The sequence below is a fragment of the Photorhabdus sp. RM323S genome, assembly GCF_042879375.1.
In the GTDB taxonomy this organism is placed as follows: domain Bacteria; phylum Pseudomonadota; class Gammaproteobacteria; order Enterobacterales; family Enterobacteriaceae; genus Photorhabdus; species Photorhabdus tasmaniensis.
This window is the reverse complement of sequence record NZ_JBHFKZ010000020.1, coordinates 1-57,671: the sequence shown is the minus strand read 5'-3', so window position 1 is coordinate 57,671 and position 57,671 is coordinate 1. Positions and strand designations below refer to the sequence as shown.

Sequence of the window (57,671 nt, the reverse complement as noted above, 5' to 3'; positions counted from 1 at the left end):
ACCGGGGAAATAAATCATAAACCCGTTCAATACGCTGCTGATACTGAGTTTTGTCAGCAAAAAAGCCACCCATTGCCAAATTTTCTTCCACTGTCATACGGGCAAAGACTCTGCGCCCTTCAGGAACAATCGCAATGGCCTCACGCATAATACGTGCAGTCGGCCATTGCGTGATATCTTTGCCGCGAAAAATAATAGCGCCCTCAGTCGCTCTGGGTTCACTACATAACGTATTGAGCAACGTCGTTTTTCCTGCGCCGTTCGCACCTATCAGAGTGACAATTTCTCCTTGTTGAATATTCAAACTCACCTGATGCAGCGCCTGAATTTCTCCATAGTGGGCAGATACTTGTTTGAATTCCAACATCATTAATACACCTCTCCCAAATATGCCCGAATAACGTCCGGGTTGTTACGAATCTCTTCCGGTCGACCTTGCGCCAAAGGTGTTCCCTGATTAACCACATAAATACGATCAGAAATCCCCATCACCAGTTTCATATCGTGCTCAATCAGCAACACAGAAACCTGATGATGTTTTCTCAGTTCAGCAATTAAGACATTAAGTTCTGCTGTCTCTTTCGGGTTCAGGCCCGCAGCAGGCTCATCCAGCATCAAAACTTCCGGGCGTGTCACCATACAACGGGCAATCTCCAGACGACGTTGTTGACCATAGGCCAAATTACCCGCAGGTCTGTTTGCCAGTGGTAATAAGCCAATTCGCTCCAGCCAAATGACAGCCCGATCTACAGCCTCAGATTCCGCACGTCGAAATGCCAGCATGTTGAAAAGCCCGGAAAAAAGACCGCTTTTCAGATGCTGATGCTGTGCCACTAATAGATTTTCAATCACAGTCATCTCACGGAACAATCGCACATGCTGAAATGTTCTGACAACGCCCATACGGGCAATAGCCTGCCCGGATAACCCTTCCAGATGTTTTTCCCGCAATGTTATTGTGCCGCTGGTCGGACGGTAAAATCCTGTCAGGCAATTAAAGATCGTGGTTTTCCCTGCGCCATTAGGCCCAATCAGAGAGACAATTTCGCTTTGATTTAATATCAGGGCAACATTGTTAACCGCCAGTAAACCACCGAAGAGCATGGTCAGATCGGAAACCTGCAATAATGGTATTGCACTCATGCCTGTTCTCCTCCCTGAGGTTGGCTTTCCTGCCGTTTAAATTTAACATTATGGCGTTTCATCGGTAGCAATCCTTGCGGACGCCAAACCATCATCAGCACCATCATTGCCCCCAGAAGTAACATGCTGTAGGCATTCAAATCACGCATCATCTCACGGGAAACCACCAGCAGAATGGCCGCGAGAATTACCGCAGTTTGCGAACCCATTCCACCCAGTACCACAATCGCCAGCACGAAAGCAGATTCAACAAAGGTGAAGGATTCTGGGCTGATGAAACCCTGCCGGGCAGCAAACAAGGTGCCGGCAAAACCGGCAAATGCAGCACTGATAGTAAATGCGGCCAGTTTAATACGGGTTGGACTCAGCCCAAGAGAACGACAGGCAATTTCATCTTCACGCAGTGCTTCCCACGCGCGACCTAATGGCATACGCAATAACCGATTGATAATAAATACGGTCAGTATCACCAATAACAATGTAACCAAATAGAGAAAAATAACCCGGTCACTTGGATCGTATTGCAGACCAAAGAAGTTATGGAAAGTATCCCACCCTCCCTCTTTCACGCTGCGGTTAAATTCCAGCCCGAAGAAAGTCGGTTTTGGGATCTGGCTGATACCATTCGGGCCACCCGTTATTTCAGTATTATTCAATAGCAGAATGCGAACAATCTCGCCAAAACCAAGTGTGACAATTGCCAGATAGTCACCTCTCAATCGCAATACCGGAAAACCTAACAGCAGCCCCGATAAAGCAGCCGTTAATCCCGCCAACGGCAAGCTCTGCCAAAATCCCAACCCGTAATAATGGCTTAGTAAGGCATAGGTATAAGCGCCAATAGCATAAAAACCTGCATATCCAAGCACCAGCAACCCTGATAAACCAACGACTACATTCAACCCCAGCCCCAACATGACATAAATTAATGTCAGCGTAGCGATATCAACGCTGCCACGGGAGACAATAAATGGCCAGACAATCGCGGCAACAATAATCAATGCTGCCAGTCGTTTTTGTCCTTTGGTTGAACCATCGAAATCCGGCAACGTCCAGCTTTTAACCGGCACTTTTTTCATCGTCTGCTGAACAACTGGACGCAATAGCTGGAATAGGAAAACAACCGTACAGCCGATGCCAATCCATAGCCATCGGACTTCATCGGCTCGGTAAACGACCAACTTCGTACCATCCAGTGACAACTGCATCCCCATCATAAAAACAGCCAGCACAAATAAAACGGCTGAGGCGATAATGGCATTAATCCAATTGGCATGTTTCATACTTTTTCTACCTCTGGGCGACCTAAAATCCCGGTAGGCATAAACAACAACACAACGATAAGCAGAGCAAAGGAAACAGCATCTTTATATTCTGTGCTCAAATAAGCAGATGTCAGGGCTTCAGAAATGCCCAGGATCAAACCGCCAATCATTGCCCCCGGAATGCTGCCAATGCCCCCCAATACGGCTGCGGTGAAAGCTTTCATTCCTGCCATAAAACCGATATACGGATTTATCACACCGTAAAACTGCCCCAGCAAAACACCGGCTACCGCTGCCATTGCCGCGCCGATAACAAAGGTCAAAGAAATAACTTTGTCGGTATTGATCCCCAGCAAACTGGTCATTTTCAGATCTTCCGCACAGGCACGGCAGGCACGTCCCATACGGGAATAGCGGATAAATATCGTCAGTACCAGCATGGCAAGAAATGTCACTATCCAGATAGTCAGCTGCATTGCAGTTATACTGGCAGAAAATCCATCACTTTCACCCAATAGCCACTGCCCGGAAATCAGATTTGGCAATGCCAGATCGCGGGAACCCTGTGACAAGCTGACATAATTTTGCAGGAAAATAGACATCCCAATTGCAGAAATCAGCGCAATCAGACGCTTGGAATGGCGAACGGGTTTGTAAGCCACCCGTTCAATACTCCAGCCATAAGCGCTGGCAATCACAATTGATGTTAAAAAAGCGGCAGTAATCAGCAACCAGCCCAGATCAATTCCCATCATCATCAGAGCAGCAATCACGATAAAGGAGACATAGCTGCCAATCATATAAACTTCACCATGAGCAAAGTTAATCATCCCGATAATGCCGTAAACCATCGTATAGCCAATGGCAATCAATGCATAAGTGCTACCCAGGGTAACTCCGTTTAACATCTGTTGTAAAAAATAGAGAAATTGCTCTGACATACCTTGTACCTCTGGAATAGCAGCCCCTGTCAAGCAGGGGCTGACGGCTATTCGGATGGCTTTACTTCACAGAAGTAGAAGAACCGTCTGCATGCCATTCAAAAATGCCGAACTCGAACCCTTTCAGGTCGCCAGCCTGATCCCAGCTCAGTGTTCCCATCACGGTATCGACAGGATTAGTTTTCAGGTCTTTCACCAAATCAGCAGGTTCCATGCTGCCGGTACGGTTCATTGCCGTTGCCAGAGATTGCAGGGCGGCATAAGTTGTCCAGACGAATGGGCCCGTTGGATCCTCTTTCTTAGTTTTGATTGCATCAACGATGGCTTTGTTTGCCGGAACTTGATCGTATCGTTTAGGCAGTGTTACGAACATTCCTTCAGAAGCAGCACCAGCAATATTAGACAACGAAGAGTTACCGACACCTTCCGGTCCCATAAAACGGATATTCAAACCCGCTTGTTTAGCCTGGCGCAGAATTTGTCCCATTTCAGGGTAGTAACCGCCGAAATAGACAAAATCTACATTTTCTTTTTTCAGGCGGGCAACCAGTGCTGAGAAGTCTTTATCACCGGCAGTAACACCTTCAAACAATACCGTATTGACTCCCATTTTTTTCAGTTTATCGAGAACGGAACGTGCCAACCCTTCCCCGTACTGCTGTTTATCATGAACAATTGCCAGCCGTTGAGGTTTGATCTTTTCAACAATATATTGCGCTGCCGTTGGACCTTGATCAGAATCCAGCCCAGTGGTACGCAGAATCATTTGGTAGCCACGCGTTGTCAGATCAGCATTAGTTGCTGCGGGCGTAATCATAATGACACCTTCATCTTCATAGATATCAGATGCTGGCTGAGTCGATGAAGAGCAAAGATGACCAATAACATAACGAATGTTGTCATTAATCACTTTGTTAGCAACGGCTACAGCCTGTTTTGGGTCACAAGCATCATCATATTCAACGCCCACCAGCTTATCGCCATTAATACCACCTTTGGCATTAATATCCGCAATCGCCTGACGTGCGCCAGTAAATTCCATATCACCATACTGAGCAACCGGGCCAGACATCGCCCCCACAATCGCGACTTTAATCTCTTTTGCCCACAGTGAATAACTCATCACCATGGCAATACAGCCGGTTAATAATGCTTTACCTGTTACGATTTTCATTTATTTATCCCCGTATTGTTATTGGTCTACTGATTGTATTTGCCTTTAAGATCTTCCATCATCCGGCTGGAAATCATGACCATTTGTGATTAATGATTAGATAAAGTAATTTTTATTAATAAGATTTTATTTTTCATGTTATTAAAATAGCATTTCATGCTTAAAATCAAATTGGCAAGGTAGCAAAAAGCATCAAATACAGAATAAAATACCGCCAAAGAGGGTTGTAATTTAGACTAATCATGGTGTGATATTCTGGTTAAATATTAGTAAAGCAATCTTTAACTCGAAAGATCGATCGTGTTAAAAACATTTTCTCCAGTAACGTATAAAAATAGTCACACAACATTCTGACTGTTTATTTATCTACAATGGATATGGAAAAACCATGAAGTTAACTATTGAACAACTGACTGTTTTATCAGCACAAGATATGATTGATTTGGGGAAAATCTGGCCTCAGCAAACGCCAGAACAATGGCAAATCCATCTAAAAAACGGCAATAAACTGTTCGCCGCCCGTTTCAATGACAGATTGTTGGCCGCAGTAAAAATCACTCTAAGTAATCAATCCGGCCTGCTTGAAGATTTATGTGTTCGTGAAATAACACGTCGTCGGGGAGTGGGTTTATATCTGGTAAATGAATTAAAGGCCCGGCATCCTGCTGTTAAACAGTGGAAGCTAAGTCTCGCGGGTTTCCCTGATGCCAACGAACCGGCGTTAAAAGGTTTTATGAACGCCTGTGGTTTTCGTTATGACACCACTTCAAACTATTACTTGGGCTGACTCATCTTCCAGACGGCAGCCACATTGCGGGCTGTCACCCGCAAATTCTGATGCCCGCAAGCAAGAGCATCAGAAAGAGAACAAACACCGGGCATAATTGAGAAAACGGCATCCAACCCATGCTCATGAACGACGTTATAGTCCTGGCTCATACCGCCGACCAATGCAACAGTTGGAATAGCATACTTTTTGGCGATACAGGCAACGCCGATGGGTGTTTTGCCGTAAACAGTCTGGCTATCTATCCGGCCTTCCCCAGTAATAACCAAATCAGCACCTTGTACCACTTTCTCCAGTTCCAACGTGGAGATAACAATATCAATTCCCGGTTGTAATTTAGCGTTCAACCAACCAAGTAAAGACGCCCCCATACCACCCGCGGCTCCCGTACCCGGTACATCCATGACCTTTGTTTTTGTCAAGAATTCAATTTTTTCACCGTAATGACGCAAAGCAGCATCCAATTCTTTCACCATCTCCGGTGTCGCCCCTTTCTGTGGCCCGAAAATAGCAGATGCACCAAACTCACCACATAACGGGTTAGTCACATCACAGGCGACGATAATTTCAGTCTGACTCAAACGAGGATCCAAACCAGAGAGATCGATTTCAGCAAGCTGACTTAATGCGGCCCCGCCTGCCCTCAGCTCTTCACCACAATCATCAAGCAAGCGAGCACCCAATGCCTGCATCATACCGGCACCACCATCATTAGTCGCACTACCACCGATACCGAGGATTATCTTACTGACACCTTTATTTAAAGCAGCCAATATCAGCTCTCCGGTACCATACGTCGTGGTTATCAGCGGATTACGCTTTTCCATCGAAACCAGATGTAAGCCAGAAGCCGCAGCCATTTCAATAACCGCAGTTTTTCCATCACCCAGTACCCCGAAAAAACTATCCACAGCCTGATTTAACGGGCCGGTAACAGACAAGTGGATAACTTGCCCATCGGTGGCGGCTACCATTGATTCAACCGTACCCTCACCACCATCCGCCATCGGTAGTTTAATGTATTCAGCTCGCGGATAGATTTCACGAAATCCCTGTTCTATCGCTTCAGCAACCTGCAAAGCGCTGAGACTTTCTTTAAATGAATCAGGTGCAATAACAATTTTCATCGGATTAGTTTGGTTGAAGACGCTGAAAGAAGGAACAAAAAGGGCGATAAATCATTATCGCCCTCTTAACTTATTCATTGTGAATGCGTTAACGCAAAATCACTTTATTTATGCTTCAATTGCTACACGCAATTTTTTCATGGCATTCTTTTCAAGCTGACGTACACGCTCCGCAGAAACACCATATTTATCAGCCAGCTCTTGCAGGGTAGATTTGTTATCATCATCCAACCAGCGGCAACGGATAATATCCTGACTGCGCTCATCTAAGCCTTCTATCGCTACCGACAATTTATCAGCGGCATGGTTTTCCCAGTTATCCTCTTCAATGCCATCTGCAAAATCAGACGCTTTATCCTGAAGATACAAAACTGGAGCAACCGGCAAGCCTTCCTGACTATCATCATCAGCAGACATATCAAACGCCATATCCTGTGCTGACATACGAGATTCCATCTCACGCACATCTTTACTGGTCACACCAAGTTCTTTGGCGACCATTTCCACTTCGTCCTGATTAAACCAACCTAAACGCTGTTTAGTTTTACGCAGATTGAAGAACAGCTTGCGCTGCGCTTTAGTGGTTGCAACTTTAACAATACGCCAATTACGCAGTACATATTCGTGGATTTCAGCTTTAATCCAGTGAACAGCAAAAGAAACCAGACGCACCCCCACTTCCGGGTTGAAACGACGTACGGCTTTCATCAAGCCAATGTTCCCTTCCTGAATTAAATCCGCCTGGGGCAGGCCATAACCGGCATAACTGCGAGCGACATGAACAACGAAGCGCAGATGAGACAGAATCAGCTTCTTAGCTGCATCCAGATCTCCCTGGTAATGCAGCCTTTCAGCCAGTTCCTTCTCTTCCTCTGCTGTCAACATCGGGTAGGTATTAGAGGCACGAATATAGCCCTCTAGACTTCCTTGAGGAACTAACACTAAGGTTTGCATTTCTTTGGCCATTCAAATCCTCTCAAATTAAGGCTCAAATCGTTAGTACAGATTACATCAGTGTTTATAAACCAATGCTCAACATAAGCGGTACAGTCTATCACCAGAATGTGCATATTCAAGTTACAGATGCGTGGAGTTGTAATAATTTCAGGACAGATAACATCCACCGTGGGATCACGGAACAAAAAATAACAGATTGTTTTATATCTATGCAAGTAACTTTATTTGTACCCGTCATAACAAACATTAATTCAATTATTCTGGCGTAAAGTGGCGCAAATGCTGGGTTGTCGCCAACCAAGCAGCGACCCAACCAATCATCGCGGAGATTAAAACTAACAACAGGGATTCATCCCATGAAAGCCCATGTAAATTAAACGTCGTACCAAACACACTGGCAACCTGTGTGACAACATCAGAGAGCTTCCATACCAACAGGGCAGAGAGTATCAATGATAACATCGCACCAAGCCCCCCTAACAAAGCGCCGCCATTGAGGAATGGACGCAAAATGAAACCATCAGTCGCACCAATCAGCTTCATCACGTTAATCGTATCACGATGGCTGAAAATACTGAGGCGCACGCTGTTACCGATGACTAAAAACAACGCCACGACCATCAGAATACCAATCACTGCCGCAATCTGACCGACAAGCCCCGTCAACGCCGCCAAACGGGCAAACCAGCTATCATCCATCCGAACTTCTTCAATACCCTTGACCTGAGAAACCCGGTCACGCAACGTAGTCAGCGTCTGTGAGCTCTGGAAATCGATTTTCGGTGTAATGATAGCGACTGCGGGTAGTGGATTCTCTTCCAGCATATCCAGCGCACCGCCAAAACCAGACCAGGTACGGAACTCCGTCATCGCTTCCTGACGTGAGAGATAATTAACATTATCCACACCATCAAGTGCTTTCAGTTCACTTATTAATTTCTGAGCACTGTTATCATCCAGTGATTTATCGAGATATACAGTCAATTGAGGGGTGGGATACCATTTTTCCGCAGCCTGGCTGACATTCTTCCAGATAATGTAACAAACGCTTGGTAATGTCAGAGATATCGCAATAACCATAATCGTCAACAAAGTTGCCAGTGGCTGACGCAACATATCTGTCAGCGCATTCATCCAGGCATGGCGCCACTGCTCACGCCATCCCCCTTGCAAAGCTTTACTTTTCGATCTTGTTACTTTCCCCGCGGCCTTACGCACATTTTTAACCATGATGTTCTCCCGCCATACGGCCCTGGCTCAGAGTCAAAATACGATATTTCCGTCGTTCAATCAGTGCCATATCATGGGTCGCCATCAGCACCGTCACCCCTACCCGGTTAAATTCTTCAAACAGCCGTAAAATACCCTCTGACAACTCACCATCAAGATTACCGGTCGGTTCATCCGCCAACAAAACAGTTGGCTTATTCACAACGGCGCGAGCAATGCCGACTCGTTGCTGTTCCCCGCCCGAAAGCTGAATCGGAAAATTTTTCGCTTTGTCCAGCAGACCCACTTTATCCAATGCCGCAGAAGTCCGGCGACGAATATCTTCCGTACTCGCACCTGAAATAATCAGTGGCATTGCCACGTTATCGTATACCGTCCTGTCCAACAACAGATGGTGATCCTGGAAAATCATACCAATCTGGCGACGCAGGAAAGGTACCTCACGACTCTTTAACCGGCTGATATCATGACCGGCAAACCAGATATGTCCGGCGCTAGGTCGTTCAATGCCACAGATGAGTTTCAGCAAGGTACTTTTACCTGCCCCTGAGTGACCAATTAGAAATGCCATTTCCGCAGGGCGCAAATGAAAGTTCACCCCTTGCAGGGCTTGCCGTCCCCCCAGATAAGCTTTACTGACCTGTTCAAAGCGAATCATGGTAATTAATCCTCTCGGGCAAAAAGTGCCTCTATAAAATCATCTGCCTTAAATGGCCGCAGATCTTCAATTCCTTCACCGACACCAATATAACGGATAGGAATTTCAAACTGATCAGCAATGGCGAAAATCACCCCACCTTTGGCAGTCCCATCCAGTTTTGTCAGTGAGATACCTGTCAGCCCTACAGCTTCATGGAACAGTTTAGCCTGACTTATCGCATTCTGGCCGGTGCTGGCATCTAATGTCAGCATAATTTCATGTGGCGCATCTTCGTCCAGTTTTTTCATCACCCGGACAATTTTCTTCAACTCTTCCATTAGGTGAGATTTATTTTGCAAACGACCTGCGGTATCTGCAATCAATACATCTACACCTTTAGCTTTAGCTGATTGAATCGCATCGAAAATCACGGAAGCGGGATCAGCACCAGTATGTTGCGCTACCACCGGGATACGGTTACGTTCCCCCCACACCTCTAACTGCTCAACGGCGGCGGCACGGAAAGTATCCCCTGCGGCCAACATGACCGATTTACCTTGCGCCTGGAACTGGCGTGCCAATTTACCAATTGTTGTTGTTTTACCAACACCATTAACACCAACCATTAGAATGACATACGGTGCTTTTCCTTCGATATCCAGCGGCTTATCAACTTTAGCCAGAATGCCAGACATCTCTTCTTTCAATTTGGCATACAATGCTTCCGCATCTTTCAGCTCTTTACGGCTGGCATGATCCGTCAGGCTGCCAATGATTTTGCGGGTAGTATCAACACCAACATCAGCAATCAATAACTGCTCTTCCAATTCATCAAACAGATCATCATCGATCTTTTTACCACTGAACAAACTGAGAAAGCCGGACCCCAAATTCTGACGGGTTTTAACCAGACTGCGTTTCAAGCGGGTGAAAAAGCCCTCTTTAGTGGGACGCTCTTGCTCTTTTGATATCGCTGGCTTTGACTGCTCTGCCGCTAATCTTGCAGCTTCTTCAACAAGATGCTGTTGTTCTGCCTGCTCTGCCGCTAATCTTACAGCCTCTTCAACAAGACGCTGTTGTTCTGCCTGCTCTGCCGCTAATCTTGCAGCTTCTTCAACAAAATGCTGTTGTTCTGCCTGTTCTGCCGCTAATCTTGCAGCCTCTTCAACAAGACGCTGTTGTTCTGCCTGCTCTGCCGCTAATCTTGCAGCCTCTTCAACAAGACGCTGTTGTTCTGCCTGCTCTGCCGCTAATCTTGCAGCTTCTTCAACAAAATGCTGTTGTTCCACCTGCTCTGCTGCCAATTGTTCTTCTTTTTGCTGTTCTTCCTGACGGCCACGCCCGAACCAGGAGAAAAAGCCTCTTTTTTTCTCTTTTGCCATCAGCCATTACACTCCTCAAGGTTAAATCATGGCGTTATAACAGTGAATAATAACGAAATTAGATGCAGTCTAACATTTTCGTAGTAGCGCAACACATATCAATGCATGTATTTCATGGTAAATTAATGTCCGCAAGATTTAACCCGTATTTCCTTAAACTGGCACTTTTAAAAATAGGTCATCAATTGTGCAGCACTATCTGATGACGAGTAATTAAGTTACGTAAATTATGGCAAAAAAACTACAACGACAATCTATGGGACAAATCCGCATTATTGGTGGAAAATGGCGAGGCCGGAAATTACCTGTACCGGACAGCCCTGGGTTACGTCCAACCACCGATCGCATCAGAGAGACCCTGTTTAACTGGCTGGCTCCGGTTATTCAGGAAGCGCGCTGTCTGGATTGCTATGCAGGAAGCGGAGCGCTTGGATTAGAGGCACTGTCCCGTTATGCAGGACAGGCGACACTTATCGAATATGAACGTGATGTAGCAAAACAACTTTCCGCTAATCTGGCTCTGCTCGGCGCTCAAAATGCCGAAGTTATTAACGACAGTGCGTTAAACTGTTTATCTCAACCGGGAACACCCTATAATGTCGTTTTCCTTGATCCACCTTTCCGTAAAGGAATGCTTGCTGAAACCATAAAATTGTTGGAAAAGCAGCATTGGCTGGCAGATAAAAGCTGGATTTATGTTGAGGCTGAATCTGAATCAGCGGCAGCTGATGTGCCCGTCAACTGGCAACTTCATCGCGAAAAAGTTGCTGGACAAGTCGCATACCGGCTTTATATCCGCTACTTACCCGCCTAATTACTATCTTGGAGCACACTCTGATGTTTATTCAACTGGGAAAGCTATTAATGGTCTGCGTTTGGGGATTTTTGATATTTAACCTAATCCATCCATTTCCAAAGCCATTAAAATATTTTATGGATATCGCCATGATTTTCATGGTAGTAATGCATGCATTGCAGATGCTACTGATGAAAACCAGCCAACCCAAAGACCAAAAACTTTCTGGCTTGATACAAACCAAAATTTTCTTTTTTGGTGTCTTTGAACTATTGGCAATGCAGAAAAAACAGTTAAAAAAATAAATCGTTAGCGGGAAATGCCTACTTATAGTAACAAGCAAACTGGCAAAAACGGATAAGCATAGATGCTAGCGTCCGTTCATAGCCGTCCGCTTATTTACTCTGCATTGGAAGAGATCTTTAATGTGTTTGCCTGAGCAACAATTTCAGGCTAAACACATAAAGAAAAATAACCATCAAAGATAAGATAATGAATGAATGAATGAATGAATGAATGAATGAATATGACATTATTCGCCATCCGAAAGTTTCGGTAAAATATGCAACTGCCGGAAAGAGTATCAAAACGATTAAACATGCAAATGTCGATAATAAAGAGTCAAATGTTGATCTCAAACTGGCATCAAAATAATCGTGATAAACAGCTCTCAATCCCATTGTTAGATATTGGTTACTACCAAACATAAAAATCAAAACTACAGGTATTAAGTATGGATAACTCTTCCTTCCTGGCAAGCATATTTCAGTGGAAACAAATATCAAAAGGAAGCCAAACCAAATCAATTTTTTGTTGTCACTAGATTGAGAAACAAGAATAAAAAAATAATATTTCATATGACAATAAAACTTTAACTACGACAAAAAATTCATGAAAAACATAGAGTTGAAATAATTAAATAATAATTTGGAAATACACTATATTTGTAACAACAGATAAAAATACAAATAAAAAATTTTTACTTCATTTAATTAAAAGAAAGTATATTTTCCTTATATAATTTATTAATTATGTTTTTTTATTTACTGGTTTAACCTTTGATTCAGGCAGAAAAAAAGAAAAAAAATCATTATAAAGTTACCGATTCTGGCAATGGACATATAATGATATTTACCGTTAATTTACAATATCCGATGAGTGTTTTTACCACCTTCTGATTTATATACATCAATCAAGTATGAATTATATGTTCCACCTATTATTGTCAAAGAGATCGCGTTAAAAAACTCAGCCAGATAAGAGGTTGCGATATCCAATATAAAAAAACGCTGGCCTGCATGGTTTTCATTAAACCAAGATCGACAAGAGATAGCCCTTTATTTAAAAGATAAATCGATGAAGTAGCAAGACTGTAATTTAACTTGGCTCGATTTATAGATTTTTTAACATTTTTATTAAATTTTTGTGCTTACACTATTAATGGAACGTAATGGGTATCACTTATTTTTTCTGTTTTCATACGATATAAGATAGTTAATGTATTAATTAGCCAATTGATTTTCATGAGATAAATAATTTATCCATATTATTTACTTGCCTATTTTCTCTATTTTTTGCTGAATTCATACTGGCGCAGAAAGTTTCTGGTCTAAACACTTCACCAAGGGGGCTTTTATAAATTATTTGTTTTGCGATATTGGTGTACAACAAGGTATATTGATGATTAGTTGTGAAATTTCCAACGATAAATGGGGAAAGACATGCGAATTAAAGTTTTGCTCAGTGCTTCGGCATTGTTACTGTTAGCAGGGTGTACAGCCACAAATCAATTAACTTCCGGCGGTTCACAGGTTCGTTTTGTTGATACTAAGCCAGGCAGTGAGTGCCAGCTATTAGGTGAAGTCGCAGGCACTCAAAGTAACTGGATGACTGGTGTAAGTAATGAGAGCAGCTCAATGCGTGGTGCAGCTAATGATTTACGCAATAAAGCCGCAGCTATGGGCGGAAATGTAATCTATGGTGTAACCAGCCCAAGTGAAAGCCTGTTATCGAGCTTTGTTCCACTGGACAGTAAAATGATTGGTCAAGTCTATAAATGTCAGTAATTGCATTCTTGATTTAAATGATATGCCCGGCTGAAAAGCATCCGGGCATGAATTTTCTGTTAATTTTGCCTTAGCCCCAAATCTAATGGCGTCTTACTTGGTTCTCCGCCGATCTCCCTTGCCAGACGTGGCACCAGGTAACCTGAAACTTTTGCCAGTAATTCCCGGATAAGCCCTTTGGCTTCCTCATCACTGACCATAAAGTGAGCGGCTCCTTGTACCTTATCCAGTACATGAATGTAATAGGGCAGAATACCCGCATCAAACAGTGCATTGCTCAGATCAGCCAAAATATCAGAGTGATTATTGACGCCGCGTAATAGCACACTTTGGTTTAGTAACGTGACGCCTGCTTGTTTTAGCATCATCATACTGTTCCGTAAGGGGGGGTCGATCTCATTAGCATGATTGATATGCGTCACCATGATCACTTGTAATCTCGATTGTGACAGCCGATCGCAAAGCGTTGTTGTGATCCGGGCAGGAATAACCACAGGCAAACGGGTGTGAATACGTAGTCGTTTGATATGGGAAATCTTTTCCAGGTTACTGATCAACCAGTCCAGTTCATGATCTTTTGCCATTAACGGATCGCCGCCAGAGAAGATAATTTCATCAAGTTCAGTATGCTGTTGAACATAATTTAACGCTTGTTGCCAGTTACGCTTATTACCTTTGTTATCCTCGTACGGGAAATGACGGCGGAAGCAGTAACGGCAGTTAACCGCGCATCCTCCTTTAACCAGCAGCAGTGCACGGTTACGGTATTTGTGCAATAAGCCGGGAACGGTACTGTGTTGTTCATCCAGAGGGTCGGTGGAAAAACCAGGAGTAAGCGTAAATTCTTCTGGTGTCGTTATGACCTGAAGTAGCAATGGATCATTAGGATCGTTTGCTTGCATTCGGGCAGCAAAGGCTCTGGGTACTCGCAGTGGAAACAGGCGACGAGCGCCACTCCCTTTGGTTAATCCCGGGTGTTCATGTAACGACAACAATTGTAATAGTTCGTCAGGATCGGTAATAACATCTGTAAGTTGTTTCAACCAGTCTTCTCTGATGAGGATCTTTGGGGTTATAATATGCGCCATTTTTTGGCTAAGCCATTTTGTTTAAATTAGAGGGTCTCCATGGCTACTTATAGTACCAACGAATTCCGTTCAGGTCTTAAAATCATGTTAGATGGCGAGCCATGCTCTGTTATTGAGAGTGAATTTGTTAAGCCGGGCAAAGGTCAGGCATTTGCCCGCACTCGTATTCGTAAGCTGATTTCCGGCAAACTATTGGAAAAAACGTTCAAGTCTACTGACTCTGTAGATTCCGCAGACGTAATGGATATGAACCTGACTTACCTGTATAACGATGGTGAGTTTTGGCACTTTATGAACAACGAAACCTTCGAGCAGTTAGCTGCTGATGAAAAAGCCGTTGGAGAGAATGCGAAATGGTTGGTTGAGCAGGCTGAGTGTATCCTGACCCTGTGGAATGGTCAGCCTATCTCGGTAACGCCGCCAAACTTTGTTGAACTGGAAATCATTGAGACTGATCCAGGTCTGAAAGGTGACACTGCGGGTACAGGTGGTAAACCAGCAACTCTGAGCACGGGTGCTGTGGTAAAAGTACCTCTGTTTGTACAAATCGGTGAAGTGATTAAAGTGGATACTCGTTCTGGCGAATATGTTTCCCGCGTAAAATAACCGCTGGTTGTATTCGGTAAAAACCGCGGTTCTGGCAACAGGCTGCGGTTTTTCTTTAATTGATGTGCAAAGCAATAAGCTATTTATGTCTTCAGATCGCCGTAATATTATTCTATTGATACCACCATTTTACACGATTATAATCTGCCTTCATTTCTAATAGTTATTCGGGACGACCTGGATATACTTCGGTTTTTCGGGGACGACCCCACAACTCTATGGGCGTTGATATGTCCTGGTTTATTCTTATTATCGCTGGTTTATTTGAAGTTATCTGGGCCGTTGGCCTGAAATACACTCATGGTTTTACCCGTCTGACACCCAGTCTGATTACTGCCAGTGCTATGGCTATCAGTGTAGGAATGCTCGCTTATGCAATGAAAGGCTTACCCGTAGGCACAGCCTATGCCGTGTGGACTGGAGTCGGTGCAGTAGGTACCGCTATTTTTGGCATTATGGTGTTGGGTGAGTCAGCAAGCCTTGCCAGAGTATTGAGCCTCGTTCTGATTGTTGCCGGTATTATTGGTCTGAAACTAGCTAGTTAATTTTAAACCGCACTCCAAAGGTTGAACATAGCGTCTTACACGTTGGCAGTGCGGTTTTTTTATGAAATTTTAAGCAGCGTCTGTTTCTCGCTTTCACTGCGCAATCCGTTGAAGATTTTCTTTAGATTGTCAGTAATGACCGTATTCATAAAACCAAAACGATATTAATCCCCCACTGACACTATTAAAACCTAACAACCTGAAATATCAAACCTAAAAACATCAGATATAACAATTCGCTAATAAATAACCTTCCTGAAATTCGTCATTATTTATTCAACGTCTTATAAAAAACGCAACAATATGATTGGAAACTATGTTCACATTAAAATAATTCAATTATTAATAATTGATATATAAATATATGTAATGTTGATTATAATCTGACGTTATCATTCATGTGTTCTGCAATATAAACGAAAAATAATGGAGATAATTATGATCACGACTACAGAGCAAATAAACGTTAACTATCCAATATTCACAAACCTAAAGAGCCATGACCTGCGACTATTACCCAAATAAAGGAACCTGTATCAACTTATTGAATATACCGGCCGTAAGATGGCTAACATTGACCAACAAAATAGCCGGTTTTCCCTTCCCCTAATGACAATACATATGTCAAGTACGTTCGTACCTACAGTTACGGTCTTTAGGTCGGGAAGGGTGTCAAATCCATATCGATAGACAGTCTTTCGCGTCGCGAAGGGCTTCGCTCAAAAACAGAAAAGGATCACTGTAATGGCTTCTATATCCAAAGACTTCACGCACCTGCTCAATACCCTGATCGATCGACAGATTAAGGCGGCGGGTCGTCAGACCGAATGGTTCAACATGAGCGCTGATGAGCGTGCCGACTACATCAGGCAGGTAGACGAGCGGCTACAGGAAATGCAGCAGAGCGCCCTGAGTGTGCTAGCTGCCCAGCATTTTCAGATGCAAGACAACCCCGTTTCTGTCAGCGACCAATTGCAGATACTACAGCAAAGACGGCAGCAGATGAACGATGTGCCCGGCACACCGGCGATCAACGCCTACAAGCAGCAACTGGACCGCGATATCCGGTTATACCGCCGCCAGCAGACAGCCATGACGCACTTTGACAGCACTTGGAGCAAGGTCTTAGCTATGCTCAGTCCCGGCGGCACCAAAACCCTGAATGCAACGACCCTGAGGGAAGACGCAGCGGGCAAGCAGGCCAAGCTGGATACCAAGATCAAGCATCTGGAACAGCAACTGACCACACAGGTGGCCGATTCCACGTTTAGTCAAGAATACGTGACGCTGTTTTCCGGGCTACAGGCCTACAAGGAGGTCAATGCCCGCTACAACGCCTTGCTCACGGCATCCTCTACGGAAGAGGCCGCAGCTCTCAGCGCGTTGATCAAAGTGCCGAGGGCCTCCGATGATTTGCCGGTAAATATTTCACTGCTGATGATGGAGGAGCGCCCCGGCTACATCCGCATGAACGTCGCGCTAGTCAATGCCAGCACTAATGGCCGCTTCAAGGACCTCTTCTTAGATAACGGCAGGCTGGTTGTACCGACGGACGGGATACTCAACTTCTCCTTCGGTACCGCAGCCCGCTCCCTAGCCTGGCAACAACAATACCGGCTTAAGAGTGAGCCTCCATCCTTTCGCTCGCCGACCTATACGCCAATTCGTTCGGTGCTGGTCAAAACCAAATTCGTCGAGAAGTACTTCGCCAACCACCTAGTTTCTGAAAGCACCTTGCGCGAAGGTTTCAAGGTGCAGTTGCTAGGTAACGGTCGCAAGATGCTATTGACCAACGTTGACCGCAAGGTGCCGAACCAGATCGGGATTCAGGTGTCCGGCCAAGCTCCGAATACCACCATCACCCGTGAGGTGCCATTGGCAAGTGCTTTGAGTGACCTGATCAACCAGAATGCTGATATCACCAGCTTCCAGACTATCGGCCTGGAGGGGTTTCGCCAGAGCAGTTACCACCTGGACCGTGACGGGCTTTTCGTCAATATCCATGAGCTGGAACGCTCAGTTGGTTTTGCCAGTCGGCAGTACCTGCTAGAAATGCCCCAGGGCAATGACTACCTGTCCGCAACACCCTTTGGGGTGATGAGCGTTGATGGCGATAAGGTCAGCAGCAGTCACTTGAGCAAGGTGCAGACTGACACACTGTATCAATACAACGCCGCATTCTTCGAGAAGTTGGATCAACTGCGTGACGGCGGTACGAAAGCCAGTCACCTATTCGAAGGCAGCAGCGAGCGCACGGTGTTTGAGCAGCAGCTGGTACGTTTGCTCGAACGTAACCATATCACCCCCGCAGGGGTATTGGTGCCGGAGTACACCCGTAATAGCATGCGCGATATCAAGGGCAATAACCTAAACAAGGTGCTATGGGAACAGGCGTTCGCTGCTTCGGTCTGGCGGAACATCGATAATGATCCGCTGCTGTTCGGGCTGGCGATGAAACTGGTGGAGAACCCGGCTGTGGCTAAGGTTCTGCAAAGTAGCTATGTACAAAATGACATCGCCCAGGCCAAGGAACTGCTGGCACCGCTGTACGAACAATGGCGCACTCGGGCCGTCGAAGAGGAAACCCAGCGGGTCGCCAGCGCTAATGCGGCACAGTATCCAAACAACCCGAAAGTACATATCTTCGATAAAGCCGCAGTTGAACGCTTGCTGGATGACAAGCTGTTCACCCTGCTGTTGACTGGCCCCCAGGGCCTTGAGAGCGCTGATGCGCAACTGCGTCCGGTGGTTAAGGGAGCATTGTTGAGCAATAAGGGCAGGAGCCTGCGCAAACAGCTCTTGTTTCATGCCTTGCGTCCGATAGCCGATAGCTTTTCCAAAGCCGCAGTCCCTCTCAACCCTCATGCAGCGCTAGGTGCCGGCAAGGTCATAATCAATAACCGGCTGAACCAGCCCGATCCGTATCTGATCCTTAATACCAGCCCTGAGGATCAGGCATATCACGATGGTTCATATCTGATCAAGGATGATAAATACCGCAGCTACAACCAGTTCCGTCCGGACCTCAAGAATGACGCCACTCGCTACATGAATGATCTGGACATACCGTTCGTGGGGGGGATTTCCGGGACCACCCAAACTGTCAGCAATACCTTGCCGGAATTGTTCGGTGGCGCATTGAGCATCAAGCAGTACTGGCAGTTCCAGATGACCAATGCGGCCTTCATGATCCGTAACGGCTATCATTCGTTCTTCGAAACCCTCTACGTCGCTGCACGTTACGAACCGAAAAGTACGAACAGTATCGGCAAGGACCTGTTGCAGATGTTCGACAAGTACCGTGTTGAAGGCAGCAAGAGGGCGTTGCAGGGTGAACTGTATGATGGCGTGATGGCGCGAGTCTTGCCGATCATCAATCAGGGATTGCCGGCGGTTGACGAGTTCCATCCACCGCGTTTTACCCGCATTGGTCCAAGGCCAGCGCTGCTGGGGCAGGCGGTCAAGGATCTCGAACTCAAGGCTGGGCTGGCGTCTGTAGGTGATGGACTTGAGTCCCGTCGAGGCAGTGCCGACATCCATCAGTTTGCCATCAATCCTGCACTGTTTGCCAAAACCCACACCATCAGTGCCGAGGTGCTGGTCAAGTCGGGCCGCCTACCTGCAAAGGGTAATGCCCAGTTGGTGAAGGTTGCGCCCAACCTGTATGAGATTGAATACACCGAGAAAAATGCCAATCATATATCTGCATCTGCAACAAGTGTGCCAGCGTATTTCCTCGGCTACAACGGTCCGAATCAGGCCAATTCGACACCCGCCTATGTGGACATACCTAAGAAAACAGCTCTGGGCAGTTTCCTCTTCACCGGTACGTTGTCGGGTGGCTCGTTGGTGGTGACCAATCTCGACGCCAATACCTACCGGGTTTATCTTGATGGCAGGATCAACAGCTCGCTGCTGTACGACAACGTGGTGATGGCGGTCGACTACAAGGATTATCAGGTATCTGGTGCCGCCGAGGGCCTTGCTGCGGCGTACATGCAGTTCGTCAATGACAAATGGCAACTGATGTTCCAGCGCCAGGAATATCAACGAGACGGACAGAGGATTTGGCTGAAACCACGCAATGGTGCGGAATCGCTCTCGATCCAGGACGCCGGCAGTCAGGTGGTGGAGCGCAACCAGGCCGAGTTCGCCACCTACCGTGAGCAGGTTCACCAACAGTTGAAGAAGGTAGCGACGCAGTTTGGGGTGTCGGTCGAAGGGGCTGCTGACAGTGTCTACACAGAGGGCGCGTTTTCTCCCGAGCATCCGGCAATTGCCGCATGGACCCGGTTGCGCGAAGCGGTTCAGGCCGAGGTCAAAGCTGACATCGACCAGGTGGCGGACAGGCGCTACCAGCTCCAAGAAGCACGATACACCTCAAGCGATACGGCCTTGATCGATCAGCAGATCAAGCAACTCAATTTTACACAGGACTACTACAGGGCGCAGTACGATCCGGTATTGCGTGAAGCTGGCTCTGTCGAAAATACCTGGCTCTGGCAGCAGATCAAGGCCAAAGGCGGCAGTGCTGCGGTGGTAAAAATTGACGATACGGCCATTCAGGGCGAGGAGCACACCAGCAGCGTGGGCGAACGTTATGCAACCTCCGAGGCTTATCAACGCGGGGCACAGAGCACCGGGTTCGACGATGGCTTGCGCAACTTCCGTGAGATCAAGATCCCCGATGTGGATGACAAAATGTCGGCTCTGGAGATGAAGCGCCTGTTTCTTGATGGAAAACTCACCCACGAGCAACGGGGAGCCTTGAGCGGTCGCATCACCGAAACCAGCCAGGCTGAGTACATCGACAAGGTACTGAGGCAGACCGCAGTGTTCAGCGAGAACTTCCATGACGCTGGCAGTGTCTTTGAGCGCCTGGTGCCACAGGACTTTTATCTGTCGCTGGTTGGTGACCGATCCGGTGGCCGTTGCTATCCCTTGGTCAGGGCTATGGCCGTGGCATTGGACAGTGGCGGGGAGGCCGGCATCAACAGCCTGGTGCAAAAGCTGTTCTTCGCCTCCGCCGACCCACAAACGGGCAGCTCCATGCTGCTCAAGAACAGCCTGATCAAACTGCACGCTAATGTCGAAGCCGTTCAAGCCTCCACGGAGCTGGGACAGTTCAATTTGTCCGAAGTGGTATCGCGACTGGCTGCAACGACCAGCACCTCGATGTTCGCGCTCAATACCCAGAATCACTCGATGATGGTAGGGAGCGCTGTCACAACCGAAGGCCGTCGTTACTATTTCTATGATCCGAACGTTGGGATCTTTGCCTTCGACAACACCAAGAGTCTGTCCAGAGCCATGGAGCAGCACTTAGTGGGGAGTAAGCTGGCCGAGCACTACGGCTTGTTCGGCAGCAACTCGGTGCCAACCTTCAACCTGGTTGAAATCAATGCCGGTAAGATGGCTGAGGTACCCGTGAGCAATGGCCTGAACGTGGCCGATCTGACCCGGTTTGAGGAACTGTCTAATGTCATTGGGCAACGGCGTCAAGTCGAGCAGGCAGTGAGTGCACAAGAGCGGATCAAAGAAAACTTACAACTGGGCACTGCGTTGAAGACCTTTGACGTCGAGCAATGGGGTGCACGGTTCGAAGCCGCCAGTACCCGGCTGGCACAAAAGCACCAACTGGACAACCGCTGGCTACCGATCATCGCCACAACCGAAGACCAGGGGGAAGGTCGCTACCGGGTCCAGTTCATCAACCGTGACCAACCCGAGCAGACCCGTTGGTTAGTCACCGGTGATAACACCTTTGTCGAATTCCGGCGCTTCGTCGATGAGCATATGAGTGTGCTGAACGAGCACTTTACCCTGGAGCACGGTCGGATGCGGCCTCGCGGCGGGGTTGGCGAGACCGCGCCAGTGGACGGGTTGAACGCCGGGTTTGCAGTCCAGACGCTGATCCAGTGGTTTTCTGACAAGAACCGTCATGATGCTGCAAACGGAGTGGCTTCGCCTGATCTAGCCACCGCGCTCAAGGTCCACAGCTACCTCAACTTTGTCCAGATGGCTCACGGTGGTATGCAGGATGTGGTCAAGATCACCGCACTGGTGCGTACGGCGCTACGCGGCGAAGTGGTGGCCGCCGAAACCTCACTCAAGGGTTTTGCCTTGAACCTGGGCCACACCGTCAACGAAGGCGCTGGCTTGCTGTTTGGCGGAGCCATGGTCGGTCTGGATGCCTATGAGCTGGCCCACGCTGAGAACAATGTGCAGAAGGCGGTATTCGGTACCCAACTGGCGTTCGACTCGGCTAGCTTTGTCACCGGCGCAGCCGGGGTAGGGGCTGGGTTGGTCGGTGCTTCGACAGCTGGGGCAGTACTCGGTGGGGCCGGGGTGATCCTTGGCGGGCTTGCGGTGGGCTTTACGGCATTGGCGCAGGCCTTTGGTGCGGTCGCCGAGGATGCCAAGGCGGTGGGCCGTTACTTCGATGCAGTCGACAAGGCGTACAAAGGCAACGGCTATCGTTATGACGACAAGAATAAGGTACTGGTACCTCTTGCCGGGGCGGTGGTTAAAAGCCTTGACTTGAGCAAGAGCCAGATCAGCTTCGACAGCCAGTACATCTACCGCACCCATTCTGGCTCTACCGGTTCGGGGAAAATCAATTACTTCTTCTGGGTCGGTGACTTTCCACGAATGGTTCATAACCGTGGTCAGGCGATCGAGGTGCGCAGCGGCATTGGTTACAAGGACGTCTCGAAGCCCCTTGAGCACAGCGATAGCTATGTTGTGATCTTGCCGGGCACGCCCAAATCCTACATTAGCTACGAATATATGCTGCTCCCCGGTGCCACGACACGCCACGACACCGGTTTTGACGTGATCCGCAGGCTCGAGGAAGACAAGCGGTTCGATTACGATTTCTACATCTTTCCGGGTGAGGAGACTATCCGCAGGACTCATCATGAGTATGTCGATACCCCGATCGAGGTGGTGCTCGATCAGCGCAACCGGCAACTGGTGGTGCCCGAACTACCCAAGGAGCTGTATGGTTTTCTGCGTTACGAGATCAAAGGGGCGGGAGGAGAGTACCTGATTGGCCTCAACAAAGGCACCCAAGTTAAGCTCACGAGCGATGTCGTCAATACGTGGATCATCGATAGCAGCCAGCTCGTTAGTGACAACATCAGTGTGTCGAAGGACCAACTGGTGGTTGGCGGGGTTGTGGTAGAACTCGATTTGGCCCAGAACGGGCAGGTATTGGTAGTCAACGGCAAGGGTGAAGTGCGCAAAGTCGATCTCGTCAGCCTGACAGCTCAGGTGGTAAGCGAAGATGCGAGCAAATGGCAGATGTCCGGCCAGAAAATCGAGCAGCACCTGAGTAATTTAGCCAAGGCACATCAGTTGCGTGGACAGTACGTGGTAGTGGAGAACTACAGCTACAATGGACGTGATGTTGGCCGGGCTTTCTACGACGTGACCAAGGACCGCATGCTGTTTACCAACACCAGCGAAGAGCGGGCCAGACATGCCCAACTGGGTGCAGTGATGGGCGATCATGCCTATTTCTACGACGCCGACAACGCAGTGGCGTGGCGGGTAAACATTTCCACTGGACAGATCGACGCGCAGTTTGAGCCATGGTTCAACAGGAATGCGGGCAAGATCAGTCGGCTATGGCAGGAGGGAGATGCGGTCTACCTGGCGCGCCGTTATCAGCTAGAAGAGAAGGAGACTGAACTGAGCTATCGGATCCTCGGTGACCGAATGGAGTTGGTTAGTGTGGTAGGTGATGATGCGCTGCTCCAGCTTTCGGCACGCACCGGTCGGCATGGTAATGAGCTAAAAGCCATACTCCGGGACTACGAGAGCAATAGTACCCAGCGTGGGACTCCGATGTATACTCTGAGTGCTCGGCTGATCAAACCGACTTGTGCGGCGCTGGTCACCGTGTTCGGCGTGGATGCGGCTGGCGTGCCGCACCGCTACTGGATACGCACCAACGACGGGACGCTAATCAAGCCGAATCTGGCACCACCTACGGATCAGATCTTGAATTTCGGAGCACACGAACAGACCCGCAGTGCCTGGAAGATCCCGGCCGACCTGGTGTTAGCAGGGAGCATGCCGCAGTCCGGAGGCAAGGAAGTGTTTTTCTTCTACAGCAAGAAGCAAAAGGCCCTGTTCCGCCAGGAAGGCCCCGGGCAGGCGGTACTCGACGCCAACCAGCCGAGCGCATTGCGGGTTACCATTCCGGCCTTGGTCAACGTGATTAATTTGAACAGTCATCTGGTCGCGATGACCGAGGACGGGCGAGTGGCCCAGCTTGATGCATTGGGGCAGTTTAGCTACACAGCTGTCAACGAGCATTGGCTCAAGGGACGTACCCACTGGTGGCAGGACCTGCCCAGTGTCACCGGCAACAATGCCACCCTAGCCGTGTTAGGAGTCAAAGGCACCGACGGTAAGAGCGTGCTACCGGTGTGGTACCACAACGGTCAGGTAGTTGTGGCTTCCCTGCAAGATAAGCATTTGCAGCTCCTGGGTTTTGAAACGAACGGCCCCGGCGCGCGACTGTTCGACCCCGTCAGCGGCAAGTTGTATCGTCAGCCGCCGATGACTGCTGATGCGCTGGCTGCCGCATTCGGTACAGACGAGGTGCTTGAAGTCTCGGCGCAACTTCCTGCTGCCAGTGAGCTGGTGCCTGAACTGCACCTCAAGGCAGCGGAACAAGTCGATGTCGGGCTGCGCCTGACCACCGTCAAGGGCGAGATCCTGCTGCGAACCAATGACGGCGAATTGCAGTTAGTTGCCGTTGACAAAGGCTGGCAACAAGACAACCTCCCCCATCTGCCACAGGCACTTGCTGAGGTCGCCGGTCAGTGGCGAGTCAAAGGCGTGCTGACCTTGCAAGGTCATGGCTCGCAAGGCTGGTTTGACGTCGACAGTGGTCAAGTGTTCTCCAGCGATGGTATCCCGGCCACAAATAACCTGCGTTTCGTCGGAATTGCTGCCGGGAAAAAGGGCGCGTACGTGTACAGCCCAACGGAGCAGGCGTTGTACTGGGTTAAGGACGGCGGTGTGCAGAAGATAAACCATTACACCGATGTCGAGCGCATTGGTTCGTCACTGTTGATTCAGAACGGGGGCAAGGGTGGTCACCAGGACGATTTGACCCCACCGTTGATCGTCGGTGTTGACAGCGTGGTGCTGCATGGCGGCGCTGATGACAATACCTACCGTCTCAGTCAGGCGATGTGGTCGCATTACCGCACGGTCGTCATTGACAACAATGACCCCGGCCAAGCCCTGGACCGCTTGATCATGCCGGTGACCAATGCGGAAAAAATCCTCGTCAGCCGCCATGAGGATGACCTGATGCTGACCGATTCGGTCAATGCCACAGCCCTGGTGATACGCAAAGTGTTCGGTAGCCAAGCGGTGACGCACCGGCATCTGCAAATCAAGCTGGAAGGTTCCTCGTCGGTGATCAGCGTTGATCATTTGGTCAAAGGCTTTGCCAAAGTGGGAACAACCAAGGATGGCTTGTTCGAACTGTCCTGGGCCACCCAGTAGCCAGTTAATGGCGGCGGATACCGCCGCCTCGGTCAGGAGGGCCCTAGCCTGGCTAAGTTGAGCGGGGTGACGGCATTCGCGAACACCTGCTGAAAAACCGTCAGGCTGGCAGGCGGTACTGGTGCCTTCACTGACCGCCCTTCTGAAAAATTGCGCTTATTAGTCAAATCCACCAAATTCACTCCAGAGATGGAAGTAAGAATTGACAGGTTAAAGACCGGATAGACCGGTCTTTAAATATATTTCTCAGCATGAAAAAGGAGCAAGGATGGGTTTTCGACAACATTGGATCAGAGTGGAGTGCCGTTATAACCTTGAGTTTGTTACTGCTTGATTACAGAGTGAAAACAGCGATGATAGCAACAATACTCAGGATCGCTGCCAGGCCGTAGAAAACCCATTTTCCTGCCGGGACATGGATTTTCAGGTCATGCATACCGTGATGAATACGGTGTAAACCGCACCATAGCGGTAGAGTAATCATTAGTAATAAGAAAGCACGACCAATCAAGCTCTGACAGAAAGTCAGAATCCGGTCATAGCTTAACGCTTCCGGCGCAACTCCCAGTGGTAAAATGATGACTACCAGTAAGATAATGGCTGGAGCCACAATTGCGCCCCACATACCCCCGGCACCAAATAATCCCCAGAAAATCGGTTCATCGGAACGTTTAGGTATTTGATTCATCAGATCCTCCTTATTGGGGTTAAAGTAAGGCTATGCCTAAGATAATGGTGGTGACAATAATGGTGACGGCCCATAACAGCTTGATCACGGGCTCAGGTCCCATTTTTTCACCTTTTATCACTATGTTCGCTGCCTTTGGTGCCAGTTCAAACCAAGTTTTGGTGTGTAGCAGAGCGCCCAGTAAAGTGACGATGTTAATCAGCAGAATAACTGGATTTTGCAAGAACGTGACGAATCCATCCCAGCTTTGTGTACCACCTTTTAGAGCGAATACACCGTATATTAGCAAGATACTGAACCACACTGTCGTAACCGCAGTACTTTCACGCAGAATATAGAAGCGATAAAAACCCAGTTTCTGCCACCAGTTAGGAGCCATACTGCGAACATAAGGTTTACGTTTGGTAGTCATTGCGCTATTTCCCCCCTTATTGTGGTTTCAGCATGGCGATCATGAAGTCTTTTGCACTTTCGATTTTGCCTTGTTGAATAGCGGCAGCCGGATCGACATGTTTTGGGCAGACTTCAGAACAATAGCCGACGAAAGTACAGCTCCATACCCCATTCTGGCCGTTAAGTTGTGGCATACGTTCTTTCTTACCGCGATCACGATTGTCAAGATTGTAACGGTGAGCCAGAGTAATTGCTGCCGGTCCGATAAACTCGGGGTTCAAACCGAACTGAGGGCAAGCGGCATAGCAAAGACCACAGTTGATACAACCAGAAAACTGATGATATTTTGCCATCTGTGTCGGAGTTTGAATGTTCGGACCTTCAGAAGGTTTACGACCATTCCCGATAATGTATGGTTTGATAGCTTCCAGGCTTTCAATAAAGTGAGTCATATCTACTACCAGGTCACGCTCAATAGGAAAGTTAGCCAGCGCTTCAACTTTCATACCTTGTGGATAATCACGCAGGAAGGTTTTACAGGCCAGTTTCGGCACACGGTTAACCATCATGCCACAAGAGCCACAGATAGCCATCCGGCAGGACCAGCGGTAAGAGAGGTCGAGGGCCAGATTGTCTTTAATGTAACCTAACGCATCAAGCAACGAGGTCTGTTCATCATAAGGAACCTCATAGGTTGTAGAATGGGGTTCAGCATCATTTTCCGGGTTGTAACGCATGACCGCCATTCTCAACGTTTTCATATCAGCCATTCGCCTGCTCCTTTTTTTCTTGTGCCGCAGCTTCACCGCCGTATACGCGTTTCGCCGGAGTGGACTTAGTAATTTTTACGTCACTGTATTCCAGACGAGGTGCACTTTCAGAGTTATAGAAAGCCAGAGTATGTTTAAGGAAATTTTCATCATCGCGTTCGGTGCAACCTTCATCCAGACGTTGATGTGCGCCACGGGACTCTTTACGATTTATCGCAGAGTGAATCATACATTCGGCTACATCCAGACCAAAGCTAAGCTCAATGGTGTACAGCAGATCAGTGTTGAAAACACGAGTGTTATCAGTGATCTTCACATGTTTAAAGCGATCTTTCAGTTCAGCAATCTTATCAACCGTTTTCTGCATGAGTTCAGGGGTACGGTAAATACCGCAGCCTTCCTCCATAGAGATGCCCATTTCATCACGGATCTTCGACCAACTTTCCGTTCCTTCCTGTTTTAGCAAGTTATTCAAACGCGCTGCTACATCACTTGCCTGGGCATCCAGTGCGCGGTTATTGACAGGTTTAGCTTGCTGAACATGTTTAACCGCTTCTTCACCAGTCAGGCGGCCAAAGACCACCAGTTCAGCCAGAGAATTGGATCCAAGACGGTTTGCACCATGCAGACCAACAGAGGAACATTCACCGACAGCGAACAGACCTTTAATGCGGGTTTCACATTTCTGGTCAGTTTCAATACCCCCCATAGTGTAGTGTGCGGTAGGGCGAACCGGAATGGGCTCTTTAACCGGATCAACACCTACATACGCTTTTGCCAGTTCACAGATAAAGGGCAGACGCTCAAGTAATTTCTTCTCACCCAGATGGCGCAGATCCAGATAAACAACATCGCCACGCTGAGTGGAAATAGTACGACCGGCACGCCATTCATGCCAAAAAGCCTGAGAAACTTTGTCACGGGGACCCAGTTCCATATATTTGTTTTCAGGTTTGCCCAGTGGGGTTTCAGGGCCGAGGCTATAATCTTGTAAATAGCGGTAACCATCCTTATTGACCAGAATCCCACCTTCACCACGACAACCTTCGGTCATCAGGATGCCGGAACCTGGCAGACCAGTTGGATGATACTGAATAAACTCCATATCACGCAGTGGGACGCCATGACGGAATGCCATGCCCATACCATCACCCGTTACGATACCGCCGTTCGTGTTGTAACGGTATACACGGCCTGCACCACCGGTTGCCATAATAACGGCATTGGCCCGGATCTGAATTTTGGTGCCTTCCATCATATTCAGTGCAACCAAGCCACATACCTGCCCTTCATCTACCAAAATGTCGAGGACAAAATGTTCATCAAAACGTTGGATTTGGGGGTATTTCAGAGAGGTCTGGAATAGGGTATGCAGCATATGGAAACCGGTTTTATCCGCAGCGAACCAAGTGCGTTCTATCTTCATACCACCGAAACGACGCACGTTGACGGAACCATCTTCTCTACGGCTCCACGGACAGCCCCATTGCTCCAGTTGGATCATTTCTGTTGGGCAATGTTCGACAAAGTATTCGACAACATCTTGTTCACACAGCCAGTCACCACCAGATACAGTGTCATTGAAATGGAAATCGTAGGAGTCGTGAGCTTGAGTGACTGCGGCTGATCCGCCTTCTGCTGCCACTGTGTGGCTACGCATTGGGTAAACTTTTGAGATCAAAGCAATCTTCATTTGAGGATTGGCCTCAGCTGCGGCAATTGCGGCACGTAGACCCGCCCCCCCGGCTCCGATGATAGCGAGATCGGCATTAAAGGTTTGCACTGTGCTTCTCCATTGTTTAAGTGAAATGAGTCAGTAAGTAAAAGAGTCGTAACTTTCCTGAATGTTGTTGTTATTGTTTCTCATATAGCAGGATTCTGTAGGTAAAATCCGGTGCTTTAACGATTAAGGGTAGCTATTTGCTACTTTTTGTGTGGTATTAAGTATAGCGAATTGCAAGTGAGGGAAATTTGATATGAAAGGGGGTTTTGTCAGATTTTCTCACTAAAACATGATCTGAGATAGGAATTAGTGGCAGAACCACTGCTTAGTGGGGAAATGGTACTATATCGTGGCGCTTGATTGGCTATTTATTACATACTAAAAAAGTCTAATTATTCTTTTAATTTAAACATGATAATAACCTATGATTATTGAATAAATGTGAATGAGAATTAAATTATAATTGGTTATATTCTCCAGAATAAATAGAAAATATATTTCATTGTTTAGTGATAATAGTATATATTCAACAATGGAATTTTTTCAGCCATAGAAAATAGAGATGGTATTTAAATGACATTCTATAAATAATTAATTTAAGAAATTAAATATATTTAAACAGGAGGATATGATGGCACTACCAGATCACACTATTGCATTGCAGGCAGATAATGGGGACTTTATTTGAGTCGGGTTGTTCGAGCTGGTAGCAGTTATATTGAAGCTAAGGGTTAGAGTATTGATGTTTATTCTACATTTACAGTAGAAGATGTCGACGATAATGTGATAGCCTTGCGTGCAGATAATGGGAAACACCTGAGCCGGATTAACATAAGTGGTCTTAATTATATTAAGCCGGATAAGACCGATATAGACGTTTTTTGCCAATTTAAATTGATAACATTGTTCGAGTAAATAGTGATTTTGGTTGGCATTGGTTTTGTCGTGATTAAGCAAAATTGATCACAACTTTAGTATTTATTCGACGGTAATATTTCGGCAGATAGCTAATAATGATATATCCGGCTGTAGCAAATTTACTGTAGTCTTGAGGTAGGACAAGCTAAGTTGTTCCGGGATGATCAGACGGTAATAATTTGTCTGATATGTGTGATGCAGGTAGACTGCATGTTTTGTTTTATTTTGGAGTCATTTACATGAACGAAACAGCGAACTGGCAGCCAAGTGCACCTATCGCCAACTTGCTGAAACGGGCGGCTCTTTTAGCAGAAATACGACGCTTTTTCGCAGAGCGCGGGGTATTGGAAGTTGAAACACCTGCACTTGGGCAGTCTACAGTGACTGATATTCAACTGTTTTCTTTTCAGACAGAGTTTGTTGGTCCAGGTGCCGCAGATGGCATGACTCTATATCTGATGACAAGTGCGGAATTTCACATGAAACGCCTGCTGGCGGCAGGAAGTGGCCCTATTTATCAGATCAGCCGCTGCTTCCGTAACGAAGAAGCGGGTCGTTATCATAATCCTGAATTTACTATGCTGGAATGGTATCGGCCTCACTATGATATGTATCGTCTAATAAATGAGGTTGATGATTTACTTCAGCAGATTCTGGACTGCGAAAGTGCAGAATCACTCTCTTATCAGCAGGCTTTTCTGCGTTATCTGGATATTGATCCGTTGTCCGCAGAGAAAGAAAAATTGCGTGAAGTCGCCGCTAAACTGGATCTGAGTAATATTGCTGATACAGAGGAAGATCGGGATATTTTGTTGCAGCTTTTGTTTACCGTCGGTGTTGAGCCGCATATTGGTACTGAAAGGCCAACTTTTATCTACCATTTTCCCGCTTCTCAGGCCTCTCTGGCAGAAATTAGTAAAGAAGATCATCGGGTTGCTGAGCGTTTTGAAGTCTATTTCAAAGGTGTTGAACTGGCAAATGGTTTCCGGGAACTCACTGATGGTGATGAACAACGTCAGCGTTTTGAACAGGATAACCGTAAACGTGCGGAACTGGGTTTACCTGTCCGGCCGATTGATGAAAATTTGATTGGTGCCCTGAAACAGGGGATACCTGAGTGTGCAGGAGTGGCACTTGGCGTTGATCGTCTGGTGATGCTGGCTTTAGGCGCAGAAAGGCTCAGTGATGTCATTGCCTTTTCGGTAAATAAGGCATAAAACAGCAGGGCGTTGATTAAGACGCCCTGCTTGCATCTATCTCACTTATGTTGATTCTGTTTTTGTAGGAATTTCACACCCAAATCAGGAAAATCGGTAAATACGCCGTCTACACCCGCTTGATTATAAATAATATCGAAAAGTTGATCGCCGTTGGTAGCATATTTAGGCAGTGCATCAACCCGAATGGTGTATGGATGGACTTTCATATTGTTATCGTGAGCGTCTTTCACCATACCAGTTAACTTAATATTGGTTGGTGTGGAATCCTCCGACACAATCATATGGTAATCAGGGCCAATGCCATCGGCATATTGTGCCACTTCTTTCATTGCACCTGGTTTGAACATCCAATCGTAGCTGTAATTTACCCATTTGCCGTTTGGTTTTTGTTCATAGGTTTCATTCCAGTTGGTATAGGCGATAAGTTGAACCAGTTTCAGATCCATGCCCAGTTTAGGTTCAAGCTCGTTTTTAATGCGTTTGAGTTCGTTGGCATCAAAACATTGCAGGTAAACTTTATCGCTTTTCTTGGTGTAACCATATTCTTTCAATACTGCCAGCACCTGAGTGGAAATATCTTTGCCTTCTTGCTGATGGAACCATGGTGCTTTGATTTCAGGGTAGATGCCGATATTTTTACCCGTTGATTTATTCAACCCTTGAACGAACTCAATCTCTTCCTGAAAAGTATGGATACGGAAATCAGATTTCCACATCGGGAAACGGCTAGAGAAGCTCTGTTCCTGTTTGTCATTTTTAATATTGAAACCTTCCGTGAATTTTAGTGACTTGATTTCAGGTAAGGTAAAGTCGATGGCATAGTAGCGTCCGTCTTGACGAGCACGGTCAGGGAATTTATTGGCAACATCAGTCACGCGATCGAGGTAATGATCATGCAATACTACCAGCTCGTTATCTTTAGTCATAACCAAGTCTTGTTCCAGATAATCGGCACCTTCGGCGTAAGCCATAGCCTTGGCTGGCAGAGTGTGTTCTGGCAAGTATCCGCTGGCACCGCGATGTGCGATCACGATCTTATCTGTCGCCTGTGCTATGCCCGACATAGATGATACTAAAATCATACCTGCTACCATTGTTTTGATTGGAGCTTGCATATGTATTTCTCCGTTTAAGCAATGAAATTAAGAGTCGATCTTAAAAACTGTTTGTTTTGATGTGTTAGCCATGCCGCTTACTGGTATAGTCTTTTAGTTTAAAGACTGAAAAAAGCCGCGACATAAATAATGTCGCGGCTTTATTAATATTATCAGTGAAATATCACAGTTTAATGACAGTAACTAACCATATTGACGGGCTAATTCCTGTTTATGTTTGCTTTCTGTGATCATGACAATCAGTAATAGAATAACGGCCAGGATACTACCACCAATCATTACCATAAACCCGCTATCCCAGCCGAAGAAGTCAACGGTGTAGCCGATGACAGCACTTGCCGCAACAGAGCCACCTAAGTAACCAAACAAGCCGGTGAAGCCAGCGGCTGTACCGGCCGCTTTTTTCGGTGCCAGCTCAAGGGCGTGCAGACCGGTCAGCATCACTGGGCCGTAGATAAGGAAGCCGATAATCAACATACAAGCCATGTCTACCGTTGGATTACCAGCTGGGTTCATCCAGAATACGACCGTTGCGATAGTAACTAATGTCATAAAGAATACGCCTGTTGCACCACGGTTACCTTTAAATACTTTGTCTGACATCCAGCCACACAGTAGTGTACCTGGGATACCGGCATATTCGTACAGGAAGTAAGCCCATGAAGATTTATCCAGTGCGAAATGCTTGACCTCACGCAGATAGGTTGGTGACCAATCAAGAACACCGTAACGCAGCAGATAAACGAACACGTTAGCCATAGCGACCATCCACAGCAGTTTGTTCGGTAATACATACTGCATGAAGATCTGCCTGGCTGTTAATTCTTCTTCATTTTTCTCTGTGTAATCAGATGGGTAGTCGTTTTTATACTCTTCAATTGATGGCAAGCCACAAGATTGTGGTGTGTCACGCATTAAGGCAAAAGCGATCAGTGCAACGAGAATTGCGGCGAAAGCTGGCATATAAAGTGCGGCTTTCCAGTCATTAAACCACGCCATACCCAGCAGGAACAGCAGCGGAGGTAAACCACCACCGACATTATGCGCACAGTTCCAGACGGAGACTATCCCGCCACGTTCTTTCTGTGACCACCAATGCACCATAGTACGGCCGCAGGGAGGCCAACCCATGCCCTGGAACCAACCACACATGAACAGCAGCACAAACATAATCGCGATACTGGAAGTCGCCCAAGGTACGAAACCCATAAACAGCATGACGGCCGCTGCGAGAATCAGACCAGCAGGTAAAAAGACCCGCGGGTTAGAACGGTCGGATATGGAGCCCATGATAAATTTAGAGAAACCATATGCAATAGAGATCCCTGATAGCGCGAAACCGAGATCACCCTTGGAAAAACCTTGTTCAACCAGATAAGGCATTGCAAGCGCAAAGTTCTTCCTTACCAAATAGTAAGCAGCATAACCAAGAAAAATGCCCATAAAAATTTGCCAGCGTAGGCGGCGATAGACTGGATCTATCTGTTTTGCTGACAGTCGGGGCTTATGAAGCGCCGGCTTGAAAATACTTAACATATTTTGCCTCCGATGGCTTTTTTGGTTATGTGAACAGCTCACCGGTTGACTAATGCCACCGGATGGAAAAGCGAGAGGTTTTATAAGTGATTATTTTCCATAACGAAAATTATGATAGTCGAAATAACCCAACCTATCTGTGAGACAAGACTCAGTTGTTAAAATCGTTTTGCCCTGGCGATAATTTTGAGTGATTTGTTAACTTTTTAAAACGTACTTTACCAATGAAATTGTGACTATCGTCACAATAACGAGCTTTACTTAATTTCTGGTGAGCGTTTTTGGTTCGTTTTTGTTCTTTATCAAACAAAAAACCCAGTTTTTGTGCATATTCTATTATTTGTCCCTGGGAGTTTGAGCAAATAATGGATGAGAATTTTTGGCCTGAATAACGCCGACGCACTTGTCTATCTGACGTACTGGCTTTGATCGGTGCGTTTTATGTCCTATTCCAGACGAAGGAATCTTCTGTACTGATTTTCCTACTGCAATCTATGAGGAATGAGCTGTTAATCGATTTTAACGATGATATATGGCTTTGACGATGTGGCTGTAATTTGACAGACTAATCAGCTACACGATTGTATAGCTGATAATATGCCAATGGAGGAACCATGACAACACGTTATGACAGTGACTTTTATGGCTGGACGCAGGAGCAGGCAAATTTGCTTCGTTCTGGTAATCTTGAGCAACTGGATACTGAAAATCTTCTTGAGGAAATAGAAGCAATGGGGCGAAGTGAGCGCAGAGAACTACGGTCCCGGCTGGAGATTTTACTCGCACACTTGTTGAAATGGAGATATCAGGCAAATCGCCGGGGGCGTAGCTGGGAGCTGACTATTGAAGAACAGAGAGATAAGGCAGCTGAATGTTTGAAAGAATCTCCCAGTCTGAGAAATAAGTTAGATGAGCATTTGGGAAAAGCTTACATTGCTGCTCGTCGATTAGCAGAAAAGGAAACGATGATTAATCAGAATGTATTTCCTGCAACCTGCCCCTGGACGTTTGAGCAAATAATGGATGAGAATTTTTGGCCTGAATGACCCCGACGCACTTATCTATCTTGACGCACTGGTTTTGGTCAGTGCGTTTTCTTGTCGTTCAATAACCCGGTCAATTTATTTTCACCTCGCCGCGAACGGCATTAACAGAAACGATTTGTCCTTTACCGACTTCTGACAACGAATTTAGATCAGCGATAGTGGCTTTAGGTTGTCCGAACAAAAAGTAAGAGCGGGAAGTTTCCCCACTCTTTTCAGGTTTAATACAGCCAGTCGCGCCCCATCCGGTCAGCAGTAAGAATAGCGGCATACACTTTTTCCGGTGTCACTTCAAAAGGCAGGTTGTGAATGGTTTCGCCTTCAGCACAACTGGCCTCCGCCACTGCCATCACTTTCTCTTTCAGTTTTTCACCGTCTTTCACGCCAAGTTGATCTAACGTAATCGGTAGACCGATCTGCACGCAGAAATCAAGCAAAGTATCCAATTCTTCATTTGGGCTATTTTCCAGCACTAGCTGAACCAATACCCCGAAAGCGACTTTTTCACCGTGATACATATGGTGACATTCTTCCAATACGGTAAGGCCGTTGTGTACAGAATGAGCGCCAGCAACACCCGTATTTTCAAAGCCTAGGCCACTCAAATAAGTAGTGGCTTCAATAACATTTTCCACCGCAGGTGTACTGACCCCTGCCTCAACAGCCAGTTTTGCTTTATAACCTTCTTCCAATAAAGTTTCGTAACAGAGATGGGAAAGAGCCATCGCAGTACGAGATATTCCACCACCGGTCATTCTAGGCTTATGGCCGGCATAACAGACGCGTGCTTCGAAGTAAGTTGCCAGTGCGTCGCCAATTCCGGCAATCAGGAAGCGGGTTGGGGCTTTAACAATAATACTGGTATCAATCAGTACAATATCTGGGTTAGTTGGGAAAAACAGATAATCCTCATATTCGCCGTCATCGGTGTAAACAACAGAGAGAGCACTGGTTGGAGCGTTAGTCGAGGCGATAGTTGGTGCAATCAGAATAGGTAATTTGGATTCGTGAGCAACTGCTTTTGCGGTATCTTGTACTTTACCGCCACCGATACCAATAACAGCCTGGCATTCGTGCTTTTTAAGCATGTCAGACAAGCGCTGAATTTCATTACGGCTACATTCACCGCCAAACACTTCAAAATAGCTGGTAACATCAGATTCTTCCAGGCTGCTATGAACGGTATCTCCTACTAATCTCATAGCAGAGTTACCGATAATAACAAAAACATGGTCGGCGATGGCTTTTGTGTATTTACCAATATGAAGCAGGGCATCAGGTCCCTGAATATATTTGGCTGGAGATTGAATAACTTTTAGCATAAAAATACTCCTTTTGTGGAAACTCAACGTCTGTTTGCCGTATAAATCTTCCTGACAAACAGGGAGCAGGATGTGACAGACTAGGAAATTGGCTTCGGATGAAAAAAGTACTTAATGACTTAACAGACTAACACTATATGATAAAAAATAATGGTTGGTTATGGATAAATAAAGTTGTTATACCCGTTTTATCGCGGGAAATATGTATTTTTTTGATCTATGCCCGGTATCTGCCGGGCAGATGAAAATCAGCGAACGTGGATATGAGCATTGCCAGCCGGGTAAGCGAAAAAATATTTCAGAATCAGGTTCAGTGAAATGCCGTAAGCTGGCAGAAAAAAGAGCAAGCATATTAATAATTTAAAACAGTAATCCACTAATCCAATCTCGACCCAGTTAGCGGCCATGAAGGCGTCAGTACTACGGTAGAAGGCGATAAAGAAGAAGGCAAGAGTATCAAGCAGATTGCCAAAGAACATAGCGACGGCGGGAGCGACCCACCAGTTACGTTTTTGGCGCAAGCGGTTAAAGACATATACATCCAGTATTTGCCCAAGTGAATAGGCCATAAAGCTGGCACAAGCGATACGGGCGACAAATAGATTGAATTCAAACAGCGCTGTAAACTTTTGCCACGTCCCTTGGAAGAAGAGGGCTGAAATAATATAAGAGATCAATAGTGCAGGGATCATAACAGTAGTAATGATTCGCCTTGCCAGCGGGGCACCATAGATACGAACCGTCAAATCTGTTGTAAGAAAAATAAATGGAAAAGTAAAGGCTCCCCAAGTGGTATGAAAACCAAAAATAGAGACAGGTAATTGCACCAGATAATTACTAGAAGTCATAATCAGGATATGAAATAAAGAAAGCCAAATCAAAGCAGTAGTTCGTTGCTGCGTAGTTGTAGTCAATGAAAGCATATTGTACCTTTTTGGATAATGGGGTGAGGGAACCCAATGAAATATCTGCCGCTTTAGCCGACAGTGCATCGTATGATACGTCTGTTGCCCACAAAATCAAAATGCCAGCCTGTAAAGTTAATTTTTGATAGCTTTTTTATAATATAATCTACTTTCATAAATTGCTTGAAATGACAGAGATAGTTATGCCAGATGTTTTTGCCAATCCAGATAAGACTCTTGATACACAAGGACTTCGTTGTCCTGAGCCTGTGATGATGGTACGGAAAACCGTACGTCATATGGAAGCAGGGCAGATGTTATTAATTCTTGCTGATGATCCGGCAACCACGCGTGATATTCCCGGTTTCTGCCGTTTTATGGAGCATCAGCTCGTGGCGCAAGAAACAGAACAGATGCCTTATCGCTATCTGGTTCGGAAAAAAGAGGGCTAACATTAACGTTGAACAGACTATAAAAGTGACGGGAAGCTTCCGGTTCTACGGCGGCGGAAATTACTGAGATGGAGGGTGAGCCAGACCACGGGCACAGGATATGGGCCGACCGTTGGAATAAGACCCATATCCTGATTGATATTACAGAAATCACTCACTGTATAGCGCTAAACAGATTTCATTATTTCACTTTCATTCTCAGTAACCTGACAGCATTTGCCGTCACAAGAGCGGTAGCGCCAGAGTCCGCGAGTACTGCCATCCACAGACCCGTAATACCCAACAGACTGGTGACAAGGAAAACCCCTTTTAATCCCAGCGCAATAGCAATGTTCTGGCGGATATTATTGTGAGTGGCGCGAGAAAGGGCGATGATTTCCGACAAACCGGTCAGACGGTTGTGAGTCAATGCTGCATCTGCGGTTTCCAACGCAACATCAGTACCGCTTCCCATAGCCACACCGATACTGGAAGCTTTCATTGCAGGTGCGTCATTAATGCCGTCACCGACCATCATTGTGCTGTGATCTTTATTCAGCGTCATAACAGCGTTGACTTTATCTTCCGGCATTAATCCAGCGCGGAAATCTATTCCTAACTGACCCGCAATTGCGGTCGCAGCACGCGGGTTATCACCTGTTAGCATTACTGATTTTATACCCTGATCTTTTAGTAAACGAATGGCATCTATTGCATCCTGACGCAATGTATCCTGCATAGCGATAAGGCCGGTAAATCGCCCATCATGCATCACGGCAACAACGGTTTTACCGTGATCTTCTAATTGAGCAATTTTTTGTTTCCAACGATTGGATAACGTGCCCTCTGGCAGTTTTCCGGGCGCACTGACTAGAATGCGTTTGCCGTCTAACTGACCTTCAACACCAATACCTGCCAGCGCCTTACGATGATCAGCTTCAGTGACATTAATGTTTTTACTTTCCGTATGTTGCAGGATAGCTTTGGCCAGTGGGTGATGAGAGCCGCTTTCTACTGCGGAGGCCAGAGCTAATAGCTGAGATTCGTTGATATTTTCTACTGGTTGTACATCAGTGACTTGGGGTTTACCGGCGGTCAGTGTACCTGTCTTATCAAAGGCGATGGTTGTGATTCGGCCAAGTTGCTCCAGTGCTGCACCACCTTTAATCAGCGCACCCCGGCGGGTTGCGGCGGCAAGTGCTGAGGTGATTGCAGCTGGTGTGGAAATCACCAGAGCACAAGGGCAACCAATCAGTAGTAAAGTAAGGCCACGGTAAATCCAAGTTTCCCACGGTTGGCTGAATACTGTGGGTGGAATTATAATCACCAACGCAGAAAATAGCATAATCAGCGGCGTGTAAATCCGGCTGAAACGATCAATAAAGCGCTCAATAGGTGCGCGGCGTTCTTCTGCTTCTTCAATCAGTTGCAGGATGCGGTCAATAGCGTTGTTACCCTGTTCGGACAGCACTTTCATCTGTACTGAACGATCCACAGACAGACAACCTGCCGGGACTTTTTCTCCCAGCATTCGTTCAACTGGAATGGATTCACCTGTCAGAGCACTTTCATCAAAGCTGGCGAATGAACTGAGTAATTCAGCATCAGTCGGTAAACGTCCACCTGGTGCAACCTCAATAATATCTCCGGGGCGTAGATCGGCGACCGGGACAGTTTTTTTCTCACCATTTTTTACCAACAGTGCTTCTTCCGGGACCAATGCCATCAATGCGCGCACGCCTAGACGTGCGCGGCCGGCTGCGTAGGATTCCAGCATTTCACCAAGCATAAACAGCAGCAGTACCATTGCCGCTTCGGCGGTGGCATCAATAAATAGCGCGCCGATTGCCGCAACGCTCATCAATGTTTCAATAGCGAATGGTGTGCCTGACCGTATTAGCTGCCAAGCTTTGCGGGCAATAGGCACCAATCCAATGACGGTGGTGATAATAAAGGCAATACGACCAAGTGGGGCGTTAACATTGGAAATTCCCCAGCTTGTTAGCATCATCAGTGAAAGAATGATGATCGGTGCAAATTCTTTCCAGCGACTGCTTTTTGCTGCCTTCTGATTTGAATCTGGGTTATGTAGGTCAAATCCAGCCTGATTAACGGCTTGGATAACTGCCGAACGTATATCTGTATCAGCATCCACGACCAGTTTTTCAGTTGCAAATAGAACTTTGGCTTGCTTCACTTCTGGAATTTTACTGACTGCCGTTTCAATTTTGCGAGCACAGCTTGGGCAATCCATGCCATTAACAATCCAACTAAAACGCTGGTTTGCCAAAAGCTCAGGCGCTTGTGTCTCTTGTACATCATGGGAATGATTGTGCTCATGTGAATAAGACTCATCATGTTCATGGTTATGTGAATGCTCACTAACGGTTTTTGCCTGATCTGTGCAGGCAGTAGAACCACAACTGCTTCCATGCTGGTGGTTATGCTGGTGAGTGCTATTTTTGTTTGAGTGCATAGGCTCCCCCTATAGAGAGTCAATTCAACGATAATGACTAAACTCTACACTCTGGAGCCTACTCTAGAGTCAAATGAAAAAGAGAAAATAAATTGGTGAATTGTACTACTTATCATTAATACTCATTTTCATCTGCAATAGAGGAGCTTCATGGTAGAGCAGATAAGCGAGGTGTAATGCAAGTAAACACTTACAGAGGGAATATGTACGAGGCACCATTAGAGTTTTTTCTCATATTCATGACGCAAGGTTTTTGTGTGAGTACATTTTTATGTTGAGAAAAGCCAGTGCAGTTATAGTTATGATGCTTGATAATATTTTTGTTGACTTATTTTTTATTACGTGAAAAAGTTGTTGTGAATTTGTTAATGAAGTTTATCAGTGTCCTTGCTTCAGGAGAGATAAAATGATCAGTATGACTTCCAACTAATTACATCAATAACTCTTATGTTTTATGCCGTGGAAGATTATTTCTACGGCATAGTACCCAACATATAAAATATAGGCGTGTTTATGGTTAAGAAGAAACGGATAGTGATAACCTCTATGAATACATAAAAAATAATGTTAGTGATGTGAGCGAGGATGACATAAATTTCTCCCTTTCTCTTTTTAGAGAAAAAGCTACAAGATAATTTGACAACAATAAATTCTGATTTCAAAGCAGCGACTTTCCCTAGTGTCAATGGCGTAGCTGCTTCATATGCCTTTGGGGATATTATGAGATTCTTAGGTGGGTATGGTGAGATACTTAGTAAGAATAGAAGAATTGGAATTCACTCTCGTAAAATAAAAATAGAAATAGAAACGCAAGAGATATTTAAAAATGAAGGGTGTAATATATGTGGTCTTCGACAAAGATAATAATCACTTATTCTGTTGTTTTTAATTCTTTGAGAATGCTTATTGGTGCTACTTCATCGATTTATCTTTTAAGTAAAGGTGTATCTCTTGTCGATCTTGGTTTAATGAAAACCATGCAGGCCAGCGTTTTTTTTATATTGGATATACCAACCTCTTATCTTGCTGATAAGATCAGTAGAAAATATGCGATAGCTCTTTCTGTTTTTTTTGGCGGAGCTTGGCTGGTTTTAACGGGGGTTTCATCCACTTTATATGGTTTTTATCTGGCTGAGTTTTTTAACGCGATCTCTTTGACGATAATAGGTGGAACATATAATTCATACTTGATTGATGTATATAAATCAGAGGGTGGTAAAGACACTCATCGGATACTGGGGATTAACGGTAAATATCATTATATGTCTATGGCTATTGCCGCTATGATTGGCGCTGCAATAGGTGATATAGATTCCAGATGGATATGGATTCTTGCCGGAACCGGTAGTTTTATATTGATGTTTTTTTCCTTTTTTCTTCCTGAATCAAAGGTTAAACCAGTAAATGGGAAAAAATCAGGGTTAATAAATGATATAAAGGAAATATATTCTCTTTTAATTAAAGGAAGTAAAGGTTTCTTATTTGTATTTTTCTCTGTTGTTACAAATATAGTGTATTTCCAAATATTACTTCAGTATTGGCAACCCTATGCTTTTCATGGATTTTCTGGCGGAGTTAAAGGTTCCTTGTCATATGGAATATTATTTGTTTTTATGCTTATGGCTCAATCTGTTGCAGGATGGATCATCAGTAAAATCAGTGACAACAAAAAATTGATTTGGTTTGGCTTCCTTTTAATGTTTGTTTCCAGCGGAATATGCTTGCCAGGAGGGAAGAGTTATCCATACTTAATACCTGTAGCTTTAATTTTTATGTTTGGTAGTAACCAATATCTAACAATGGGATTGAGAGCTGTTTATCACGATTATTTTGATGCCAGCCTGAGATCAACATTTGACTCTTTATTATCAACATTTGCACGTTTAATCGTTTTAATACTCTTTCCGGCAGTTGCATATTTTACCGAAACTTTCGGATGGCAAATAATGTCATATTCACTCATTATCTTGTCTTTAATGGTTATTTTTCTTTATGTGTTTAGCCTGAAATTGTCGCTCAGGCAAACACACTAAAGATCTCTTCCAACACAGAGCAAATAAGCGGGCGGCTATGAATGAACGGTAACATCTATTAGCAGAGTAATCCATTTCACGCATGGTTGGTAAGGGAAAGTCATATTTAGCAATTATCACTCCTCATCACCAATGTGGATATTCTCTGTCAGATAGTCCAGAAATACTCGAACTCGTGATGGAAATTGGCGGCCTGGGCCAACAAAAACTGCATATATTTTTTCCTCATCACCAGGATTATAATTTTCAAGTACAGGCAGCAACAGACCAGCCTGAATATCGGCATTCACATGGAAACGTGCCAAACGAGCTAAACCAAGTCCGGCTATCGCAGCTTTACGCATGGTTTCTCCATCACCGAGCAACAAATTACCTGAAGGCAGTTGTTGCACCCACTCTTCTGAATCAATGAAAGGCCAGACTTTCACATGGCGGGTAAAGCCAAAACCGAGCCGATTGTAGCGACCGAGGTCTCCAGGCGTAGAAGGTATCCCCATCCTTTCAAGATATGAAGGAGCTCCTACCACAACCATTCGGCTTGAGCCCAACCGCCACACCATAAGATGCGGGTCGTCCAGAGGACCAACGCGAATCGCCACATCACTGCGATCATCAAGTAAATCCACTACCAAGTCGCACAATGAGATGTCGAGTGTGATCTCTGGGTAGCGTTGCAGAAAATCCGGCAGCAAAGGCATCAAGCAGTGCTTTCCAAACGCAACATGGCAATGCACGCGTATTCGTCCACGAGGCACTGCCCCCTGATTTGCTTCTTGTTCAGCGGCTACGATGTCCTCCAAAATCCTAATACTGCGCTCATAGAAAACAGAACCCTCAGGTGTTAACTGAAGCTTACGTGTCGTTCTATTGAGCAACCGAACACCAAGTCGTATCTCCAGTCGATTGATAAGCTTACTGACCGCTGATGGCGTCATACCGAGCTTGCGAGCAGCAGCGGAGAGGCTTTCCAACTCAATCACCTGAACGAATACAGCCATTTCTGTAGATCTATTGAATTTGTGCATAGATATTTGAATTTTTTTCCAAAATCCTATGAATAAATGAATTTTAGTCTAATAAGCTCGTTTTTTCTAAAGTTAAAGATATATTTTTACTATGACAGCCCGGTAATTTCAGTGTCTACCCTTTCCAAAAAACACCTAATTTTAAGGTTCACCAGCGGGAATCACCCCGTTGAGCTTCCTCCTATGGGAGTTGATTTTGAGAAAAGAGGAAATTCTCTGAGAGAGTCAGTGGATTATTTGCACGAGGTATGGTGAGGAAAGCGGCTACTGTCTGAATTTGGCATCTGATCCAGAAGAAAAAGTATCAATATATCTGACTCGGGGCGGGTCATAAGAATCCCCCGTGATTGTGGATTGCAACTTCGCGGTGGGGAAAATCGCTATTGTCACAGCCAGTGACTTATTTTGAATTTGAATTGAAACACCACACAACTATTCATTATGTAGCATGTTTTCTATAACGTGTGAGCAGGATTAACCTGCTCACACAAGACGTATAGCTACATCAAAGCAGTGCGACTTTCGTCACATTACATCATGCCACCCATACCGCCCATGCCACCCATACCGCCTGCTGCACCTAAATCAGCTTTATCATCTTTAGGCAAGTCAGTCACCATACATTCAGTAGTGATCATCAGGCCAGCAATAGATGCTGCGAATTGCAGTGCAAAGCGGGTCACTTTAGTTGGATCCAGAATACCCATTGCGATCATATCGCCATACTGTTCAGTAGTCGCGTTATAACCGTAATTGCCTTCACCTGCTTTCACGCTGTTTGCGATAACAGAAGGTTCTTCACCTGCGTTGTCAACGATCTGACGCAAAGGTGCTTCCATTGCGCGCATTGCAACACGGATACCTACGTTTTGATCTTCGTTGTCGCCTTTCAGACCAGCAATAGAAGCAGCAACGCGAACCAGTGCAACACCACCACCAGCTACCACGCCTTCTTCCACTGCTGCGCGAGTTGCATGCAGAGCATCGTCAACACGGGCACGTTTTTCTTTCATTTCAACTTCTGTTGCAGCACCGACTTTGATAACAGCAACACCGCCAGCCAGTTTAGCTACGCGCTCTTGCAGTTTTTCACGGTCGTAATCAGAAGTAGACTCTTCGATCTGCTGACGGATCTGAACAACACGGCCAGAAATCGCAGTCTCTTCGCCAACACCGTCAATAATGGTTGTGGTGTCTTTGTTGATAACGATACGTTTTGCCTGACCCAGATCTTCCAGAGTCGCTTTTTCCAGCTCCAGACCGATCTCTTCAGAAATAACGATACCGTTAGTCAGAACAGCGATATCCTGCAACATAGCTTTACGGCGGTCACCGAAACCAGGCGCTTTAACCGCAGCAACTTTTACGATGCCACGCATAGTGTTAACCACCAAAGTTGCCAGTGCTTCACCTTCAACATCTTCAGCAACAATCAGCAAAGGCTTACTTGCCTTAGCTACGCCTTCCAGAACTGGCAACAGTTCACGGATATTGGAGATTTTTTTATCTACCAGAAGAATATATGGGTTTTCTAACTCAACAGAACCGTTTTCTGGTTTGTTGATGAAATAAGGAGAGAGGTAGCCACGGTCGAACTGCATGCCTTCAACGACATCCAGTTCATCTTCCAGGCCTGTACCTTCTTCAACGGTGATTACACCTTCTTTACCGACTTTATCCATCGCTTCTGCGATCAATTTACCCACAGTTTCGTCGGAATTAGCGGAGATAGTACCTACCTGAGCAATAGAGGTGGAATCTGAGCAAGGTACGGACAGCTTTTTCAGTTCTGCAACTGCGGCAATCACGGCTTTATCAATACCACGTTTCAGATCCATTGGGTTCATGCCAGCGGCTACGGCTTTCAGACCTTCAGTAACAATAGATTGAGCCAATACAGTTGCAGTGGTTGTACCGTCACCCGCAGCATCATTCGCTTTAGAGGCAACTTCTTTCACCATCTGAGCACCCATGTTTTCGAACTTGTCTTCCAGTTCAATTTCACGAGCAACAGAAACGCCGTCCTTAGTGATTGAAGGCGCACCAAAAGATTTATCCAGAACAACGTTACGGCCTTTAGGGCCGAGGGTTACTTTTACTGCATCAGCAAGAATATTCACACCACGTAGCATCTTAACGCGAGCGTCGCTACCAAATTTTACGTCTTTAGCTGCCATTGTTTCTTTCCTTTAAATTCGTTCAGTTAAGAAGATCTAAGCGCAACAATTACGCTTCAACAATTGCCAGAATGTCGCTTTCAGACATGATCAACACTTCTTCGTTGTCGATCTTCTCTGACTTAACACCGTAACCATCGTTAAAAATAACGATATCTCCAACTTTCACACACAGTGCTTTTACGTCACCGCTTTCAAGGATGCGGCCATTGCCTACAGCCAAAACTTCACCACGAGTAGATTTACCCGCAGCAGTGCCAGTCAGCACAATACCGCCAGCAGATTTTGATTCAACTTCTTTACGCTTGACGATTACACGATCATGCAATGGACGAATATTCATTGATAGCTCTCCTATAAGAAAGTCCATATCAGGTAAGAGGATTGATACCAGTATGCTTTCATTGAACTAGTATCATAATAGATTAAATGGGGACTTATTTATGATACTTCAAGGGCAGGCAAAAAAATATTTTACTTTTTTCTTACCTACAAGAAAGAAGCCAATGATTTGACAAAACATTCAGCAGATAACCTCTTATCAACGGGGCTTATGTTCGTCGTCATCGGATTTAGGGTCGTTCAACTTACGGGAGGGGTCATCTTGCTTGCGCTCGTATTCCCCCTCAAAGGTATTACTCTCGCGTTTGAACCCACCGCTATTATGAGGCCGATAGAAATTGATATGCGGCATCAGTTTCATCATTAATGTTTTTTGAACCGGCGGCAGTAACAGCAGCAAGCCAAGGAAATCAGTAAAAAAACCAGGGCATAGTAACAGGAAACCTGCCAGCAAAAGAGACACACTTTTTACCATTTCTGCCGCCGGACTCTCCCCGGCAACCAGCTTTTGCTGGATCTGGATAAAATTCTTTATTCCCTGATTGCGTACCAGAGAGATACCGACACAAGAAGTAAACAGCACCAGTAACAGAGTTAACAACACACCTAATTCAGAGGCAACACGTACAAATAAGGTTGACTCAATGTAGACAAGCAAAAATATCAGGATCAATGGCAACCAACGCACTTGGTGCTCCTTCAATTGATGTGGATGAAAAGGTTGTATCCTGAATAAATCATATTAACAAAATCCAAGGAACAACCAAATTAACATTTTTTCAGTTTATTAGAGATATGATTGGGGTCACAACCATCGTTTTCAATCCTCTGAAAATCTTACTGATTAGGTTCATAATTGTGATGGATGTCACATATATCAAATCACGTTAAGCAAATACCACTATAAAGTGATCCAGATTCAATGCATTTATTGCTAACCAGCATATGATCACGCCAGCAATCTGGTGATAAAGGGTTCGTATCACAACTATTGCTGTTGGCAACATAATTATTTAACAAACGCATAATTAGACAGTAAAAACGTAATCTAATAAGAAGGTTCTCATGTCAAACAACATTCGTATCGAAGAAGACCTGTTAGGTAAACGAGAAGTCCCCGCTGAAGCCTATTACGGTATTCACACCTTACGTGCGATTGAAAACTTCTACATCAGTAACAACACCATTAATGATGTACCCGAATTTATCCGTGGCATGGTGATGGTAAAAAAAGCCGCCGCCTTGGCTAACAAGGAATTGCAAACTATTCCAAAAAAAATTGCGGATATCATTATCAAAGCCTGTGACGAAATACTTACCACTGGCAAATATATGGACCAATTCCCAGTTGACGTGTTTCAGGGCGGTGCCGGTACTTCACTCAACATGAATACCAACGAGGTTCTGGCAAACATCGGTTTGGAATTGTTAGGTCATAAAAAAGGTGAATATGAGTACCTGAACCCCAATGATCATCTGAATAAAAGCCAGTCAACCAACGATGCCTACCCAACGGGTTTTCGCATCGCAGTTTATAACGCCATCATGAAACTGATCGAGTCTCTTGAACTGTTGATCACCGGCTTCGATAAAAAAGCCAAAGAATTTGATGACATTCTGAAAATGGGCCGCACCCAGTTACAGGACGCAGTTCCTATGACGCTGGGACAGGAATTCAACGCGTTCTCAATCCTGCTGAAAGAAGAAGTTAAAAACCTGAATCGGACTTCTCAACTGTTGTTGGAAGTTAACCTTGGCGCTACTGCTATCGGCACCGGTCTGAACACCGCACCAGGTTATCAAAAATTAGCGGTTGAAAAACTGGCCGAGGTCACTGGTTTACCTTGCGTACCCGCCGAGGACCTGATTGAAGCAACTTCCGATTGCGGTGCTTACGTTATGGTTCACGGCGCGCTGAAACGCCTAGCGGTTAAGCTGTCTAAAATCTGTAATGACTTGCGTTTGCTCTCTTCCGGTCCTCGTGCCGGTCTGAACGAAATCAACCTGCCCGAATTGCAGGCGGGTTCTTCTATCATGCCGGCAAAAGTTAACCCTGTTATTCCAGAGGTTGTGAATCAGGTTTGCTTCAAAGTCATCGGCAACGATATTTGTGTTACTATGGCATCCGAAGCTGGTCAGTTACAGCTAAACGTAATGGAACCCGCTATTGGTCAGGCCATGTTCGAATCTATCTCCCTGTTAAGCAACGCTTGCCGCAACCTGGTAGAAAAATGCATTAACGGCATCACGGCGAACAAAGAAGTTTGCGAAAACTTCGTATTCAACTCGATCGGTATCGTTACTTATCTGAACCCATTCATCGGTCACCATAATGGTGATATCGTTGGTAAGATCTGTGCTGAAACCGGTAAGAGTGTTCGTGAAGTCGTGCTGGAACGTGGCTTACTGACCGAAACTGAGCTGGATGATATCTTCTGTGTAGAAAACTTAAAACGTCCAGCTTATAAGGCCAAACGTTGTGATGATTAAACCTATCGAGTAGGCGTTATTGTTACAAGCCGCTCTTAACGGCAAAGAATGACAAATAAAACAGCCTAATGAGAATGGTAATAATTTGTTGAATATAATAAAAAATAGCTCTTAGCAACAAGGCACGCAACTCCAATTGGATAGCGTGCCTTTTTACTTCCCTACATGCACAAAGTATTAACCTAAAATTTTCAAATTTTTAATTATTTCAAGGAGTAAATATTATGTTAGCCGTAGAATTGGTTATCGTTCTGCTGGCCATCTTCCTAGGTGCAAGATTAGGGGGGATCGGCATTGGATTTGCCGGTGGTCTTGGCGTTTTGGTACTGTCAGCAATTGGCGTTAAACCGGGGCATATTCCATTCGATGTTATTTCCATCATTATGGCGGTCATCGCGGCAATCTCGGCAATGCAAGTTGCCGGTGGTCTGGATTATCTGGTTCAACAAACTGAAAAATTGCTGCGTAAAAATCCAAAATACATCACGATCCTCGCGCCTATCGTTACCTATTTCCTGACACTGTTTGCAGGTACAGGTAACATCTCTCTGTCAGCCCTGCCAGTCATTGCTGAGGTTGCAAAAGAACAAGGCATTAAACCATGCCGTCCGCTTTCCACTGCGGTTGTCGCAGCCCAGATTGGCATCACCGCTTCGCCAATCTCCGCTGCGGTCGTTTATATGTCTTCTCTGATGGAAGGCCACGGTGTCAGCTATATTCATCTGCTGATGGTTCTGTTGCCATCCACTTTTGCGGCTATCGTTCTGATGTCCTTTATCATCTCCTGGGTATTCAATTCTAAACTGTCTGATGACCCCGTTTATCTGAAACGTCTGGCAGAAAACCTGGTGACTCTGCGTGGCAGCAAACAGATTGAAATTAAACCAAGAGCTAAAACTTCCGTTCTGTTGTTCTTGGCAGGCGTTATCAGTGTTGTTATTTACGCTATCGTCAACAGCCCAAGTATCGGTCTGGTTGAAGAGCCACTGATGAATACCACTCACGCGATTCTGATCATTATGTTAAGTATCGCAACTATCACCACGATGTCCTGCTCAGTTGATACTGACGCCATTCTAAACTCCAGTACCTTTAAAGCAGGAATGAGCGCATGTATCTGTATTCTGGGTGTTGCATGGCTAGGTGACACTTTTGTACAGGCGAATATTGATTGGATCAAAGGCACTGCCGGCGGCTTAATCCAATCTCAACCCTGGTTGCTGGCGGTTATTTTCTTCTTCTGTTCCGCCCTACTCTATTCACAGGCTGCAACAGCAAAAGCGCTGATGCCAATGGCTCTGGTTCTGAACGTCACACCACTGACGGCAATCGCTTCTTTCTCCGCAGTTTCCGGATTGTTTATTCTGCCTACTTATCCAACCTTGGTTGCCGCAGTTCAGATGGATGACACCGGAACTACCCGTATCGGCCGTTTCGTCTTCAACCACCCGTTCTTTATTCCCGGCACCATAGGGGTTGCTTTGGCTGTTGCCTTCGGCTTCTTGTTCGGTGGTATGATCCTCTAATCCCGTCAATAACAACCTAATTCAGGGGCGTACACCGCCCCTGAACTCTTCCCTGAAATGATGCTCTTTTCTCTGAAAACCCTTGATTATTGTCTTAATCTTAACCAGAACACTTTCTGGTCTGACAGCCATCGGTTATAGTGCTGAATATTTCTATTCTATCTAGCGATCATTAACCTTATGATTAAACGTACTCTGATATTGTTTTTACTGCTTTGCAGTACGATGTTTACCCCACTGGCAGCGAATGCGCTGTTTGAACAACCGGGGCAAAACCTGTATTTGCCGGCAGATCAGGCATTCATGTTTGATTTTCAGCAAAAAGGCGACAAACTGACACTAAATTGGCAGATCAAACCAGGTTATTACCTTTACCGCAAACAACTTCGTATTGAGCCACAACAAGCCACACTAGGTAAAATTACATTGCCACAAGGTACGGCTCATCAGGATGAATTCTTTGGTGAAACTGAAGTTTATTTCCAACAACTCGCATTAAATGTTCCTATTACAGAGGCGAATGATAAATCCAATATCGTCGTCACTTATCAGGGCTGTGCCGCGGCAGGATATTGCTATCCACCGGAAACCCGCCTTGTTCCATTAAGTACGGTTATCCCATCAAAAACAACTAACGCAATACCCACCGAACCTGTTCAGAAAGCGCCAGAAAGCGCATCAAATGACCAGCAAGATTTACCTTTCTCACCACTTTGGGCGCTTTTGATTGGCATTGGTATCGCCTTTACACCTTGTGTACTACCGATGTATCCACTGATTTCCGGCATTATTCTTGGTAGCCAGCACCCAAAAAATCTAAAACAGATCTTCTGGTTGGCACTAAGCTACGTTCAGGGAATGGCAATCACCTACACCTTACTTGGATTGATTGTCGCCGCTGCGGGTTTACAATTTCAGGCCGCACTGCAACATCCATATGTGCTGATTGGTTTGTCGATACTGTTTATTCTACTGGCACTGTCGATGTTCGGCCTTTATTCCCTGCAACTACCTTCCTCAGTTCAGACTCGCCTGGTCAACTGGAGTAACCAGCAAAAAAGTGGCTCATTCTTTGGTGTATTCGCTATGGGTGCGTTAGCGGGATTAATTTGTTCTCCTTGCACTACCGCGCCTTTAAGCGCCATTCTGCTCTACATTGCCCAAAGTGGTAATACAGTGGCAGGGGGCGTAACCCTTTATCTTTATGCTTTAGGAATGGGATTACCGCTTATTGCCGTTACCCTGTTTGGTCATAAACTCCTGCCACGCAGCGGTCCCTGGATGCAGTATGTCAAAGAAGCTTTTGGCTTCATTATTCTTGCACTGCCTGTTTTTCTGCTGGAAAGAGTTATCGGTGATATATGGGGAATACGGTTATGGAGCCTGCTGGCGGTCAGTTTCCTGGGATGGGGATTTGCTCTGACACTCAGAAGCCAAAATGGTTGGATGAGAGTCATGCAACTGATATTGTTAGTTCTGATGCTGATCGCCACCCGCCCATTGCAGGATGGGTTTTGGGGTACGACAGTGACACAACAATCACAACACAGCCTCAATTTCCGCCAGATAAATAACTGGCAAGAATTGGAACACCTAATGGCACAAAACAATCATAAAACCGTCATGCTTGATTTCTATGCTGACTGGTGTGCCGCATGTAAAGAATTTGAAAAATATACTTTCAGTGATCCACAGGTTCAATCACAACTACATGAAACCTTGCTGTTACAGGCAAATGTCACAAATAACAGCCCACAGCAAAAACAGCTGTTGGAAAAGCTGAATGTGCGGGGATTACCGACTATTCTGTTTTTTGATTCTCAAGGAAAAGAGATCCCCGATTCACGGGTAAATGGTTTTATGAATGCAACCCGCTTTAACGAACACTTGCAACACCTGCAAAAATGATCTGAAGGAGAACACCGTGCAACGAGAACACGTTCTTAGTCATGTCTTAAACTTACTGGAGCAACATGGCTTATCCGCCACAACTGAGATGCTCCTTGGTTCACTTAACATGGATATGGAATATCTAAAGCAGTTCTGGCCCGATCGGGAAGCACTGCTTTATGACAGCCTGCGTTATCACGGTCAACAGATTGAAATCTGGCAACGACAGATGTTATTGGATGAAAATCTGACACCAGAGCAAAAGCTACTGGCTCGTTATGCAGCACTTGGTGAAAAAGTAAAAGAGAAACGCTATCCAGGCTGCCTGTTTATCGCGGCCTGTAGTGCATTCCCTGAATCTGACCACCCTATCCATCAATTAGCTGAATTACAAAAACAGAGTTCTTCCCATTACACCACCGAGCTATTACATCAACTGGATATCGAAGATTGTGAACTGATTACCAAACAGATGGAGCTGATTTTGGAAGGTTGCCTGAGTAAACTACTGATCAAACGGGATATTGATGATATCGCGACGGCAAAACTACTGGCAGAAGATGTTTTGGCTATCGCCAAATGCCGCAAAAATGATGCGTTAAGCTAATAAAAATCAGCCTAAGATGAATAACCACACAAATTTGGGGCAAAAAGTCAGCAATCAATCGTCTTTTATCATTTTTTATCAGAAAGGCATTGACGACTTAGGCTGAATGCGGTTTAATGCGCCCCGTTGCCCGGATAGCTCAGTCGGTAGAGCAGAGGATTGAAAATCCTCGTGTCGGTGGTTCGATTCCGCCTCCGGGCACCAATTCAAAGTGCGCTTGTTGGGAGATAAAAACTTAACGAGCGACCAATACAAGAACCCGAATGTATGACTTTGGTTAGTTTAGCTTTTCAGTATTTCGATATTGAACTGAACACAAGGGTTACAAAGCTAGGATGCCTAAGAACTTGGGCGTCCATTTTTTGCTTGTAATGCAATACTTACAAGTTCTATTGCAACTGTCAAGCCATCCAAACTAAAATCAATGAATTAATTAACACGATGTTGTAGTTGGTTACTCAACTTTCCTAAATTGATCAGAAGAAAGTCAGTTATGGGAGATTGTCTCAGTTCAAAAGAATTCCCTATCTTGCGACAGGGAATTTGTAATAGATATAAGACAGGTTCAATCAATAGCAGGCATATTCTGCTTTATCCGATTAACATTTCGCCTCTCTCTGGTTCAACATCGATATACAGCATCAACTCACGCTCCAGCGCACGCCCGGCAATATCCAGATTGATATCAATATATTCCATCGTTGTGGCAATACTGCGATGGCCCAGTAATCCGCGCACCATTTGCAAATTACGATCAGGCGCTTTCATCAGTTCAGTTGCCAATGTATGCCGGAAACGGTGTGGACCCACATCAAATCCACACTCCTTTGACAAGCGCCGAAAGAATGATTTTATCGTCTGTAGCGGGTCGGTTTCATTTCCTCTGTCTGTTTTGGCGGTAAAATAATTCACACAGAACAGGGGATCATTCAGTTTTGCCCCAGCGGCCCGGGCACGCTCCAGCAAAATCTCCAGTCGTGGATACAGCCATTTCACCACCGGCACCTGGTGTTCATAATGGTTCTTACTCCCCTCGGAACAAAGAATAATCCGGCGCTCATTCAGATCAACATCCCCCAGCCGGATATGTAATAACTGATTTTGCCGCATCCCGGTATAACGCAACGTATCCAGTACCGTCAGCCAGAACCAGGTCGGATATAATGCACAGCGGGCACGATGGTTATCCCCTGTCCGTCGCTCCCGCTCTTCAAATTGCCCCATCGTGAGATACAAGGCTGTCAGTTGTTTTTTGGTCAATGTTTTCTTTTTATTTTTGTTCGCATTGACCTTTACACCATTAAATGGGTTTTCCGTTTGGGGCAGTATCTTTTCTTCTATCGCCAAATTAAACACCGCCTGCATATGCGTAATCTTACTGTTCCAGGTCACACCTTTCAGTCCGCGCTGATGCAACACATATCTGCGCCATGCCAGGACCTGCTGTCGGGTCACTTGAGCAGGCCGATTGTCGACACCTGCAAACACCTGGAAGGTATTCACCACCTTGCGATAACTTGACTCGGTATCCGGCCGCAAAATTCTGGCAAAAAAATACTCATCCAGCAGGTTATCCCAGGTCATACTGTCCATCTCTACTTCCTCACTTCATCAATTTAAAAACCCATTGCGGGGCGCAGAAAATAACATATTGTTATTAAAGATGCTTTCTCATGAAATCATGAGAAAAGGGCTATCTTCCGGTACAGAACGGTCACGATAAAGCAACGTGTTTTTGATTAAGTAGCCATGAATACGTTGATAGGAGCCAGTCCGATCAGCCGAATCATAAAGATGACAGCAACAAAAACACTTTCCACCACTGACTCGATGTCGTCTCAGTCGCTCAAATGCGGTTTGTACCCGTTTCCATTTTCGGCTAACCTCTTTGCCATCCGCCTGCGTCTTCTCACCGAGAAACTGGAAGAAAATGGCCGGCGCACTCACAAACACAAAACCACTGACCAGATGTATCCGGGCTTTCGGCGTATTAAGGGTCATCACCCCATGCCTTAATCCAGCGGACAACCAGTCCCAGAATTGCTCGCCAATACAGGATGTCTCATCGGCATTTTCGTTCTGCCCTGTTGCCTGAACCGCGTGTGGTGAAGGCACCGGCGTGTATGGCGGTACGATTTCCGCTTCACAGGCCATAACCTGTTCTGTCACTGTATCTGCAACATTCATCCCCATTAATGACAATAGCTGTTGCGTGCTCCCATCCGGCGACATCCCCTTCTCCGGCGCGACGGTCATGACGGCAGAAGAGATCTCATCAACCGGCCTCACGGCTGATGAAACAATTTCAGTCATCGGGTTATCTTCCTGCCGGCTCTGAGAGGGCAGAACACTGTCCATTGTTGTTGATAAAGGCGTAGCAGAAACATCAGGACTTTTTGAGGCAATAATTTGCGGCGATGCAGCCGAGACAGAGAATATTGCCGGCGCACCGGTTTGACTCAAAGCTTCTGTGATTATCTGACCTATCGCGTTATCTTCCTTCATCTCACCGGATAGAAAACAAAACAGCGAAGAGAAGGCATCAGGTATGGACGCCAGCCAGGTCAATGCCTTCACCGGCAACAACCGCCCGGCGAGTACCCCCCCGAAATGACAGGCAACCATCATCTCCACTGGGGGTGTTTTGAACCGGAAACGATACGGCCCCTGCGGCACAGCCAACCCAGGATACCAGGGTTGCCCTTCGTCCAGTTCACCGTCAAATTGGGCTAAAACAGGTAAAAAATGAAATAACGCAGCGTAAAACACCACCGTGTTCCATATCATACTTTGTTCTGCCTGCGTTTCAGGGGCTACACCCGGCGGTAACATCTGCCCTTTCGCCAGACGTACCGCAAATGCAGTACATTGCAAAGTCACATCTATCAAGCCACCCAGGTGGGCATAAGGCCCCTGCGGTGCCGCCGGAAGTTGTTGCATCAATGCAACACACTCATGTAACGGGGCCAGCCACAATGCCTGATAGTGTGTTTTAGGTAATGCGCTATTGTCCCACAGACACTGTAAACACTGCCGTCGCCGGGCAGTATCCAGCAAGAGCCTGGACTCAGAAGGCAAAAAGTAGCCTGCTTTGACCGTTTCTGGGATGGCGGTGGGTTGTGGAAGTGACTTTTTTCCTACGGATATTCCCGCCAGCAGGATTTTAATTTTTTTCAACACGATTAATCTCCTCTTTTTTCCCAAAACCCTAATACATCCTCTGACAGGGACAAGGCAAAACTCTTTTCCGGGAATAAAAATTAATCGATGAAAACCGCACGCAATGATTCAAACGTTCCCAATTCCGTCACGGGTAAACGAAGCGTGTATCCGGTTATTTCGTTGAATCAATCATGATAAGTACAAAAGGCACATGGCGGCTCATGCAAGAAAGGATTAAGGGAAATAGAATGTGTCCAGTGCATCTGGGAAGCACTATCGATTCAGACCAAAACGTGTCAGAGATGAACAAAACAGCCTCAATCGATTTATTTCTCATCTCCGTCCTGTTGGATAAAACTCCGGCCCAAGAGCCGGACACTCCCCCTCAGAGGAATATTCCCCCAATGGGTAAATCGCCGGCGTCATATCCGCCGGCAGTAGTGTTATCAGACGCTCAGGCAAACCTGAGCCTGTTTTTTATGTCAATTCACCACAGGAATTTCCCTGCGGGATAACATTGTCAGCGCACTCACATCCGTCATGTGAAATATTGCCGAGAATGTAGTCCGGCCCAACCACTTTACGGATACCGTCCTCATCTTCCTCGCCAAATTCCAGTGTATCAATGCTACCCTCTTCCCTCTGCCCATTCCGGTATCTGTCGTAACCACAAAAACTACGGCCACCTTTAAAATAATGGGTGATATGGCAGTGATATTGCCTGGATAAAGGTGTTATGACTTTTTCATACCACGGTTCCCTGGGTGTTTTGTCAAAATGTCCGGTCAGACTGCCATCATCATTGTGCTTCCAGGCTATTTCATAACCTCGCGGCTGTGCCATACCGTACAATCGGATATACAACTCACGAGTCGTTTCGTGATTCCTTAACAATCCACCGCAAAATCCATTGATTTCACTCGCAAGACGGGTCGGTATCAGCAGAAACAAGTCACAAGGAACTGTCTCTGTCAGCCGGTCATCAAGATGAGACCACAGCATTTCCGTGTCACGTTCTGCGTTCCAGTCAACCAGACCGAACCAGTCGCAGGACTTTTGGTTAAACAAAGCTATGATGGTTTCCTGCGCTGCCGGGAGCAACGTCTCCCATTTTCGCGCGGACAGACCACTTTTTTGGTATAGCCTGTCAATCTGTTGGCTGGTGACTTCATCAAGCGCAACATTATCTTTTAACAAGGCCAGCCATTGCTCAAACGCCCGGTTTTCCGATGAGTCTACCCCTGTTCCTTTCGCTACCAGCGCCGGATAAAGTGGGTAATCTGTCGTTTCAGTGGGTTGCAGGAGACCGGCACAGCCCGCGACAAACAGCTTAATACTTTGATGGATAGCCTGCCCGTAATAGGGAATGACGTCTCCCAATCCCCATTGTTGCAGAGCAACCAGTTGGTCAGGTTGACCCGTGATATGCAAACGATTAGCGTACCCCTTCGACATAGTAAAAAATCCTCTTTTTTTACCTGAAAGAGGGCTTACCCTGTGGAGGTAATGCCCCCACAGGCAAGTGATAAGTTCAGCGATGTGAAAAAAGGCTATCCCGCTTTTGGATAGACCTATCCGAATTATTTATAGCCGGACAGCCGGTCTCCACAATTTTGTGGCCTGTACATCAGGGCGCCTTCTTTTTCCAAACGCCGCGATAATCCTGCCCGTCATCACCCGGTACAAATCAGGCCGGAAACGCCTGCCATGACGACGGGCGACTTTATTCTTGCGGACAGTTTTTGGGGCTGTTTTGGTCTTAATCTTTTTCATCAGTAACGCTCCGAAATAAAAACGGGCGTTATCCCCTGACGGGAAATAACGCCCGTCAGGGTGAAAACGACTGCCGGCATCCCGGCAATCAGGGATAAAATTGTGTGATAATTTGTGTGGCTGTCAGCGTCACCTTCAGATCACATTTGTCATTCAGTAACCGGTTGAGTGTCAATACGGAGAAACCCAGCTTTTCCGCAAAATCATCTCCGCCCACCGCCTCCCGGGCACGTTCATACCAGTCTTCGTCCTTCTCTGGATGATAACCGTAAGCATAAGCGACAAGATGCCTGCCGTTTTGCATCGTACCCATATCAGACATGATATAGTCGGGTAGAAACAAGTCATTACTGACTCATTCCCCCCTAAGAACGGTACGTGCTAGTTTCCCAGCATACCGCTCAAGCCTTTATAAGTTCCTTCACAGGAACCAGCTTCATGACTGTGTAATTGTTGATGACAATTAGGGTGTAACAACTCTAAATTGCTAAGCTCATCTCCGCCCCCTTTTACTTTCTGAAGCTTATGATGAACATGCCATCCAGTTTCAGAGGTGATCAATTGATCACATCGCGGACATCGTTTGCCTTGCTTATTCCAGAGTGTTATCAACTTCCTCTTACCGCCATGGGTATTTTTTAGAGCATAATCTAGTCGCTTTTCAAAATATTCTTCCCATTCTGGTAAATAAGGATTTGCTGCTGTTTTGATTTTAATATGGCGTTTTATTGGTGTATCCATCGCCTGTATAAGTGTACGACGCACACCTTTTTGGTCTTCTGCAGAGAACTCCCAACTACGGGTTCCCTGCCGCGGAAAGTATTTCTC

48 protein-coding genes and 1 tRNA gene (1 of these 49 running past the window's edge) are annotated in these 57,671 nt (G+C 46.0%); 17 read left to right on the top strand and 32 right to left on the bottom strand.

Translation table 11 applies throughout. The features are described from left to right. From livF to ACGF7G_RS10835, 5 genes are all read right to left on the bottom strand, one after another. Positions 1 to 367, bottom strand: partial view of a high-affinity branched-chain amino acid ABC transporter ATP-binding protein LivF gene (gene livF / locus ACGF7G_RS10855; RefSeq protein ID WP_133815701.1) — the 5' portion only. It extends 338 nt beyond the left edge of the window; only the first 367 of its 705 coding nucleotides appear in the window; it begins with the start codon at positions 365 to 367; its stop codon lies off the left edge, out of view. Between the two features lie 2 nt (positions 368 to 369). Beyond that, a complete protein-coding gene (livG, locus tag ACGF7G_RS10850) occupies positions 370 to 1,143 on the bottom strand; it encodes a high-affinity branched-chain amino acid ABC transporter ATP-binding protein LivG (RefSeq protein WP_387465411.1) in 774 nt (257 codons plus the stop codon). After that, entirely contained in the window at positions 1,140 to 2,426 is a 1,287-nt protein-coding gene (locus tag ACGF7G_RS10845) for a high-affinity branched-chain amino acid ABC transporter permease LivM (protein WP_133815608.1), read from the bottom strand. Before ACGF7G_RS10845 ends, livG begins: the two co-directional genes overlap by 4 nt. Beyond that, positions 2,423 to 3,349 carry a high-affinity branched-chain amino acid ABC transporter permease LivH gene (livH, locus tag ACGF7G_RS10840; RefSeq protein ID WP_387465409.1) on the bottom strand — a complete coding sequence of 309 codons (927 nt, stop codon included), beginning with the start codon at positions 3,347 to 3,349 and terminating at the stop codon, positions 2,423 to 2,425. The genes ACGF7G_RS10845 and livH overlap by 4 nt, the downstream gene beginning before the upstream one ends. Before the next feature lie 61 nt (positions 3,350 to 3,410). Further along, complete coding sequence (locus ACGF7G_RS10835) at positions 3,411 to 4,523, bottom strand: branched-chain amino acid ABC transporter substrate-binding protein (RefSeq protein WP_387465407.1); 1,113 nt, start codon at positions 4,521 to 4,523, stop codon at positions 3,411 to 3,413. Positions 4,524 to 4,911: 388 nt separating this feature from the next. On the opposite strand from ACGF7G_RS10835, the gene panM reads away from it, so the two are divergent. Then, complete coding sequence (gene panM / locus ACGF7G_RS10830; protein WP_387465405.1) at positions 4,912 to 5,310, top strand: aspartate 1-decarboxylase autocleavage activator PanM; 399 nt, start codon at positions 4,912 to 4,914, stop codon at positions 5,308 to 5,310. Here the strand turns inward: panM and ACGF7G_RS10825 are convergent. The 5 genes from ACGF7G_RS10825 to ftsY all read right to left on the bottom strand — a co-directional run bounded on the left by ACGF7G_RS10825 (position 5,298) and on the right by ftsY (position 10,646). After that, the gene (locus ACGF7G_RS10825) at positions 5,298 to 6,437 is read right to left on the bottom strand and encodes a glycerate kinase (protein WP_387465403.1); all 1,140 of its coding nucleotides are present in this window, start codon (positions 6,435 to 6,437) and stop codon (positions 5,298 to 5,300) included. The two genes, panM and ACGF7G_RS10825, sit on opposite strands and share 13 nt — an antisense overlap. A gap of 108 nt (positions 6,438 to 6,545) precedes the next feature. Beyond that, entirely contained in the window at positions 6,546 to 7,403 is an 858-nt protein-coding gene (rpoH, locus tag ACGF7G_RS10820) for an RNA polymerase sigma factor RpoH (RefSeq protein WP_387465401.1), read from the bottom strand. A gap of 246 nt (positions 7,404 to 7,649) precedes the next feature. Continuing rightward, positions 7,650 to 8,624, bottom strand: coding sequence for a permease-like cell division protein FtsX (gene ftsX, locus ACGF7G_RS10815; RefSeq protein ID WP_387465399.1), 975 nt, complete (start codon positions 8,622 to 8,624; stop codon positions 7,650 to 7,652). Continuing rightward, entirely contained in the window at positions 8,617 to 9,282 is a 666-nt protein-coding gene (gene ftsE / locus ACGF7G_RS10810; RefSeq protein ID WP_387465397.1) for a cell division ATP-binding protein FtsE, read from the bottom strand. The genes ftsX and ftsE overlap by 8 nt, the downstream gene beginning before the upstream one ends. A 5-nt stretch (positions 9,283 to 9,287) precedes the next feature. Then, positions 9,288 to 10,646, bottom strand: a complete 1,359-nt coding sequence (ftsY, locus tag ACGF7G_RS10805) for a signal recognition particle-docking protein FtsY (RefSeq protein WP_387465395.1) — start codon at positions 10,644 to 10,646, stop codon at positions 9,288 to 9,290. A gap of 229 nt (positions 10,647 to 10,875) precedes the next feature. Between ftsY and rsmD the strand changes: the two genes are divergently transcribed. The 4 genes from rsmD to ACGF7G_RS10785 all read left to right on the top strand — a co-directional run bounded on the left by rsmD (position 10,876) and on the right by ACGF7G_RS10785 (position 13,508). Further along, a complete protein-coding gene (gene rsmD / locus ACGF7G_RS10800; protein ID WP_387465393.1) occupies positions 10,876 to 11,460 on the top strand; it encodes a 16S rRNA (guanine(966)-N(2))-methyltransferase in 585 nt (194 codons plus the stop codon). Positions 11,461 to 11,483: 23 nt separating this feature from the next. Next, positions 11,484 to 11,747, top strand: coding sequence for a DUF1145 family protein (locus tag ACGF7G_RS10795; RefSeq protein ID WP_387465392.1), 264 nt, complete (start codon positions 11,484 to 11,486; stop codon positions 11,745 to 11,747). Positions 11,748 to 11,958: 211 nt separating this feature from the next. Next, on the top strand, positions 11,959 to 12,096 hold the full coding sequence (locus ACGF7G_RS10790; RefSeq protein WP_387465390.1) for a hypothetical protein: 138 nt from the start codon (positions 11,959 to 11,961) through the stop codon (positions 12,094 to 12,096). Positions 12,097 to 13,163: 1,067 nt separating this feature from the next. Next, positions 13,164 to 13,508 carry a DUF4156 domain-containing protein gene (locus tag ACGF7G_RS10785; RefSeq protein WP_021324342.1) on the top strand — a complete coding sequence of 115 codons (345 nt, stop codon included), beginning with the start codon at positions 13,164 to 13,166 and terminating at the stop codon, positions 13,506 to 13,508. Between the two features lie 59 nt (positions 13,509 to 13,567). On the opposite strand, the gene epmB is transcribed toward ACGF7G_RS10785, so the two are convergent. Beyond that, positions 13,568 to 14,596, bottom strand: coding sequence for an EF-P beta-lysylation protein EpmB (gene epmB, locus ACGF7G_RS10780; RefSeq protein ID WP_387465388.1), 1,029 nt, complete (start codon positions 14,594 to 14,596; stop codon positions 13,568 to 13,570). Positions 14,597 to 14,635: 39 nt separating this feature from the next. Between epmB and efp the strand changes: the two genes are divergently transcribed. The 3 genes from efp to mcf all read left to right on the top strand — a co-directional run bounded on the left by efp (position 14,636) and on the right by mcf (position 25,278). Continuing rightward, positions 14,636 to 15,202 (top strand): elongation factor P, encoded by a 567-nt coding sequence (gene efp / locus ACGF7G_RS10775; RefSeq protein WP_387465386.1) that lies wholly within the window; start codon positions 14,636 to 14,638, stop codon positions 15,200 to 15,202. Positions 15,203 to 15,432: 230 nt separating this feature from the next. Then, the gene (gene sugE, locus ACGF7G_RS10770; protein ID WP_133815629.1) at positions 15,433 to 15,747 is read left to right on the top strand and encodes a quaternary ammonium compound efflux SMR transporter SugE; all 315 of its coding nucleotides are present in this window, start codon (positions 15,433 to 15,435) and stop codon (positions 15,745 to 15,747) included. A gap of 744 nt (positions 15,748 to 16,491) precedes the next feature. Continuing rightward, complete coding sequence (gene mcf / locus ACGF7G_RS10765) at positions 16,492 to 25,278, top strand: insecticidal toxin MCF (RefSeq protein ID WP_387465383.1); 8,787 nt, start codon at positions 16,492 to 16,494, stop codon at positions 25,276 to 25,278. Positions 25,279 to 25,612: 334 nt separating this feature from the next. On the opposite strand, the gene frdD is transcribed toward mcf, so the two are convergent. Genes frdD through frdA form a run of 4 tightly spaced genes read right to left on the bottom strand, consistent with a single transcriptional unit; the run spans position 25,613 to position 28,912 of the window. After that, positions 25,613 to 25,966, bottom strand: a complete 354-nt coding sequence (gene frdD, locus ACGF7G_RS10760) for a fumarate reductase subunit FrdD (protein WP_387465382.1) — start codon at positions 25,964 to 25,966, stop codon at positions 25,613 to 25,615. Between the two features lie 19 nt (positions 25,967 to 25,985). Further along, positions 25,986 to 26,378 carry a fumarate reductase subunit FrdC gene (gene frdC, locus ACGF7G_RS10755; RefSeq protein WP_133815631.1) on the bottom strand — a complete coding sequence of 131 codons (393 nt, stop codon included), beginning with the start codon at positions 26,376 to 26,378 and terminating at the stop codon, positions 25,986 to 25,988. Positions 26,379 to 26,394: 16 nt separating this feature from the next. Beyond that, positions 26,395 to 27,129, bottom strand: coding sequence for a succinate dehydrogenase/fumarate reductase iron-sulfur subunit (locus tag ACGF7G_RS10750; RefSeq protein ID WP_387465379.1), 735 nt, complete (start codon positions 27,127 to 27,129; stop codon positions 26,395 to 26,397). Next, positions 27,122 to 28,912 carry a fumarate reductase (quinol) flavoprotein subunit gene (gene frdA / locus ACGF7G_RS10745; RefSeq protein ID WP_387465377.1) on the bottom strand — a complete coding sequence of 597 codons (1,791 nt, stop codon included), beginning with the start codon at positions 28,910 to 28,912 and terminating at the stop codon, positions 27,122 to 27,124. The genes ACGF7G_RS10750 and frdA overlap by 8 nt, the downstream gene beginning before the upstream one ends. 1,097 nt (positions 28,913 to 30,009) lie before the next feature. Here frdA and epmA point away from each other — a divergent pair. Further along, positions 30,010 to 30,987, top strand: coding sequence for an elongation factor P--(R)-beta-lysine ligase (gene epmA, locus ACGF7G_RS10740; protein WP_133815634.1), 978 nt, complete (start codon positions 30,010 to 30,012; stop codon positions 30,985 to 30,987). 41 nt (positions 30,988 to 31,028) lie between these two features. Here epmA and glpQ read toward each other — a convergent pair whose 3' ends face one another. Together glpQ and glpT are read right to left on the bottom strand one after the other, a co-directional pair. Next, positions 31,029 to 32,105 carry a glycerophosphodiester phosphodiesterase gene (gene glpQ / locus ACGF7G_RS10735; protein WP_387465374.1) on the bottom strand — a complete coding sequence of 359 codons (1,077 nt, stop codon included), beginning with the start codon at positions 32,103 to 32,105 and terminating at the stop codon, positions 31,029 to 31,031. Positions 32,106 to 32,288: 183 nt separating this feature from the next. After that, positions 32,289 to 33,641: a glycerol-3-phosphate transporter gene (glpT, locus tag ACGF7G_RS10730; RefSeq protein WP_387465372.1), complete on the bottom strand. Its 1,353-nt coding sequence runs from the start codon at positions 33,639 to 33,641 to the stop codon at positions 32,289 to 32,291. A gap of 614 nt (positions 33,642 to 34,255) precedes the next feature. On the opposite strand from glpT, the gene ACGF7G_RS10725 reads away from it, so the two are divergent. Beyond that, the gene (locus ACGF7G_RS10725; RefSeq protein ID WP_133815637.1) at positions 34,256 to 34,687 is read left to right on the top strand and encodes a DUF29 domain-containing protein; all 432 of its coding nucleotides are present in this window, start codon (positions 34,256 to 34,258) and stop codon (positions 34,685 to 34,687) included. Between the two features lie 70 nt (positions 34,688 to 34,757). On the opposite strand, the gene ACGF7G_RS10720 is transcribed toward ACGF7G_RS10725, so the two are convergent. The 3 genes from ACGF7G_RS10720 to ACGF7G_RS10710 form a co-directional block, all read right to left on the bottom strand. Further along, positions 34,758 to 34,955, bottom strand: coding sequence for a hypothetical protein (locus tag ACGF7G_RS10720; protein ID WP_387465368.1), 198 nt, complete (start codon positions 34,953 to 34,955; stop codon positions 34,758 to 34,760). Further along, the gene (locus ACGF7G_RS10715; protein ID WP_387465365.1) at positions 34,906 to 36,006 is read right to left on the bottom strand and encodes a glycerol dehydrogenase; all 1,101 of its coding nucleotides are present in this window, start codon (positions 36,004 to 36,006) and stop codon (positions 34,906 to 34,908) included. The genes ACGF7G_RS10720 and ACGF7G_RS10715 overlap by 50 nt, the downstream gene beginning before the upstream one ends. A gap of 248 nt (positions 36,007 to 36,254) precedes the next feature. Next, positions 36,255 to 36,929 (bottom strand): 7-cyano-7-deazaguanine/7-aminomethyl-7-deazaguanine transporter, encoded by a 675-nt coding sequence (locus ACGF7G_RS10710; RefSeq protein ID WP_133815639.1) that lies wholly within the window; start codon positions 36,927 to 36,929, stop codon positions 36,255 to 36,257. A 185-nt stretch (positions 36,930 to 37,114) separates the two neighbouring features. On the opposite strand from ACGF7G_RS10710, the gene tusA reads away from it, so the two are divergent. Then, on the top strand, positions 37,115 to 37,363 hold the full coding sequence (gene tusA, locus ACGF7G_RS10705; protein WP_133815640.1) for a sulfurtransferase TusA: 249 nt from the start codon (positions 37,115 to 37,117) through the stop codon (positions 37,361 to 37,363). Between the two features lie 181 nt (positions 37,364 to 37,544). On the opposite strand, the gene ACGF7G_RS10700 is transcribed toward tusA, so the two are convergent. After that, a complete protein-coding gene (locus ACGF7G_RS10700) occupies positions 37,545 to 39,818 on the bottom strand; it encodes a zinc/cadmium/mercury/lead-transporting ATPase (protein WP_387465362.1) in 2,274 nt (757 codons plus the stop codon). Between the two features lie 842 nt (positions 39,819 to 40,660). Here ACGF7G_RS10700 and ACGF7G_RS10695 point away from each other — a divergent pair. After that, positions 40,661 to 41,851, top strand: a complete 1,191-nt coding sequence (locus tag ACGF7G_RS10695) for an MFS transporter (protein WP_387465360.1) — start codon at positions 40,661 to 40,663, stop codon at positions 41,849 to 41,851. Positions 41,852 to 41,967: 116 nt separating this feature from the next. On the opposite strand, the gene ACGF7G_RS10690 is transcribed toward ACGF7G_RS10695, so the two are convergent. The 4 genes from ACGF7G_RS10690 to ACGF7G_RS10675 form a co-directional block, all read right to left on the bottom strand. Next, complete coding sequence (locus ACGF7G_RS10690) at positions 41,968 to 42,849, bottom strand: LysR family transcriptional regulator (RefSeq protein ID WP_387465358.1); 882 nt, start codon at positions 42,847 to 42,849, stop codon at positions 41,968 to 41,970. Positions 42,850 to 43,406: 557 nt separating this feature from the next. Continuing rightward, on the bottom strand, positions 43,407 to 45,053 hold the full coding sequence (gene groL / locus ACGF7G_RS10685) for a chaperonin GroEL (protein WP_133815645.1): 1,647 nt from the start codon (positions 45,051 to 45,053) through the stop codon (positions 43,407 to 43,409). Positions 45,054 to 45,102: 49 nt separating this feature from the next. After that, entirely contained in the window at positions 45,103 to 45,396 is a 294-nt protein-coding gene (locus ACGF7G_RS10680; RefSeq protein WP_011148251.1) for a co-chaperone GroES, read from the bottom strand. 198 nt (positions 45,397 to 45,594) lie between these two features. Next, a complete protein-coding gene (locus tag ACGF7G_RS10675; protein WP_133815646.1) occupies positions 45,595 to 46,083 on the bottom strand; it encodes an FxsA family protein in 489 nt (162 codons plus the stop codon). A gap of 377 nt (positions 46,084 to 46,460) precedes the next feature. Here ACGF7G_RS10675 and aspA point away from each other — a divergent pair, with 377 nt between their 5' ends. The 5 genes from aspA (at position 46,461) to ACGF7G_RS10650 (ending at position 52,112) form a co-directional block, all read left to right on the top strand. Then, the gene (gene aspA, locus ACGF7G_RS10670) at positions 46,461 to 47,885 is read left to right on the top strand and encodes an aspartate ammonia-lyase (RefSeq protein WP_387465355.1); all 1,425 of its coding nucleotides are present in this window, start codon (positions 46,461 to 46,463) and stop codon (positions 47,883 to 47,885) included. A 224-nt stretch (positions 47,886 to 48,109) separates the two neighbouring features. Beyond that, entirely contained in the window at positions 48,110 to 49,411 is a 1,302-nt protein-coding gene (locus ACGF7G_RS10665; protein WP_387465353.1) for an anaerobic C4-dicarboxylate transporter, read from the top strand. Positions 49,412 to 49,591: 180 nt separating this feature from the next. After that, positions 49,592 to 51,319 carry a protein-disulfide reductase DsbD gene (locus ACGF7G_RS10660; RefSeq protein WP_387465350.1) on the top strand — a complete coding sequence of 576 codons (1,728 nt, stop codon included), beginning with the start codon at positions 49,592 to 49,594 and terminating at the stop codon, positions 51,317 to 51,319. Positions 51,320 to 51,335: 16 nt separating this feature from the next. Further along, a complete protein-coding gene (locus ACGF7G_RS10655) occupies positions 51,336 to 51,908 on the top strand; it encodes a transcriptional regulator (protein ID WP_387465348.1) in 573 nt (190 codons plus the stop codon). Between the two features lie 128 nt (positions 51,909 to 52,036). Then, positions 52,037 to 52,112 (top strand) — tRNA-Phe (locus ACGF7G_RS10650). A gap of 387 nt (positions 52,113 to 52,499) precedes the next feature. Here ACGF7G_RS10650 and ACGF7G_RS10645 read toward each other — a convergent pair. From ACGF7G_RS10645 to ACGF7G_RS10615, 7 genes are all read right to left on the bottom strand, one after another. Further along, positions 52,500 to 53,501: a tyrosine-type recombinase/integrase gene (locus ACGF7G_RS10645; RefSeq protein ID WP_387465345.1), complete on the bottom strand. Its 1,002-nt coding sequence runs from the start codon at positions 53,499 to 53,501 to the stop codon at positions 52,500 to 52,502. 78 nt (positions 53,502 to 53,579) lie between these two features. Beyond that, on the bottom strand, positions 53,580 to 55,088 hold the full coding sequence (locus tag ACGF7G_RS10640) for a conjugal transfer nickase/helicase domain-containing protein (RefSeq protein WP_387465343.1): 1,509 nt from the start codon (positions 55,086 to 55,088) through the stop codon (positions 53,580 to 53,582). 315 nt (positions 55,089 to 55,403) lie between these two features. Then, positions 55,404 to 55,532: a hypothetical protein gene (locus ACGF7G_RS10635; protein WP_256448170.1), complete on the bottom strand. Its 129-nt coding sequence runs from the start codon at positions 55,530 to 55,532 to the stop codon at positions 55,404 to 55,406. 15 nt (positions 55,533 to 55,547) lie between these two features. Further along, on the bottom strand, positions 55,548 to 56,525 hold the full coding sequence (locus ACGF7G_RS10630; RefSeq protein WP_387465339.1) for a DUF1281 domain-containing protein: 978 nt from the start codon (positions 56,523 to 56,525) through the stop codon (positions 55,548 to 55,550). Positions 56,526 to 56,654: 129 nt separating this feature from the next. Then, a complete protein-coding gene (locus tag ACGF7G_RS10625; protein WP_082300852.1) occupies positions 56,655 to 56,843 on the bottom strand; it encodes a hypothetical protein in 189 nt (62 codons plus the stop codon). Positions 56,844 to 56,931: 88 nt separating this feature from the next. Then, entirely contained in the window at positions 56,932 to 57,165 is a 234-nt protein-coding gene (locus tag ACGF7G_RS10620) for a DUF3085 domain-containing protein (RefSeq protein WP_387465336.1), read from the bottom strand. Between the two features lie 59 nt (positions 57,166 to 57,224). Next, a partial coding sequence (locus ACGF7G_RS10615) for an HNH endonuclease signature motif containing protein (RefSeq protein WP_387465334.1) occupies positions 57,225 to 57,671 on the bottom strand: 447 nt, incomplete at its 5' end.

What these genes read in the sequence shown, in the direction of transcription:
- livH (WP_387465409.1), bottom strand. Translation starts at nt 3,349, where the DNA reads ATGTCAGAGCAATTTCTCTATTTTTTACAACAGATGTTAAACGGAGTT.
- ACGF7G_RS10825 (WP_387465403.1), bottom strand. Translation starts at nt 6,437, where the DNA reads ATGAAAATTGTTATTGCACCTGATTCATTTAAAGAAAGTCTCAGCGCT.
- ACGF7G_RS10710 (WP_133815639.1), bottom strand. Translation starts at nt 36,929, where the DNA reads ATGCTTTCATTGACTACAACTACGCAGCAACGAACTACTGCTTTGATT.
- ACGF7G_RS10715 (WP_387465365.1), bottom strand. Translation starts at nt 36,006, where the DNA reads ATGCTAAAAGTTATTCAATCTCCAGCCAAATATATTCAGGGACCTGAT.
- epmA (WP_133815634.1), top strand. Translation starts at nt 30,010, where the DNA reads ATGAACGAAACAGCGAACTGGCAGCCAAGTGCACCTATCGCCAACTTG.
- ACGF7G_RS10690 (WP_387465358.1), bottom strand. Translation starts at nt 42,849, where the DNA reads ATGGCTGTATTCGTTCAGGTGATTGAGTTGGAAAGCCTCTCCGCTGCT.
- glpQ (WP_387465374.1), bottom strand. Translation starts at nt 32,105, where the DNA reads ATGCAAGCTCCAATCAAAACAATGGTAGCAGGTATGATTTTAGTATCA.
- frdC (WP_133815631.1), bottom strand. Translation starts at nt 26,378, where the DNA reads ATGACTACCAAACGTAAACCTTATGTTCGCAGTATGGCTCCTAACTGG.
- epmB (WP_387465388.1), bottom strand. Translation starts at nt 14,596, where the DNA reads ATGGCGCATATTATAACCCCAAAGATCCTCATCAGAGAAGACTGGTTG.
- glpT (WP_387465372.1), bottom strand. Translation starts at nt 33,641, where the DNA reads ATGTTAAGTATTTTCAAGCCGGCGCTTCATAAGCCCCGACTGTCAGCA.
- livG (WP_387465411.1), bottom strand. Translation starts at nt 1,143, where the DNA reads ATGAGTGCAATACCATTATTGCAGGTTTCCGATCTGACCATGCTCTTC.
- ftsE (WP_387465397.1), bottom strand. Translation starts at nt 9,282, where the DNA reads ATGATTCGCTTTGAACAGGTCAGTAAAGCTTATCTGGGGGGACGGCAA.
- ACGF7G_RS10620 (WP_387465336.1), bottom strand. Translation starts at nt 57,165, where the DNA reads ATGTCTGATATGGGTACGATGCAAAACGGCAGGCATCTTGTCGCTTAT.
- mcf (WP_387465383.1), top strand. Translation starts at nt 16,492, where the DNA reads ATGGCTTCTATATCCAAAGACTTCACGCACCTGCTCAATACCCTGATC.
- ACGF7G_RS10700 (WP_387465362.1), bottom strand. Translation starts at nt 39,818, where the DNA reads ATGCACTCAAACAAAAATAGCACTCACCAGCATAACCACCAGCATGGA.
- ACGF7G_RS10625 (WP_082300852.1), bottom strand. Translation starts at nt 56,843, where the DNA reads ATGAAAAAGATTAAGACCAAAACAGCCCCAAAAACTGTCCGCAAGAAT.
- ACGF7G_RS10695 (WP_387465360.1), top strand. Translation starts at nt 40,661, where the DNA reads ATGTGGTCTTCGACAAAGATAATAATCACTTATTCTGTTGTTTTTAAT.
- tusA (WP_133815640.1), top strand. Translation starts at nt 37,115, where the DNA reads ATGCCAGATGTTTTTGCCAATCCAGATAAGACTCTTGATACACAAGGA.
- ACGF7G_RS10750 (WP_387465379.1), bottom strand. Translation starts at nt 27,129, where the DNA reads ATGGCTGATATGAAAACGTTGAGAATGGCGGTCATGCGTTACAACCCG.
- efp (WP_387465386.1), top strand. Translation starts at nt 14,636, where the DNA reads ATGGCTACTTATAGTACCAACGAATTCCGTTCAGGTCTTAAAATCATG.
- ACGF7G_RS10645 (WP_387465345.1), bottom strand. Translation starts at nt 53,501, where the DNA reads ATGGACAGTATGACCTGGGATAACCTGCTGGATGAGTATTTTTTTGCC.
- ACGF7G_RS10845 (WP_133815608.1), bottom strand. Translation starts at nt 2,426, where the DNA reads ATGAAACATGCCAATTGGATTAATGCCATTATCGCCTCAGCCGTTTTA.
- ACGF7G_RS10785 (WP_021324342.1), top strand. Translation starts at nt 13,164, where the DNA reads ATGCGAATTAAAGTTTTGCTCAGTGCTTCGGCATTGTTACTGTTAGCA.
- ACGF7G_RS10725 (WP_133815637.1), top strand. Translation starts at nt 34,256, where the DNA reads ATGACAACACGTTATGACAGTGACTTTTATGGCTGGACGCAGGAGCAG.
- ACGF7G_RS10680 (WP_011148251.1), bottom strand. Translation starts at nt 45,396, where the DNA reads ATGAATATTCGTCCATTGCATGATCGTGTAATCGTCAAGCGTAAAGAA.
- ACGF7G_RS10835 (WP_387465407.1), bottom strand. Translation starts at nt 4,523, where the DNA reads ATGAAAATCGTAACAGGTAAAGCATTATTAACCGGCTGTATTGCCATG.
- ACGF7G_RS10630 (WP_387465339.1), bottom strand. Translation starts at nt 56,525, where the DNA reads ATGTCGAAGGGGTACGCTAATCGTTTGCATATCACGGGTCAACCTGAC.
- ACGF7G_RS10720 (WP_387465368.1), bottom strand. Translation starts at nt 34,955, where the DNA reads ATGCCGCTATTCTTACTGCTGACCGGATGGGGCGCGACTGGCTGTATT.
- frdD (WP_387465382.1), bottom strand. Translation starts at nt 25,966, where the DNA reads ATGAATCAAATACCTAAACGTTCCGATGAACCGATTTTCTGGGGATTA.
- ftsY (WP_387465395.1), bottom strand. Translation starts at nt 10,646, where the DNA reads ATGGCAAAAGAGAAAAAAAGAGGCTTTTTCTCCTGGTTCGGGCGTGGC.
- ACGF7G_RS10665 (WP_387465353.1), top strand. Translation starts at nt 48,110, where the DNA reads ATGTTAGCCGTAGAATTGGTTATCGTTCTGCTGGCCATCTTCCTAGGT.
- groL (WP_133815645.1), bottom strand. Translation starts at nt 45,053, where the DNA reads ATGGCAGCTAAAGACGTAAAATTTGGTAGCGACGCTCGCGTTAAGATG.
- aspA (WP_387465355.1), top strand. Translation starts at nt 46,461, where the DNA reads ATGTCAAACAACATTCGTATCGAAGAAGACCTGTTAGGTAAACGAGAA.
- sugE (WP_133815629.1), top strand. Translation starts at nt 15,433, where the DNA reads ATGTCCTGGTTTATTCTTATTATCGCTGGTTTATTTGAAGTTATCTGG.
- rsmD (WP_387465393.1), top strand. Translation starts at nt 10,876, where the DNA reads ATGGCAAAAAAACTACAACGACAATCTATGGGACAAATCCGCATTATT.
- rpoH (WP_387465401.1), bottom strand. Translation starts at nt 7,403, where the DNA reads ATGGCCAAAGAAATGCAAACCTTAGTGTTAGTTCCTCAAGGAAGTCTA.
- ACGF7G_RS10660 (WP_387465350.1), top strand. Translation starts at nt 49,592, where the DNA reads ATGATTAAACGTACTCTGATATTGTTTTTACTGCTTTGCAGTACGATG.
- ftsX (WP_387465399.1), bottom strand. Translation starts at nt 8,624, where the DNA reads ATGGTTAAAAATGTGCGTAAGGCCGCGGGGAAAGTAACAAGATCGAAA.
- ACGF7G_RS10795 (WP_387465392.1), top strand. Translation starts at nt 11,484, where the DNA reads ATGTTTATTCAACTGGGAAAGCTATTAATGGTCTGCGTTTGGGGATTT.
- ACGF7G_RS10790 (WP_387465390.1), top strand. Translation starts at nt 11,959, where the DNA reads ATGAATGAATATGACATTATTCGCCATCCGAAAGTTTCGGTAAAATAT.
- panM (WP_387465405.1), top strand. Translation starts at nt 4,912, where the DNA reads ATGAAGTTAACTATTGAACAACTGACTGTTTTATCAGCACAAGATATG.